This is a genomic window from Pseudogracilibacillus sp. SO30301A (assembly GCF_037072025.1).
Taxonomy (GTDB): domain Bacteria; phylum Bacillota; class Bacilli; order Bacillales; family Amphibacillaceae; genus Pseudogracilibacillus.
This window is the reverse complement of record NZ_JAXHDD010000011.1, coordinates 1-57671: the sequence shown is the minus strand read 5'-3', so window position 1 is coordinate 57671 and position 57671 is coordinate 1. Positions and strand designations below refer to the sequence as shown.

53 protein-coding genes and 1 pseudogene (1 of these 54 running past the window's edge) are annotated in these 57671 nt (G+C 35.6%); 39 read left to right on the top strand and 15 right to left on the bottom strand.

The genetic code is table 11. The annotated features are described in order from the left end of the window. The 13 genes from SPD89_RS07940 to SPD89_RS07885 form a co-directional block, all read left to right on the top strand. A protein-coding gene (locus tag SPD89_RS07940; protein ID WP_336261423.1) for an ABC transporter ATP-binding protein crosses the window boundary here: on the top strand, positions 1 to 69 show its 3' end. The gene continues 774 nt to the left of window position 1, outside the view; 69 of the gene's 843 nt are visible here — the last part of the coding sequence; its start codon lies beyond the left edge, outside the window; the stop codon is at positions 67 to 69. Continuing rightward, the gene (locus SPD89_RS07935) at positions 2 to 760 is read left to right on the top strand and encodes an ABC transporter permease (RefSeq protein ID WP_336261422.1); all 759 of its coding nucleotides are present in this window, start codon (positions 2 to 4) and stop codon (positions 758 to 760) included. The genes SPD89_RS07940 and SPD89_RS07935 overlap by 68 nt, the downstream gene beginning before the upstream one ends. A 23-nt stretch (positions 761 to 783) precedes the next feature. Next, positions 784 to 1764 (top strand): ABC transporter substrate-binding protein, encoded by a 981-nt coding sequence (locus SPD89_RS07930; protein WP_336261421.1) that lies wholly within the window; start codon positions 784 to 786, stop codon positions 1762 to 1764. A 236-nt stretch (positions 1765 to 2000) separates the two neighbouring features. Then, positions 2001 to 2105, top strand: coding sequence for a hypothetical protein (locus SPD89_RS22955; protein ID WP_442961084.1), 105 nt, complete (start codon positions 2001 to 2003; stop codon positions 2103 to 2105). A 568-nt stretch (positions 2106 to 2673) separates the two neighbouring features. Then, positions 2674 to 2976: a metal-sensing transcriptional repressor gene (locus tag SPD89_RS07925; protein WP_336261420.1), complete on the top strand. Its 303-nt coding sequence runs from the start codon at positions 2674 to 2676 to the stop codon at positions 2974 to 2976. A 13-nt stretch (positions 2977 to 2989) separates the two neighbouring features. Further along, positions 2990 to 5374: a heavy metal translocating P-type ATPase gene (locus SPD89_RS07920; RefSeq protein WP_336261419.1), complete on the top strand. Its 2385-nt coding sequence runs from the start codon at positions 2990 to 2992 to the stop codon at positions 5372 to 5374. 34 nt (positions 5375 to 5408) lie between these two features. Beyond that, positions 5409 to 5615 (top strand): copper chaperone CopZ, encoded by a 207-nt coding sequence (gene copZ, locus SPD89_RS07915; RefSeq protein ID WP_336261418.1) that lies wholly within the window; start codon positions 5409 to 5411, stop codon positions 5613 to 5615. A 1016-nt stretch (positions 5616 to 6631) separates the two neighbouring features. Beyond that, positions 6632 to 7030 carry a hypothetical protein gene (locus tag SPD89_RS07910; RefSeq protein WP_336261417.1) on the top strand — a complete coding sequence of 133 codons (399 nt, stop codon included), beginning with the start codon at positions 6632 to 6634 and terminating at the stop codon, positions 7028 to 7030. 323 nt (positions 7031 to 7353) lie between these two features. Further along, positions 7354 to 7668 carry a hypothetical protein gene (locus SPD89_RS07905; RefSeq protein WP_336261416.1) on the top strand — a complete coding sequence of 105 codons (315 nt, stop codon included), beginning with the start codon at positions 7354 to 7356 and terminating at the stop codon, positions 7666 to 7668. 657 nt (positions 7669 to 8325) lie between these two features. After that, the gene (locus SPD89_RS07900) at positions 8326 to 9600 is read left to right on the top strand and encodes a HipA domain-containing protein (RefSeq protein WP_336261415.1); all 1275 of its coding nucleotides are present in this window, start codon (positions 8326 to 8328) and stop codon (positions 9598 to 9600) included. Between the two features lie 25 nt (positions 9601 to 9625). Beyond that, positions 9626 to 9859, top strand: coding sequence for a hypothetical protein (locus SPD89_RS07895; protein ID WP_336261414.1), 234 nt, complete (start codon positions 9626 to 9628; stop codon positions 9857 to 9859). A gap of 25 nt (positions 9860 to 9884) precedes the next feature. Next, a complete protein-coding gene (locus tag SPD89_RS07890; protein ID WP_336261413.1) occupies positions 9885 to 10037 on the top strand; it encodes a hypothetical protein in 153 nt (50 codons plus the stop codon). A gap of 17 nt (positions 10038 to 10054) precedes the next feature. Further along, on the top strand, positions 10055 to 10804 hold the full coding sequence (locus tag SPD89_RS07885; RefSeq protein WP_336261412.1) for a Fic family protein: 750 nt from the start codon (positions 10055 to 10057) through the stop codon (positions 10802 to 10804). Positions 10805 to 11106: 302 nt separating this feature from the next. Here the strand turns inward: SPD89_RS07885 and SPD89_RS07880 are convergent, their stop codons facing one another. The 4 genes from SPD89_RS07880 to rpsD all read right to left on the bottom strand — a co-directional run bounded on the left by SPD89_RS07880 (position 11107) and on the right by rpsD (position 13582). Then, a complete protein-coding gene (locus SPD89_RS07880; RefSeq protein WP_336261411.1) occupies positions 11107 to 11265 on the bottom strand; it encodes a hypothetical protein in 159 nt (52 codons plus the stop codon). 448 nt (positions 11266 to 11713) lie between these two features. After that, the gene (locus SPD89_RS07875; protein ID WP_336261410.1) at positions 11714 to 12085 is read right to left on the bottom strand and encodes a DUF7695 domain-containing protein; all 372 of its coding nucleotides are present in this window, start codon (positions 12083 to 12085) and stop codon (positions 11714 to 11716) included. An 18-nt stretch (positions 12086 to 12103) separates the two neighbouring features. Then, positions 12104 to 12424, bottom strand: a complete 321-nt coding sequence (locus SPD89_RS07870) for a hypothetical protein (RefSeq protein WP_336261409.1) — start codon at positions 12422 to 12424, stop codon at positions 12104 to 12106. Positions 12425 to 12979: 555 nt separating this feature from the next. Next, a complete protein-coding gene (rpsD, locus tag SPD89_RS07865; protein WP_336261408.1) occupies positions 12980 to 13582 on the bottom strand; it encodes a 30S ribosomal protein S4 in 603 nt (200 codons plus the stop codon). Between the two features lie 974 nt (positions 13583 to 14556). Here rpsD and refZ point away from each other — a divergent pair. The 5 genes from refZ (at position 14557) to SPD89_RS07840 (ending at position 20499) form a co-directional block, all read left to right on the top strand. Next, positions 14557 to 15165, top strand: coding sequence for a forespore capture DNA-binding protein RefZ (refZ, locus tag SPD89_RS07860; RefSeq protein ID WP_336261407.1), 609 nt, complete (start codon positions 14557 to 14559; stop codon positions 15163 to 15165). 151 nt (positions 15166 to 15316) lie between these two features. Beyond that, positions 15317 to 17011: a septation ring formation regulator EzrA gene (gene ezrA / locus SPD89_RS07855; protein WP_336261406.1), complete on the top strand. Its 1695-nt coding sequence runs from the start codon at positions 15317 to 15319 to the stop codon at positions 17009 to 17011. Positions 17012 to 17831: 820 nt separating this feature from the next. Then, positions 17832 to 18971 (top strand): cysteine desulfurase family protein, encoded by a 1140-nt coding sequence (locus SPD89_RS07850; protein ID WP_336261405.1) that lies wholly within the window; start codon positions 17832 to 17834, stop codon positions 18969 to 18971. A gap of 6 nt (positions 18972 to 18977) precedes the next feature. After that, positions 18978 to 20180, top strand: coding sequence for a tRNA uracil 4-sulfurtransferase ThiI (thiI, locus tag SPD89_RS07845; protein WP_336261404.1), 1203 nt, complete (start codon positions 18978 to 18980; stop codon positions 20178 to 20180). A gap of 109 nt (positions 20181 to 20289) precedes the next feature. Beyond that, positions 20290 to 20499: an alpha/beta-type small acid-soluble spore protein gene (locus SPD89_RS07840; protein ID WP_336261403.1), complete on the top strand. Its 210-nt coding sequence runs from the start codon at positions 20290 to 20292 to the stop codon at positions 20497 to 20499. Positions 20500 to 20567: 68 nt separating this feature from the next. On the opposite strand, the gene SPD89_RS07835 is transcribed toward SPD89_RS07840, so the two are convergent. Then, the gene (locus SPD89_RS07835; protein ID WP_336261402.1) at positions 20568 to 22622 is read right to left on the bottom strand and encodes a catalase; all 2055 of its coding nucleotides are present in this window, start codon (positions 22620 to 22622) and stop codon (positions 20568 to 20570) included. Between the two features lie 160 nt (positions 22623 to 22782). Between SPD89_RS07835 and SPD89_RS07830 the strand changes: the two genes are divergently transcribed. The 5 genes from SPD89_RS07830 to SPD89_RS07810 all read left to right on the top strand — a co-directional run bounded on the left by SPD89_RS07830 (position 22783) and on the right by SPD89_RS07810 (position 27807). Then, complete coding sequence (locus SPD89_RS07830; RefSeq protein ID WP_336261401.1) at positions 22783 to 23376, top strand: biotin transporter BioY; 594 nt, start codon at positions 22783 to 22785, stop codon at positions 23374 to 23376. Positions 23377 to 23404: 28 nt separating this feature from the next. Further along, on the top strand, positions 23405 to 24421 hold the full coding sequence (gene bioB, locus SPD89_RS07825) for a biotin synthase BioB (protein ID WP_336261400.1): 1017 nt from the start codon (positions 23405 to 23407) through the stop codon (positions 24419 to 24421). 75 nt (positions 24422 to 24496) lie between these two features. After that, positions 24497 to 24997, top strand: coding sequence for a thiol peroxidase (tpx, locus tag SPD89_RS07820; RefSeq protein WP_336261399.1), 501 nt, complete (start codon positions 24497 to 24499; stop codon positions 24995 to 24997). Positions 24998 to 25252: 255 nt separating this feature from the next. After that, complete coding sequence (locus SPD89_RS07815) at positions 25253 to 26242, top strand: class I SAM-dependent methyltransferase (RefSeq protein ID WP_336261398.1); 990 nt, start codon at positions 25253 to 25255, stop codon at positions 26240 to 26242. A gap of 359 nt (positions 26243 to 26601) precedes the next feature. Then, complete coding sequence (locus SPD89_RS07810; protein ID WP_336261397.1) at positions 26602 to 27807, top strand: acetate kinase; 1206 nt, start codon at positions 26602 to 26604, stop codon at positions 27805 to 27807. 226 nt (positions 27808 to 28033) lie between these two features. Here the strand turns inward: SPD89_RS07810 and SPD89_RS07805 are convergent, their stop codons facing one another. Beyond that, positions 28034 to 28279, bottom strand: a complete 246-nt coding sequence (locus SPD89_RS07805; RefSeq protein ID WP_336261396.1) for a hypothetical protein — start codon at positions 28277 to 28279, stop codon at positions 28034 to 28036. A gap of 792 nt (positions 28280 to 29071) precedes the next feature. Between SPD89_RS07805 and SPD89_RS07800 the strand changes: the two genes are divergently transcribed. Beyond that, the gene (locus SPD89_RS07800) at positions 29072 to 29581 is read left to right on the top strand and encodes a MogA/MoaB family molybdenum cofactor biosynthesis protein (protein ID WP_442961082.1); all 510 of its coding nucleotides are present in this window, start codon (positions 29072 to 29074) and stop codon (positions 29579 to 29581) included. Between the two features lie 36 nt (positions 29582 to 29617). On the opposite strand, the gene SPD89_RS07795 is transcribed toward SPD89_RS07800, so the two are convergent. Next, positions 29618 to 30052: a universal stress protein gene (locus SPD89_RS07795; protein ID WP_336261395.1), complete on the bottom strand. Its 435-nt coding sequence runs from the start codon at positions 30050 to 30052 to the stop codon at positions 29618 to 29620. 390 nt (positions 30053 to 30442) lie between these two features. Between SPD89_RS07795 and SPD89_RS07790 the strand changes: the two genes are divergently transcribed. Further along, positions 30443 to 31141 (top strand): Crp/Fnr family transcriptional regulator, encoded by a 699-nt coding sequence (locus tag SPD89_RS07790; protein ID WP_336261394.1) that lies wholly within the window; start codon positions 30443 to 30445, stop codon positions 31139 to 31141. Between the two features lie 62 nt (positions 31142 to 31203). On the opposite strand, the gene tatA is transcribed toward SPD89_RS07790, so the two are convergent. The 6 genes from tatA to SPD89_RS07760 all read right to left on the bottom strand — a co-directional run bounded on the left by tatA (position 31204) and on the right by SPD89_RS07760 (position 38548). Beyond that, a complete protein-coding gene (gene tatA / locus SPD89_RS07785; RefSeq protein ID WP_336261393.1) occupies positions 31204 to 31389 on the bottom strand; it encodes a twin-arginine translocase TatA/TatE family subunit in 186 nt (61 codons plus the stop codon). Between the two features lie 30 nt (positions 31390 to 31419). After that, on the bottom strand, positions 31420 to 32007 hold the full coding sequence (locus SPD89_RS07780) for a molecular chaperone TorD family protein (RefSeq protein ID WP_336261392.1): 588 nt from the start codon (positions 32005 to 32007) through the stop codon (positions 31420 to 31422). A gap of 65 nt (positions 32008 to 32072) precedes the next feature. Next, entirely contained in the window at positions 32073 to 35177 is a 3105-nt protein-coding gene (locus SPD89_RS07775; RefSeq protein ID WP_336261391.1) for a molybdopterin-dependent oxidoreductase, read from the bottom strand. Between the two features lie 15 nt (positions 35178 to 35192). Further along, complete coding sequence (nrfD, locus tag SPD89_RS07770) at positions 35193 to 36458, bottom strand: NrfD/PsrC family molybdoenzyme membrane anchor subunit (RefSeq protein ID WP_336261390.1); 1266 nt, start codon at positions 36456 to 36458, stop codon at positions 35193 to 35195. 13 nt (positions 36459 to 36471) lie between these two features. Next, entirely contained in the window at positions 36472 to 37353 is an 882-nt protein-coding gene (gene dsrO, locus SPD89_RS07765; RefSeq protein WP_336261389.1) for a sulfate reduction electron transfer complex DsrMKJOP subunit DsrO, read from the bottom strand. Between the two features lie 907 nt (positions 37354 to 38260). Then, positions 38261 to 38548, bottom strand: coding sequence for a hypothetical protein (locus tag SPD89_RS07760; protein WP_336261388.1), 288 nt, complete (start codon positions 38546 to 38548; stop codon positions 38261 to 38263). 169 nt (positions 38549 to 38717) lie between these two features. On the opposite strand from SPD89_RS07760, the pseudogene SPD89_RS22950 reads away from it, so the two are divergent. The 7 genes and pseudogenes from SPD89_RS22950 to SPD89_RS07730 all read left to right on the top strand — a co-directional run. Then, positions 38718 to 39553: pseudogene (locus SPD89_RS22950) on the top strand (transposase); the annotation flags it as partial. Positions 39554 to 39722: 169 nt separating this feature from the next. Further along, complete coding sequence (locus SPD89_RS07755) at positions 39723 to 41021, top strand: ABC transporter substrate-binding protein (RefSeq protein WP_336261387.1); 1299 nt, start codon at positions 39723 to 39725, stop codon at positions 41019 to 41021. 24 nt (positions 41022 to 41045) lie between these two features. Continuing rightward, complete coding sequence (locus SPD89_RS07750; RefSeq protein WP_336261386.1) at positions 41046 to 41942, top strand: carbohydrate ABC transporter permease; 897 nt, start codon at positions 41046 to 41048, stop codon at positions 41940 to 41942. Next, positions 41932 to 42756 (top strand): carbohydrate ABC transporter permease, encoded by an 825-nt coding sequence (locus tag SPD89_RS07745; protein ID WP_336261385.1) that lies wholly within the window; start codon positions 41932 to 41934, stop codon positions 42754 to 42756. The genes SPD89_RS07750 and SPD89_RS07745 overlap by 11 nt, the downstream gene beginning before the upstream one ends. 12 nt (positions 42757 to 42768) lie before the next feature. Continuing rightward, entirely contained in the window at positions 42769 to 43896 is a 1128-nt protein-coding gene (locus SPD89_RS07740; protein WP_336261384.1) for an ABC transporter ATP-binding protein, read from the top strand. A 12-nt stretch (positions 43897 to 43908) separates the two neighbouring features. Next, a complete protein-coding gene (locus SPD89_RS07735) occupies positions 43909 to 44832 on the top strand; it encodes a metallophosphoesterase (RefSeq protein ID WP_336261383.1) in 924 nt (307 codons plus the stop codon). A gap of 1085 nt (positions 44833 to 45917) precedes the next feature. Then, positions 45918 to 46721, top strand: a complete 804-nt coding sequence (locus SPD89_RS07730) for a DUF817 domain-containing protein (protein WP_336261382.1) — start codon at positions 45918 to 45920, stop codon at positions 46719 to 46721. A gap of 85 nt (positions 46722 to 46806) precedes the next feature. Here the strand turns inward: SPD89_RS07730 and SPD89_RS07725 are convergent, their stop codons facing one another. Both SPD89_RS07725 and SPD89_RS07720 read right to left on the bottom strand, forming a co-directional pair. Next, positions 46807 to 47763 (bottom strand): acetamidase/formamidase family protein, encoded by a 957-nt coding sequence (locus SPD89_RS07725; RefSeq protein ID WP_336261381.1) that lies wholly within the window; start codon positions 47761 to 47763, stop codon positions 46807 to 46809. Positions 47764 to 47803: 40 nt separating this feature from the next. Further along, entirely contained in the window at positions 47804 to 49174 is a 1371-nt protein-coding gene (locus SPD89_RS07720) for an APC family permease (protein WP_336261380.1), read from the bottom strand. Positions 49175 to 49488: 314 nt separating this feature from the next. Between SPD89_RS07720 and SPD89_RS07715 the strand changes: the two genes are divergently transcribed. The 7 genes from SPD89_RS07715 to SPD89_RS07685 all read left to right on the top strand — a co-directional run bounded on the left by SPD89_RS07715 (position 49489) and on the right by SPD89_RS07685 (position 57381). Beyond that, the gene (locus SPD89_RS07715) at positions 49489 to 50673 is read left to right on the top strand and encodes a M20 metallopeptidase family protein (RefSeq protein ID WP_336261379.1); all 1185 of its coding nucleotides are present in this window, start codon (positions 49489 to 49491) and stop codon (positions 50671 to 50673) included. 16 nt (positions 50674 to 50689) lie between these two features. Beyond that, the gene (locus SPD89_RS07710; protein WP_336261378.1) at positions 50690 to 52255 is read left to right on the top strand and encodes an ABC transporter substrate-binding protein; all 1566 of its coding nucleotides are present in this window, start codon (positions 50690 to 50692) and stop codon (positions 52253 to 52255) included. Between the two features lie 44 nt (positions 52256 to 52299). Next, positions 52300 to 53217 (top strand): ABC transporter permease, encoded by a 918-nt coding sequence (locus SPD89_RS07705; protein ID WP_336261377.1) that lies wholly within the window; start codon positions 52300 to 52302, stop codon positions 53215 to 53217. A gap of 61 nt (positions 53218 to 53278) precedes the next feature. Next, positions 53279 to 54160, top strand: coding sequence for an ABC transporter permease (locus SPD89_RS07700; protein WP_336261456.1), 882 nt, complete (start codon positions 53279 to 53281; stop codon positions 54158 to 54160). Between the two features lie 65 nt (positions 54161 to 54225). Next, the gene (locus SPD89_RS07695; protein WP_336261376.1) at positions 54226 to 55227 is read left to right on the top strand and encodes an ABC transporter ATP-binding protein; all 1002 of its coding nucleotides are present in this window, start codon (positions 54226 to 54228) and stop codon (positions 55225 to 55227) included. After that, positions 55199 to 56188, top strand: coding sequence for an ABC transporter ATP-binding protein (locus SPD89_RS07690; protein WP_336261375.1), 990 nt, complete (start codon positions 55199 to 55201; stop codon positions 56186 to 56188). Before SPD89_RS07695 ends, SPD89_RS07690 begins: the two co-directional genes overlap by 29 nt. 53 nt (positions 56189 to 56241) lie before the next feature. Then, entirely contained in the window at positions 56242 to 57381 is a 1140-nt protein-coding gene (locus tag SPD89_RS07685) for a M20 family metallopeptidase (RefSeq protein WP_336261374.1), read from the top strand. Positions 57382 to 57671: the final 290 nt, after the last annotated feature.

Below are 57671 nucleotides of genomic sequence, written 5' to 3'. Positions count from 1 at the left end.
GATGACTACGACTTTAAGACGAATCACCTTCATCGTAATGATAGCGGTGATTTGGGAAGTTACATCTAGACTGTCCGGTTTACCAAGTTTTATGTTCCCGAGTTTAACCGAAGTTTTCACTACATTATTTAGCGGATTATTAAATGGACAAATAACTTCTGCAATTATAAAAAGTCTCAGTCGGATATTCATCGGTTTTTCCATTGCAATCACTCTTGGTGTAATTTTAGGATATTTGATTTGGCGTTATAAGCTCGTGGAAGATACGCTCGGTTTCGTTGTAACAGCACTTCAATCGATTCCAAGTATCGTTTGGTTTCCACTTGCAATCATTTGGTTTGGATTAAACGATTTTGCGATTTTATTTATCGTAACCATTGGGGCTACTTGGACAATGACAATTAGTGCAACGAGTGGATTTAAAAACGTACCAACATTATATCAAAGAGTGGCAAAAACGTTAGGATCTAGCGGATTTCACTTTATTAGAACAGTAATCGTACCAGCTTCTATCCCACAACTGCTCTCCGGATTACGTATTGCTTGGGCTTTTTCCTGGCGGGCATTGATGGCTGGAGAATTATTAGGTGCTGGCGGTGGATTAGGGCAATTACTTGAAAACGGTCGTTCACTCGGGCAGATGGATTTAGTTATTTCAGTGATGATTATCATTGCTGTCATTGGAACGATTATGGATCATGTTGTCTTTGTGCGTTTAGAACGATCGGTTCAAACTAAATGGGGAATGAATAAAGCTTAAAAATAAAAAAGGGAGGAATTTGGATGAGGAAAATTTTACAGTTATCTGTTTCAATTATATTATTAGTAGGAATTTTGGCAGGATGCTCAAACGACGGTGATAATACTGTTAAAATTGGTTATTTTCCAAACTTGACACATGTCGCAACGATTGTAGCACTAGAAAATAATTATTTTGAAGAAGAGTTTGGTCATGGAGTAACAATCGATACATTGCAATTTAATAATGGTGGGTTATTCATGGAAGCGATGCAAACAAAGGAAATTGATGTGGGAACAGTCGGACCTGGTCCGTTATTAAATATTTATGTAAAAAATCCAGAATTCCATATCATTTCTGGAGCAGTAAATGGTGGAGCAGTACTTGCGGTGACTAAAGATAGTGGGATAGATGATTTAGAAGATTTAGACGGAACAAGAGTAGCTATTCCAGTCATTGGAAGTACACAAGATGTGATGCTTAGAAAAGCTTTACAAGAAGTGGATTTAGATGCTACATCTAGTGGTGGTACGGTTGAATTATTCGCAGCGGCACCAGCAGAGACAGCAACATTATTTACACAAGGATCCGTTGAGGCTGCGGCAACACAAGAGCCGTGGGGATATACATTAGAAACTCAAGCAGACGGAAAATTGCTCTTAGGCTGGGATGAATTTGCTTGGGGAAAAGAGTCAACAAATACGGTCGTTGCAGCTACAAGTGATTTCACCGAAAATAAGGAACTAACAACAGCATATTTAACAGCGCATAAGAAAGCAGTCGAGTTCATAAAAGAAAATCCAGAAGAAGCACAAGATATAGTGATCAAGCATATTCAAGAATTAACGGGAAAAGAAATTGATAAAGAAGAAACGGAGGTCGCATTTAGTCGTTTGGAAGTGACGACAAATGTAAATGAACAAGTAATTCAAGAAATGGCGGATATTAGTAAAGAAGCAGGCTATGTTGACTCAAGCGATATAACTGGATTAATTGATTTATCTATTTTGGAGGAAATTGAGTAAATAGTATATTAAGTTGGTTGTGCCCTTTCTTATTATGATGTAGGAAAGGGCTTCTAGTATGGTGGTAGGAGATTCATCCCACGATTGAAATCACGGGTATTCTCGGGTAATTGATAAATTTTTCACTTGACAATACCTAACTACGGTATAGTAATATGGAAAAGAATTAAAAATTAGAGGTAATGAAAATGACTATTGAAACACTGAACGTATAAGGTATGTCTTGTGGACATTGTGTGAATTCTATTGAGGGAAGTGTTGGGGAACGGATCGGTGTGGAAACTGTAAAAGTTCATTTACAAGATGGAACAGACGATGTGACCTCCAAAAAGTCAACTTGAAAGATATTATAGAAGTGATTGAAGAACAAGGATAAGAGGGATGTTCGTGCTTCTGAAACACGATTTTTATTAAAAAATATACCCTTATATGGTGTGGGGAAATAACGATGGGAGCACAAAAAGAAGTAAATTTACAAATTCAAGGCATGACTTGTTCGGGTATGTGCCAATAAAATTGATTAAGTCTAAACAAGATAGACATTGTGGTAGATGCCAATGTCAATGTTGCGATAGAAAAAACAAAGGTTGTTTACGACCCTGAAAAAATAAATGTTCAGGATTTTGAAGACAAAATTGAGAAATTAAGTTATCACGTGGCATGATAAACAAACATTTGATATATCTGGGATGACCTGTACCGCATGTGCGAAAGGATAAGAACGTGAACGAAAGAATAGAGGAAACCTCATTTTATTGTCGAGGTTTGCTCTTAGTTTTTCTTAATGCAGGCGGGAAAGATTTTTACTTTCCTATCTGCCAAGATATTTTACAAAACATGAAGTTATTTCTTGACAAATATACTATATGGGGGTATGGTATAAATATGAAGGGAAAGGAAGTGATTTATTTGGAAAAATTCTTAAATGATCACCCAAGTAAACCAAGAACACAAGATGAAAAGCAAAAAGTCATTAATCGTTTAAAGCGTATAGAAGGACAAGTTCGTGGAATACAGAAAATGGTAGAAGAAGATCGTTATTGTGTAGACATTTTAGTACAAATTAGTGCAATTCAATCCGCATTAAAAAATGTTGGTTTTGCCGTCACGGAGCGGCATATCAATCATTGTGTCAGTGATGCGATTAAGCAAGGGGAAGGAAAAGAAACAATAGATGAATTAATGGGTGTATTAAAGCAGTTTTCTAAATAAGGAGGAGGTTATTATGAGCGAAACACATCACGCAACGCTTGGAATAACAGGAATGACCTGTGCCTCTTGCTCCACTCGTGTCGAAAAGGTATTAAATAAAATGGATGGGGTCGAAGCACAAGTCAATTTAACAACGGAAAAGGCAACCATAGACTATGATTCTGAAAAGACCTCCATAGAAGAGATTACAAAGAAAATTGAAAATGTCGGCTATGGTGTCTTAACAGAGAAAGTAGAGCTAGATGTATTTGGCATGACTTGTGCCGCTTGTTCAACCCGGATCGAAAAGGTATTGAATAAGCAAGACGGAGTAAAATCTGCGGCAGTAAATTTAACAACAGAAACGGCATCTATCGAATACAATCCAGGATTACTGGATTTAAAAGCACTAATTGACAAAATCAAAAACCTTGGTTACGACGCTAAACCTAAAGCTGAGGTCGTAGAAAAGCAAACTCACAAGGAAAAAGAAATTAAAAATATGAAAACGAAATTAATTATCTCATCCTTGTTAGCTGCACCGCTATTAGTAACCATGTTGGTTCATTTATTTAATATAACGATACCGGATTTGTTTATGAATCCGTGGTTTCAGTTTGCATTAGCAACACCCGTTCAATTTATTATCGGCTGGCAATTCTATGTTGGTGCATATAAGAACCTTCGTAACGGCGGAGCAAACATGGACGTGCTTGTTGCATTAGGTACAAGTGCTGCTTATTTTTATAGCTTATATGAAGCATTTAAGTCGATTGGGAATCCAGCATACGAGTCCCATCTATATTTTGAAACAAGTGCAGTATTAATTACGTTGATTCTATTTGGTAAGTATTTAGAAGCAAGGGCAAAAAGCCAGACAACGAACGCACTATCCTCATTACTCAGTTTACAGGCAAAGGAAGCCCGCATCATAAAAGACGGTGAAGAGGTTATGATCCCTGTTGAGGAAGTTGCTGTTGGTGATCGGTTAGTTGTAAAACCAGGTGAGAAAATACCAGTGGATGGTATTATATCAAAAGGTCGAACAGCTGTTGATGAATCGATGCTTACAGGAGAATCGATCCCAATCGAAAAAGAAATAGGCGCAACTGTCATTGGATCAACGATAAACAAAAATGGTTCGATTGAAATGGAAGCAACAAAAGTAGGGAAGGATACTGCTCTAGCATCCATTGTGAAAGTAGTGGAAGATGCGCAAGGATCAAAAGCACCAATTCAGCGATTAGCTGATGTTATTTCCGGCTATTTTGTTCCGATTGTTGTGGTAATTGCGATTCTGACATTTACCGTATGGATTACATTTGTCCAACCCGGTCACTTTGAATCAGCCTTAGTTGCAGCAATTGCAGTTCTAGTTATTGCATGTCCGTGTGCGCTTGGACTTGCAACACCAACATCAATTATGGTTGGAACAGGAAAGGCCGCAGAGAACGGAATTCTTTTTAAAGGTGGAGAGCATCTAGAAAGAACTCATGAGTTAGAGACAATTGTTCTTGATAAAACAGGAACCATCACAAAAGGAAAACCAGAAGTAACTGACTTTACTGGTGATAAAGAAACATTACAATTGTTAGCTAGTGCAGAAAAAGGCTCTGAACATCCACTTGCTGAAGCCATTGTTGCCCATGCAACAGAAAAAAATATCGATTTAGTCGAAGTAGATGACTTCACGGCAATACCTGGACACGGTATTGAAGCTACGATATCTAGTAATCACATTCTTGTAGGAAATCGAAAACTCATGCAAGATCACCAAATCGATGTAGGTAGTGCGGAACAAGAATTGATTGATTACGAAGTTGATGGAAAAACAGCGATGTTAATTGCTATAGATGGAAAATATCGCGGAATTATTGCCGTTGCAGATACAATTAAAGAAACAGCGCCACAAGCAATAAGCGAGTTAAAAGAAGAAGGTTTAGAAGTCATCATGTTAACAGGAGATAATGAGCGAACTGCACAAGCAATTGCAAAACAGGTCGGCATTGACCAAGTGATAGCCCAAGTATTACCTGAAGAAAAAGCGGATAAAATAAAAGAAATTCAATTACTAGGTAAAAAAGTTGCCATGGTTGGGGATGGGGTAAATGATGCTCCTGCATTAGCAATCGCCGATATTGGAATTGCCATTGGTACAGGCACGGAGGTGGCAATTGAAGCTGCCGATGTAACGATTCTTGGTGGTGAGTTATTACTTATTCCAAAAGCAATAAAAATCAGCCATGCTACGATTAAAAATATCCGTCAAAACCTCTTCTGGGCTTTTGGATACAATACAGCGGGAATCCCGATTGCAGCTATTGGGTTACTTGCACCATGGATTGCTGGTGCAGCCATGGCATTAAGTTCCGTTAGTGTTGTTTCTAACTCCTTACGTTTAAAGAAAGTAAAGATTTAATTTCTTCTTTCATAACTTGAAAGGAGGTGAAAACATGCAAACAAAAACCTTAGATGTTAAAGGGATGACATGTGGCCACTGCAAAATGTCAGTAGAAAGCGCACTTAAAGGATTAGATGGAGTGGCTACTGTAGAAGTAGATTTAAGCAATGGTAAAGTAGAAGTTACTTATAACGAAGCAAAAGTTTCGTTTGAAAATATGAAAGAAGTTGTTGAAGATCAAGGCTATGATGTAGTATAAAATGTTGGAACTGTACCCTATTTTATTACTAACATCGCTCATTTATCGGAATTACACAGCTTGTAAAGGCGTCTAAAAAGTGTTTGCAAAAGATGAAAAAAACACTGTAGCTACATTAAATGATGAACATTCACTAACTATTGTTGACATCGCTTCTGAATAACTAGAGAAGGGTAAAATTGGTAATGATCCTGTCCAAGCTTATATCTAATCTGATGAAAAATATACTAGGATTGCAAATCAAGGGACTTCTAAAAATCTATTAAAAAGTGTTTCAAAAGTGGATTAAGAAACAAAAGAAGTGGTTGCAACCATCGAAGTGGGTAATGGTGCTTATGGTATTATCACGAGCAAAGATAACAGAATTCGTATATGTAACAAATATATATGATAGTACCGTTAGTGTTATTAATATAGAAAAAATAAAGTGATAACAATACAATAAATATTGTTTATAGAAAAGTAAAAGCGTGGTCAAATGATCACGCTATTATTTTCACTTCATGTTCATTGTCATCTACTGTCTCGATGGCAACATCTGTACCAGCACCAATTACGCTTAAATCGGCCTTAGCGAAAAAAGAGAACTATTGATTCTATAAATCATATATGGTGGGTAGTAGGTTATTAGTCATTGCCATATTATCGGTATATATCTTTCAAATGAAAATGAAAAGTAGTAATCATTATATTTAATAATATACAAAGCGGCACTCTACGAAGAAATTCCCAGTGCTAAGTTTAAAAGGTAAAACGACAATTGCAATTCATCACAGCTTAACCAAACAGGGGCTAGGTGGTTCAAATGCTGAAAGTTACTCACGGTATCATGTCGACAGTTTAGGTTGGCCAAGCATCGGTTACAGCTATGTCATTGAATCTGACGGTACGATTAAGTTCTGTAACGATATTGAATTCGAACTTATCACGTAGGAAATCATAACAACTATGCGGTAGGCACTTGTTTAACAGGCGATTTTCGTACGGAGAAGCCTACGGAAGCACAAGAGGAAAGTTTGCTGATTTGGTTGCTGCACTACAAAAAAACTTACCCTCATTTAAAGTACATTAAGGGCCACAACGAGTTTAAGGATCGAATGGAAAGGCTTGCCTTTGTTTTGATTATAAGGGCCGTGTTGGCAAATAAATCGACATCGAAGCCTAATACTAATACAAACACTAGCAAGCCTAAATCCAAATCCATTGATCAACTAGCGGACGAAGTAAATGTGGGTAAACACAGTAGTGGGGCACAGCGCAAAAAAGCGTTAGGAAGTCAGTACGATGCCGTACAGAAGCGTGTCAACGAGAAGTTATTAGGCACCAAGCCAAAAGCAAAGCCTGCTGAAAAGTCTATTGATCAGCTCGTAAAAGAGATTCTGGCCGGCAAACATGGAAACGGAGAAGCAAGGTAGAAATCACTTGGCAAGAATTATAAAGCAGTACAAGATATCATCAACGGCAAAACATCGGCACCTAAAAAGGCTGTGAGCAAGCCTAAAGGCGACCAAAAGACAGGTAGCATTGTCGATTATCTAAAGTCGATCGGCGTTGACTCTTCCTTTGCCAAGCGTTAAAAATTGGCTACTAAGCACGGCATCAAGAATTACACCGGCACGGCTCGCAAAATACGCAGATTCTTAAAAGTTGCGGGATTAAGTGAAAAGGATAAGACTTTTATATTATTGACTTATAAAATCCAGTATTATATAGTGTTAAAAAAAGCTTGGGGGATTTTATGATTCAAAAAGATAAAGTGGATGAAGATAAAAAGTGGGATAAAACTTGGAATATCATATGGTGGTTTTTTGGATCGACAATTATCATTGGAGGATTTACTTTAGCATATTTTGGTGAGAGAGACCAATTAGGAATTATAATGGAAAATGTTTTGATTAAATCATTAATTATGACGTTTGGCGCAATAGGGGTGTTCTGCATAGTATACTCTGAAGTTCGAAAAAGAAGTGATGCTTCTACATTTAAAAAAGTCATGGGCACCTTCTTGGTGATAATTGTTGTTTTTACAATCTTTGCTATTACACGATTATAAAATGTGATTGCAAATTAAAAATTGCCCGCCGAAGCGAGCTTTATTTTTTTGCATAATCTTCCATTGTGGATCGTAAGTATAGTCGAGTTTTTCTAGCTTCTCCAAACTCTACAAATGGTGTAATTAATTATATGTCAACACTTTATATAGTTAAATTAATTGATCAAAATGCTATTGAGACTCCCACGTCTAAAGACGGGCTATGCCCTGCATGGGCTTTCTCGTTCGGAAAATCTGTAAAGTAAAGACGTACTTCAAAAACAGGAGTGAACTCTTTTTTATAAGAGTATTAACGCTCCTGTTTTTTATTTTTGTTTTAGGTATTACTAGTTTCGCTGTTTATTTTACAAATGATTTATAGAAAGGATTGGTATTTATCGAGTTCATTAGTAATAACTGCTAAATGGAATTGAAGTGCCTTATAAAATATATTTGCCTGATTCGGTATTCGAATCAGGGATCAGTAAAAAAGATATAGAAAATCATGCACGTGAATATTTGGAGAAATGCTATCCAGAGTGTGAATTTCTTGAAGTGGATGGAAGATTTGCAATTTGTATATTAAAGGCGAAAATATAATGTGAATCGACATAAAATAGGTTATACTGTTGTTAGTATTGATACGTTTATAATGTTTTTTCAGAGGGGATGTTATAAATGAATTATGTTTTGATGCATAAAAGAAAGCCTGTTGCTGAAATAAAACTAGATAAACAAACATCGTCTATTTCAAAGATTGGAGAAGTGTTTGCAAAAGAACATGTACCTTTAGGTATTGAAGTTAAAAAAGGGCAAATTAATCGTGGCGGTCTTAATGAATGGTGGAAATCAAGATCGATTCCTGCAACTCGAGTTGGGATTGAACAATTACTTGAAACATTAAATATTAGGTCGACAGAAAATCTTCTTGATAAATCATATGGGTTAAGTTTGTCTGATCAATATTGGATATGTCCTACTAACTCTAATTTAAAATGGGATGATATTAATTTTTTCCATCATACTTTTTCAGAAGATGTAGGAAATATTCTTTTTGATATGGAGTATAAAAAAGAAAACATAAATTTATTATCACCTGATAATACGTCTGATGGATGGTTAAAAAAGAAATGGAAGATTATTGATGGTAAGCGAGTTTTAATTAAAGGTGGTAGTGGGGCAACGCAACAAGAACCATATAACGAAGTGTTTGCAAGTAAAATATGTGAGCGTTTAGGTATTCCGCATATTCCTTATTCATTAATGATCCAGGAGAATTATCCGTATAGTATGTGTGAAAATTTTATCGACTCTGATACTGAATTAATTAGTGCATGGTATGTTATGCAAACAGAAAAGAAACAAAACCATGTTTCTGTTCATCAACATTATTTGAATTGTTGTGAGTGTTTGGAGATTCCCGATGTAGAAGAATTTATTGATAAAATGATTGTGTTAGATTATCTTATTGCAAATGAAGATAGACACCAATATAACTTTGGAGTAATTAGAAACGCTGAAACATTAGCGTTTATTGGTGCTAGTCCAATTTTTGATAGTGGGACATCTTTATGGCATGATAGACCTTTATCCTTAATTAATGCTAATCAAAAAAAAACTTGTAAACCTTTTAAAAATAATCATGAAGATCAATTGAAGTTGGTGCAATCATTTGATTGGTTTGAACCAGTTGCTTTATATGATATAGAAAGTGAATTTCACGATATTACAAAAGATTCGTTGTTTATTGATGATAAAAGAAAAGATCGCATTTCTTTTGCTTTTCGTGACCGAATGGATATGTTATTAGAGTATGTCAATGTTCATTCGAAAGAAAGGTATTTTTCAGGATTAGATGTTTCGAATGATGTGAAAAAAGATGTAAAATATACTGGTGAAGTTAAGCCTATCAAAAACAACAAAAAGAATAAGTTTAGAGACGTAGAACGTTGAAATAAAACAAAAAGTGGAGGTACGTGTGCTAGAAGCCGAAGAATATCCTGAAAGTGGTGAAATTATACCAGCAACTTTGCATTTTGAAGCCTATGATGGTTATGTGGTGGAACACTTACTGAAAGTCTTAGAAGTAGATCCTTGTTATAAAGAAAAACCTGGATGGGAGGAGCATTCACCAATAATGACTGCCACTTGGGGATTGAGTTATTCAATACTTTGGAGAATTAAGGAGACTACTAAAAAGCGCAATAACTAAGGATATTGATAATCGTGAAGTGTATATGAGGGGTATTCAAAGATCATACGAATATGAAGGTTATTATGTTGAAAAACAAGCAATTGAAGATTTCAATGATTTAGATGTAGAAGTTCAAGCAAATGTAAAATATAATAAGAAAAAGTCTATTAAAAAAGATAGAGATATGGAAAGATAAGGATAGGGTGTGAGGTGATGAAAATTAAAAGTAATTATTTGCTTGTTCTTGATAAAGAAAGAAAAGAAAAAATAAAGAATGGTTTGTATGAATACACTTTAATCAATATGTCTTATAACACAAACCGAATGGAAGGAAGCACATTGAGCCTGTCTGATACAAAGGATTTGTTCGAAAGAAATACTCTATATACAGGCGGTCATAATGTTGATGATATTATCGAAGGAAAAAATCATTTTGACTTATTTAATTTTATGTTAGATACGATCAAAGAACCATTAACTGAAAGGTTAATCCGAGAGTACCATCAACTTTTAAAAAGGAACACTTTAGATGTAGCAAATTACGGTGTCGAAAAGTATAAGGGAATACCTAATATTGTAGGGGATCAACCAACAGCAGAACCACATGAGGTTGAAGATTTGATGTACCGTTTAGTTAATGAACATCCAATTAATGATTTAATGGATATACTCTCGTTTCATCATCAATTCGAATTAATTCATCCGTTTCAAGATGGAAATGGACGAGTGGGTAGAATTATTATGTTTAGGCAATGTTTGGAGCGTGATGTAACACCATTTATTATTCCGTCAGATAAAAGAGAAGAATATATAAATGGATTGAAGTTATTTAATGAAGATCCTATTGTCTTGAAAAATGAAATAGAAAACTTTCAAGAAAATTATAAAAAAATCGCAAAGCCATTTTTGAAAGTTAATTCGAGAAATAGAAGAAATGAAAATGAAAGTGAATTAATTGATTAGAGAAAAGACCTAGGAAAAAGTGCCTAAAAGTAAGAGTTAAAATCTAACTTTTGGATGAGATATTCGTAATCAATGTGTAGGATACAATCGTATTTCTTATATAAAGCTATTAAATCTTTTTCATCCGTCTGTTTATCTGCCAACACTTTCGTTCCATTAATAAAAAGTGAAGTGAAGAGTAATAAAACTATAGAAATAGTTGAAGTAATTATTGTTTTCTTTTTCATATTTTATAAACCAAAAAAAGCGACCCTTTATTCGTGAAGAGTCGCTTTTTATTAAGGTTTTTAAACCTCCCTTACCTATTCAGTTTTTTCATACTCAATTCCATGTTTATCCAATGACTTCAATAAATCTGAAACACTTTCCTCTACATCGGATTCAGTTAATTGTCCGTTCTCTAAATATACTTCATCAAAAGGCGAAATCAAAACTAGGGAGAAAACACCCACTTTCCACATACACCAAACCATCACCTTCCGTATCCCAAGACGGTTCACCTGAAATTTCCTTGTATAAGTATAAAGGGTGAAAATAATTATTGTTCAAATCATTGATTTTTTCATCACCCTCACCTTTCAAATTCACAAAGAATGCAGGAATATCATAGTATTTTAACGTTTTATCGTAGTACTTACTCTAGGTACTTTGATTCCTCCAACTCTATTGTCAACAAGAAGAACGATTCACCATTATCTATTTTTTTCATTAAATCCTTGTAACTAATCTGGTTAACTCCTACCTTTGCCTTTCCACCACTTGCCCCACTACCACAAGCTGTTAAAAAATAGTTAAAATTAGGATTAACCCCACAACGACTTTCTTATTCTTCAATTTACACTCTCCCTCGTTTATTTTTATATCATCCGAAATCTTAGTACCTTGTTTCCTGTCAAAATAGTATGAATGCTAAGTACCTTTTTTGTATCGTACTGCAAGTTCTTCATGAGTTATTTTTCCATCGAGCAAGTCTTTAATACCTTTAACTCGATCGTATGTTGGTTGGATTCCCTCTATTTTCAAGGACTCCACAGCACGTTTTACATTTTCATATTGCGCTTTATCTGTAAATTCAACACCACAAATTTGCAGGATCTCCTCATAGACGGAATAACTGAAATCAATTAGTTCTATATTTCCACCGTAACGCTGATAATCCGTTCCGCCATCAATGTAAATTGATTTACATTTACAATATTGGAGATCGTGCGTGTGTTTCGATTCGATGATGTCGTTACACTTTTTGCATTGAACACTATTAACTAAAACTTTTACACTCATAATGATCACAATCCTACTCTATTTTTTATTACAATTTTCCAACTCGTTATAATTTTTGATGAAAAAATCATCATAGTATGGTGTTTCCTTTGTTCTGAACGCATCGAATGCTTTTACTGGGTCTTCTCCATCTAAGATTGGTCGATATTTGAAATCCCTCAAAATTTCAAAAAGACAAAGTTCACAAACGTTAAATTCTAGCAAATCACCATCGAATGGACTGCTATACCCAAACACTGTTTGTAATCTGTGAAATAAATTTCCTGTAAAATCACCGAAATCATCAGGGTCATGCTTATGGGAGCGACCACATCGATTACATTGAAATATTTTTGTCATTTTAGCACCTCATATTCTATCCAGTGAGTTAGAATCGATAAAAATACTCCTCATTTTGAACTCATATGGACTTACTTTTTTATAATGTTCTTGTATTTTTGTATTCCTTTAATAATAAGAGTCATCAAGTTTATACTCGTCATTATGTACCCAATCAGGAATTGGATCTTTCAGCCAGTTCAGTTGTTAAAACCTCATTATTCACTTCGAAAGCTTCAATTAATTCTTTCCGAATCAAAACCGATCACCTCAACACTAATATACCCACAATTCACGCTTCATACAACATATATAACATTCTCCAACTCTTTAATAATTACAATGTTTATTGATCTAACTCTAACTCAATTACGTTATTTTTTCAACACACCATTCCCTTGCATACGCCTTTGATATTGCCCCGAATTTTCCTTCAAAACTTCCCACAATCTTCCCACAAATACATGCTTTTTCAAACATTAACTTGCATTGTTAAGAAAAAACAAAAAAGCCTTAAAACATTGATGTGACAACGTTTGTAAGGCTTTAAATGTAACTTGTTGCAAAGTATAAAAATTAACGTGAGTAGAACTCAACAATTAGCGCTTCGTTAATTTCAGCAGGTAATTCAGAACGTTCTGGTAGACGAGTATATACGCCTTCCATTTTATCTTGATCAAAAGTTAAGTAATCTGGAATAAAGTTGTTCACTTCGATTGCTTCTTTGATGATATCAAGATTACGTGCTTTTTCCCGAACGCCAATTACTTGGTTAGGCTTTACACGGTATGACGGAATATCAACACGACGACCGTCAACAGTGATATGACCGTGGTTCACAAGCTGGCGTGCTTGGCGACGTGTACGTGCTAAACCAAGACGGAAAACAAGATTATCTAAACGAGATTCAAGAAGAACCATGAAGTTTTCCCCGTGGATCCCTTTCATCTTACCAGCTTCATCAAAAAGCGTACGGAATTGACGCTCATTTAAACCGTACATGAAGCGTAGTTTTTGTTTTTCTTGTTGCTGTAAACCATACTCCGAAATTTTACGGCGTTGGTTTGCACCGTGTTGACCAGGTGCGTAAGGGCGTTTTGCAAGCTCCTTACCAGTTCCTGTTAACGAAATGCCATAACGACGTGACTTTTTCCAAATTGAACCAGTATATCGTGACATAGACATTTCCTCCTTTATATTATACTTGCATAAAATAAACGACGTGGTACCCAATGTTGTCCATTTTGTTTTCATGTACCATCGCTCCAGCAGCAGAGAGTTACGCGATACACCTCATTTAAGAGGAACAAAATGGGGTCAACCATTAGTCCACAAAAGCTACCTTATTATTTTACACAAAGAACAGTATATAGTTTTACAAGGTAAAAGTCAATGAAAGAACTGTGATAGTTTAACGATTAGATTAGGAAATTGAAGAAATAATAGCAGAGTTAAAGAGCAAACCATTAGAAGAGTTTACCGAGGAAGAGATAAAGGGACTGATAGAAGGACTTTCAGATGAAGAACTGCAAAAGCTTTCAGACGAATTTCAGGTAAATGAAGAAGAGTCAGTCATTGATCCAAATTTCCAACCGTTTTTAAAGTCTGCACGAAGTTTTAATATAATGGTCAATCATTCGAATTGGCATGCACCGGGATCCGTCAACTTAAATGGGAAAGCTGCTACACCGACAGGTAACCATGGGGAATGGAAAATTGAACAACCATAAACTGCGACATAAGAGTCTATATGTTATTTATGTATCAACTCCATGTCTGGGGCAATTCATATATTGCAAATCGACTCGACATCTTGGAAAATGATTCGACATGTTGGAGAATGACTCGACATCTTGGAGAGCGAGTATTTCTTTTATAGTTATGTTACAGTTTCCTTCAACTCCGTATTTTGTGATCAAACCGAAAAGTATTTTCTTATCTTATTATACGATAATCGTTCGTCTTTAGAATTATTCGTTTTTTTGTTATCTCTTCTGCTCCCTACTAAACAAGAAAAATCAATAAAAAGGCTGATTACTGTAGGTTGAGAACCTTTTTCAACGAATTTCTTATATTTTGGCCATTAAACGTACATGAAATTAAAGGATTTTTACTTTATTTGTCGTAATAAATAAAGGAGAGGGTGTATATAGATGAAAATTAATCCAACAAAACAAAAAGTTGTGGATGCAGCTTCTTTCCTATTTTTTCAAAAAGGATTTCATGGAACTTCTGTACGAGATATTGCAGGAAAAGCTTCTGTTAATGTTTCTCTAATCAGTTATTATTTTAATGGTAAGCAAGGTTTACTGGAATATGCTGTAACGAATTATTTTGAGAACTATTTAACCTTGTTAGAAGAGGAAATAAAATCTAATGAATCCTTGGAAAATGTGGAAAAGCTCAAAAAAGTCATTAACGCTATTATTCATTATAAAACAGAGCATTTTCAATTAACATCATTTATTCACCGCGAATTATCATTGGACTCGACATTCGTTAGAGAGATGACAGTCACTTATTTGGCAAAGGAAAATTATATATTAAAGACATTATTTTATTCTATTTTGGGAGAACGCTATAAAAGGCGGAGAAATTTTTTATATATGCAATTAAAAGGGATGCTTGCTTCTCCGTATATATTAAAACATGAATGGAACACTCAAATGCTTGATGAACATGCATTTAAAAGTTTTGTTCGTAATTACACAGAATCAATTAACCAATGGATTCAATTTGTTTGTGAAACTTCTAGAATGTAATAACTAAATCAAGCAAAAATCGACAATCGTGTAGAAAAAGTATATTTTTTTGTTTTTTTTAGCAAAAACAGTCGTAATCGTGGTATTATTAAAAGAAGAATGTACGTTATCTTATATATATCCTTCTATAAAAACGATTAGGAGGTAAAAGATGGAATATGTAATTGGGATTATATTAGCAATCATTGTAATTATTATTGTAGGGCTCCTATTAAGAAAACGACTGTATGATTCTGTCGACTATTACGAAAGCTGGATACTGGATATTATGAATCGTAATGTCGCCCAGGAATTATCTAAAGTAAAAGAGTTAAACTTAGAAGGAGATACGAAAGAAAATTTTGAAGAGTGGAAAGAACAGTGGGACTATATTTTAACGGTTGATTTAGCAAAAGTGGAAGAATTACTTTATGATACAGAACATGCTGCAGATCGTTATAATTTTCCTGTTGCAAAAAAATATATGAAACAAATTGAAGAAACTTTAGTCACTGTTGAAAAGAAAATTGAAACAATCTTAATTGAATTAAATGAATTGCTTGCAACAGAACAAGAAAATCGCAAAGAAATTGAAGAACTTGAGCCTTTATACAGTGAATTACGGAAAGAATTGACGCATAATCGCTTCAAGTTTGCCCAAGCTGAAGTACGCTTTGAAGTGGAACTTGATGAAATTAATAAGCAATTAAAAAATTACGAATCGCAAATTGAAGAAGGAAATTATATTCAGGCAAAAGAGATTGTATCAACGATCAAAAAACGATTAGTTGAATTACAACTAGAAATGGAAGAATTCCCTGACCTTTATAAAACATGTAAACAAGAATTACCTTCACAATTAGATGAACTATCTAAAGGGTTAAGGGAGATGAAGGATGAAGGTTACTATATTGACCATTTGGACTTAACTAGAGAAATTAATGTTTATCAATCAAGGTTGCTTGATACAGTTTCTGCTTTGGAAAAAGAAGGGATAGGTACAGCAAAATCTATTATTGAAGAAGTAGGAGAACGAATTACTGAAATGTATGAGCTTTTGGAAAAAGAAGCACTTGCCAAAAATTATGTCGATTCAAAAATGCCAAGTTATGAAAAAGCTTTAGACAGTTTTGAAACTCATTTTTTGGAAACAAAATTAGAGGTAGAACAATTAAAAGAAGCATATTATTTTGAGGATACTGATCTAGAAAAATATATGGCTCTTGAAAAAATGATGACCCAGCTAAAAAACAAGTTAATGGAATTTGCCCAAAAAATTGAAAAGAATAATCATGCTCATTCAAAACTTCGTGCTGAATTAGATGAAGGTTTTCAACAATTGGATAAAATAGAAGAAGAGCATGAGCAATTCAAGAAACGGATTCAAAATTTACGTAAAGATGAGTTTGATGCGCGCGAACAATTAAAAGCTATGATGGATGAGATTTATCAGACGACACGTAAATTACGAAAAAGTAATTTACCTGGTGTACCAAGTTTTGTATGGTCAATGATAGAAGAAGCGGGTCTGAAAAATGAGCGAGTCCTTCAAGCGTTAGATAACCAACCACTTGATATTATTCAAGTTCAGCAATCACTAAGCGAAGCAAAAGTTGCTGTTGAAAATGCAATAGAACAAACAAATGCAATGTTGGAACAGGCTGCATTAACTGAGCAAGTTATTCAGTATGCAAACAGGTACAGAAGTACAGATCCTGTGCTCGCAGCAAAGCTTTCAGAGGCAGAGACCTTATTCCGAAAAGCTGAATATGAGCTTTCATTGGAACAAGCGGCAAGTGCGATTGAAGATGTAGAACCAGGAGCTTTGAAAAAAATAGAAAAATTTCAAGAAATGATTGTATCATAATAAATAAAGACTGTCTCACAGGGAATAATCTCTTGTAGCCAGTCTTATTTACTGTAATTTGTATTTAAAGATATTTATTAGGCAAAATCCATAAACTGCGACGTAAGGCTCTGCTTATTAATAAATTGATACGGATCGACTCGACATGTTGGAAAAAGACTCGCCGTTTTCCATGACTCTTACCCAAAACGGGCACGATTAAGAGCGAAACATGCCCGTTTTTTATGACTCTTACTCAAAACGGGCACGATTAAGAGCGAAACATGCCCGTTTTCCATGACTCTTATCCAAAACGGGCACGATTAAGAGCGAAACATGCCCGTTTTCCATGACTCTTATCCAAAACGGTCACGATTAATACCGAAACATGCCCGTTTTTAATGACTCTTACCCAAAACGGTCATGATTAATACCGAAACATGCCCGTTTTTAATGACTCTTACTCAAAACGGGCACGATTAAGAGCGAAACATGCCCGTTTTTAATGACTCTTACCCAAAACGGTCATGATTAATACCGAAACATGCCCGTTTTACACGACTCTTACCCAAAACGGTCACGATTACTATCGAAACTACCCATCTTGCAGATGGACTCGACATGTTGGAAAAAGATTCGACGTCATGCGGAACGACTCGACATCTTAGATCTGGACTCTGCATGTTGTTAATCGACTCACATTCCAGAGCGGAGGTAGAGTCACTTTTCCCCAACGGTGATAAATTGTTACGTCACAGTTTTCTTCTACTACGAAGATGAAATTAGCATAGATTTATGAAGTAACGTTATCGCATATTTGAAAATAGGAAGGAATTTCACAATGATTTACTTAGATAATAGTGCAACAACTAAGCCGGATCCTACTGTTGTAGCGAGTTTTAAACAGGTATCTGAAAGGTTTTTTGGTAACCCATCCTCGATCCATGAATTTGGTGGAGAAGCAGAGCAATTACAAAACAGAGCAAGAGAACAAGCGGCTAACATATTACACGTTAAGCCAAGTGAAATAGTTTTTACTTCTGGAGGTACAGAAGGAAATAATTTAGCAATAAAAGGAATAGCGTTAAAACATCAAAAGCGTGGGAAACATATAATTACAAGTGCAGTAGAACATGCTTCTGTTTATGAAACGTGTAAAAGCTTGGAGGATTTAGGGTTTTCAATTACGTATTTACCAGTAGATTCAAATGGAGTAATCGATATAGAACAAATTGAAAAAGCAATAACAGATGAAACAATCCTCATCTCGATTATGTACGTTAATAACGAGATAGGTTCCATACAACCAATTTACGATATAAGTAAGCGACTTGAAAAATATCCGAAAAGCTATTTCCACGTTGATGCTGTCCAAGCTTTCGGAAAAGTACCATTATATTTAAATAATAAAGGAATTGATTTATGTACATTATCTGGTCATAAAATAAATGGTCTAAAAGGCACAGGTCTACTTTATGTGAAAGAAGGAACTTCATTGTATCCATTATTCCATGGAGGCAATCAAGAGTTTGGATTTCGTTCTGGCACTGAAAATGTGGCTGGAAATGTGTCGTTTGTTCGGGCACTTCGTTTGATGAAAGAAAAAGAGCAAATTCAATTGAAACAGTTAAAAGCTCTATATGAAAAATTATATCAAGGTTTAGAAAAACTTGATAATGTGAAGATAAATTCTTCTATAGAGGGTGCACCGCATATTTTAAATGTATCCGTTCCGGGCTTAAAGCCTGAAGTCGTTATTCACGCACTATATGAAAAAGGTATTATTATTTCGACACAATCAGCCTGTTCTTCAAAACAATTTGATAAAAGTAGAGTTTTAAGCGCTTGTAGAGTTTCAGATGAACTGGCAAGTTCAGGGCTAAGAATAAGTTTATCATATGAAACGACAAAAAATGATATTGATACATTTGTTGACGTTTTTAATGAAGCAATTACACATTTAAAAGATATATTGGAGTAGATAAGTATGCAATACGATCATATATTAATCCGTTATGGTGAACTCGGATTAAAGGGAAAAAATATTAAACAGTTTATTGTACAATTACAAAAAAATATTCAAGAAGCATTAAAAGAATTTCCGTCTACTCGGGTGACAAGGTCTCAAGGCAGAATGTTTGTCGTCCTTAACGGTCAAGATCCTGAACCAATCATAGAAAAGTGTAAAACAATATTTGGAATTTATAGTTTAAGTTTAGCTATTAAAGTTAATAACGAGATAGAAACGATTAAGGCTGGGGCACTTGCTGCCCTCAAACAAAGTGAATATGCACATACATTTAAAGTGTCAGTCAGACGTGCCAATAAAGCTTTTCCAATAGGATCACAAGAAATGAACCGAGTTTTAGGTGCTCATTTACTTAAAAAAACATCGGATTTTACAGTAAATGTTCATGAACCTGATGTGGAAATTAAAGTAGAAATAAGAGAAAAAGCGACGTATATTACTTCCACAGTAATTCGTGCAGCTGGAGGCTTACCTGTAGGAACCGGAGGGAAAACGCTTCTTCTTCTTTCAGGTGGGATAGATAGTCCGGTTGCTGGTTATTTAATTATGAAACGTGGAGTTGAATTGGAAATGATCCACTTTCATTCCCCACCATTTACTAGCGAACGTGCGAAACAAAAGGTATTAGATTTGACAAAGGTATTAACAGAGTACGGTGGATCAATAAAAATTCATCTTGTTCCATTTACTAAATTACAACAGGAGATATTTAAATCTATTCCGGAACGCTATGCTATGACAGTGATGCGCCGTGTTATGCTACAAGTTAGCGAAAAAGTATGTCAGAAAAATAATATATTAGCGATCGCTACAGGAGAAAGCTTAGGTCAAGTAGCAAGTCAAACTTTGGCAAGTATGAACGTAATAAATGAAGTAACAAATTTACCAGTTATTCGGCCATTAGTCGGTTTAGATAAGGAAGAAATTATTTCCTATTCAAAAGAGATTGGAACGTACGATATATCAGTTAAACCTTATGAGGATTGTTGTACTATTTTTGTACCTAAATCTCCGGTAACTAACCCCACTAGGGAAAAAGTAAACTATTTAGAATCAAATACGGACTTCTCTACTTTCATCGACGAAGCAGTAGAAAATATAGAAGAGATTACTATTCGTAATTCTACAATTTTGGAAGAATCTTTTGATGATCTACTTTAAAAATTGTAATTTCAAAAAAATCCTTAAATTAACAACAACTACCAAATGAATTAATGTATGATAGACCTCTTTGGTGTGCATTATAAATGGTACCAAGGAGGTGAAGATCATGCCAAATAGCAGCAGAAATAACTCAAACCAATTGCTAGTTCCAGGTGCAGAACAAGCGTTAAACCAAATGAAAACTGAGATTGCACAGGAATTTGGCGTACAACTTGGTGCAGATACTACTTCTCGAGCTAACGGTTCCGTTGGAGGAGAAATTACAAAGCGTCTAGTTCACATGGCGCAACAACAAATGGGTGGAACGCAACAATAACTAGTATAAACACTTAAAATCTAGAAAGTCATTCCTAAATAATATTAGGAATGACTTTTTTACTAATACTAAACTTCACGATCCCAGAAACGTTGATGTGCGATAGCTGTAACAAATTTTTTAGGAAAGTCTGGTTGATCACCATATACGATCCCAGGGACTGCATTTCCATCGAAATAACATTCACCAGTCGTGGCAATTCCAATTGGTTTATAGTGTTTAAATTGTTCCATTATAAAACTCATAATATTTTGATCAAAATCTGCCTGATTATCCGCTTTTCCACCAACAACATAAATGGAATCATAAAGTACAGGATACTTCGTTTTAAATGTTTCATTTACGTTGATTTTTGCTCCACTATCTCCTGTTACATGACCGAGCTTTTCACTAATAACATCTATAAAGACACCGTACTCCTGTAATGTGTCTAGAGTACTTAGAACTTCCTGCGAGCGAAATCCATCGCCAATTAACACGCCAACCTTTTGTGTATATGCATAATGAGGTGTATTTAGCTGGCTTATAGCTGGAGAACTTTCTGTTACAGGTACATTAGTGTTGGTCGGGCGCTCGACACCAATATTGTCAGCGAAAATACATGCCATCTCATGATCAACGTTCGCCCAAAATTCGACGTTCTTTTGTCTTACTGACTTACTCTTTACATATTGCAGGTGATAGATAAATGTACTTACTAAGTCATCTTTTTCTGGTTTAGATATACTATTCCAAAATAGTCTTGCTTGTGAAAAATAATCATAGAACGATTCACTAGGTCGTTCTCTTGTAATGTGTCCTTCGACTTCACCTGGATAATGTGTATATCCACCTTCTTTAGGAGAGGCCTCTGCAGGTGTATCTCCAGCTAACGTATTGCTATGATAATTTACTGAGTCAACATCTATGCGGTATTTTGAAAAACTGTCTCGGTGGTTCGTATTTACTTCTGAGATCGGTTTGTTAACTGGAATTTCATTAATATTTCCAGTTCCTAGCCGGTGGTAATCCGTATCTCTATAAGCAAAAGCTCTTCCTTGTAAAACTGGATCATTCGTAAAGTCAATGCCTGGAATAAGCGAAGCAGGGTCAAATGATGATTGTTCTTCTTCTGCAAAGAAGTTATCAACCTCTCGATTCAATGTCAATTTACCGATAACTTCGACAGGAACCTCTTCTTCAGGCCAAAGTTTTGTATCATCTAAAATATCAAAATCAAACTTATGTTCATCTTCTCGCTCAATTAATTGCACACCAAGTTCGTATTCAGGGTATGCTCCACATCTGACGGCTTCGATAATATCTCGGCGATGAAAATCTGGATCTACACCACCGATAACATTTGCTTCATCAAGTAATAGTGAGTGTACACCAAGTTTCGCTATCCATTTAAATCGAACCAAAGTTCCTTTACCTTGTTCGTTTATAAACCAAAATGTATTGATTGGCCAACCGTCCATCATGCGCCAGCTTCTCGGACGTCCCCTCATTGACATCAACCACATCACCATATGTGCTGATTCCGGGTTAGCGATGACATAGTCCCAAAAGCTATCATGTGCAACGGTCGCTTGCGGAACGTCCGTAATCGGATTTGGTTTAACCGCATGCGTCACATCCATAAACTTCATTGCATCAGCTAAGATGAAGACCGGAAATTGAAGTGACAACATATCGTAATTTCCTTCTTCTGTATAAAATTTGACTGCAAAGCCTCGTATGTCTACAGCTGTATCCTTCGATCCCTTACTGCCAATAAAATTTGAAAAACGACAAAAGACAGGTGTAGTTGAACCAGGTTTTTGCAGAAACTTAGCAACCGTGTATTTTTTCATTGATTTATATAATTCAAAATCACCGTAAAGTCCAAATCCTCTTGCATGAACTACTTTTTCTGGAATTCTTTCTCGGTTAAAACGGGATTGCTTTCGATAAAAATGAAAGTCTTGAAGTAGTGTTGGACCACGTTTACCCGCTCTTAAACTCCATCGGTCATTGGATACTTTAAATCCAGAATCGCTATTCATTATCTTTCCAGAACCAGTATTTTTCTTTTTAAATTTTGCTAATTGTTCTTGCTTTTTATCTACGTTACGATTTCGACCATCTCTTGACTTAGTCATGTATTCCCTCTCCTTACTAAAAATATTCATCACTTTATACATATGCCAATATAAAATATGGGTTCGTGTCTCGAAAAAAATTGACTGGGGAAAAATATGTGGTAATCTAAATGTATGTAAACCTAAAATAAAATAGGTAAACATTGAAAGGGGTGAAAAAATGAGAAAACAAAGCAAAGTATTCAAGCTAACTTTTGGTGCAATGTTTGTCGCACTTACTAGTATTGGCGCTAACATGACTTCGATTGCTCCTTTTCTTGTTGTTGGAGGGGTGCCAATCACATTGCAAACTTTTTTTGCTGTATTGGCTGGATTAGTTTTAGGTAGCAGATTAGGTGCCTTTTCAATGTTTGTTTATATGATGTTGGGTCTAGTAGGTGCTCCCGTTTTTGCTCAATTTAAAGGTGGAATTGGAATGATACTTTCACCAACATTTGGTTTCATATTATCATTTATCCTTGTTGCCTACGTAGCCGGTAAAATAAGAGAAATGAATTCTAGTTTACCTTCTTATATTGTAGCTGCATTAGTTGCAATGGCAATCAACTATATTTTCGGGACAAATTGGATGTACGCTGCCTACCAATTATGGTTCGAGGCTCCAGCAGAATTTTCTTATAAAGTAGCTTGGTTATGGATGATCGTACCATTACCAAAAGATATTTTATTGAGTATTTTAGCAGGTGTTTTTGCATATCGGCTAGAAAAACATGGTATCATCATTCGAAATATTGTAATAGAACAACGTACATAAAGTAAACAATTAACAAGGAGAGAGAACTATGGATTATTGGAACGAATTAGCGGATTCTGTATTAAGTGGTTATAATATTACAAGAGAAGAGGCTTTCGCTATCTTGCAGTCATCTGATGATGAAATTTTACGTTTAATGGATGCAGCGTTTAAAATTAGGAAACACTATTTTGGCAAGAAAGTTAAATTGAATATGATCATAAGTACGAAAACAGGTTATTGTCCTGAAAATTGTGGTTATTGTTCACAGTCAATAGATTCGACGGCCCCGATAGAAAAATACACCATGATGACGAGGGAACAAATCATTGCTGGAGCTAAACGTGCACATGATTTGAAATCAGGAACTTTTTGCATAGTTGCAAGTGGGAGAGGCCCTACTAATCGTGAGCTAGATGTTGTAACAGCAGCAGTAAAAGAAATAAAAGAAGAGTATTCGGATATGCGTGTATGTGCCTGTTTAGGGATTTTAAGAGATGGGCAAGCAGAAAAATTAAAGGCTGCAGGGGTAGATCGTTATAATCATAACTTAAACACTTCAAAAGAACATCATTCGAATATTACGACAAGCCATACATATGACGACAGGGTAAATACAGTTGGTAAAGTAAAAAACGTAGGTATTTCGCCTTGTTCTGGCGTTATTGTTGGAATGAAAGAATCGTTAGAAGACGTCTATCAAATGGGAAGAGCGCTAAAAGAACTAGATGCTGATTCTATTCCTGTAAACTTTCTCCATGCAATTGATGGAACGGCACTTGAAGGGACGGATGAACTTACCCCTTTATATTGCTTAAAAGTACTTGCTCTATTTCGCTTTATGAACCCTACTAAAGAAATCCGTATTTCTGGGGGAAGAGAAGTGAATCTACGTTCATTACAGCCACTTGGGTTATTTGCTGCAAACTCCATCTTTATTGGGGATTATTTAACGACAGACGGACAAGAGAGAAACAGTGACTATCAAATGTTAAAAGATCTAGGGTTTGAAATTGACTACGATAATGCGGAAGATAGAGAAGAAGTATTGAATGAATATAAATAATGCCACAAAATAATGGACATTTCTCTACTGCTTATTCATAATGATAGTAAATAATAACGGAAAGGTTGATCTATAATGGTAGAAGTTACATTTCAAGATAGTCCCGTAACATTATTAGGAACAGAAATTCAAGTGGGGAATGATGCTCCAAACTTTACCGTATTGTCGAATAGTTTAGAGAATAAGACTCTAGATGACTATAAGGGGAAGGTGAAACTAATTAGTGTTGTTCCTTCACTTGATACAGGAGTTTGTGCAGAACAAACAAAACGATTTAATCAAGAGGCAGACAAATTAGATAATGTACAATTGCTTACAATTAGTATGGATCTGCCTTTTGCACAAACACGTTGGTGCAGTGCAGAGGGAGTTAATAACATTGAAATTTTATCAGATCATCGTGATGCTGATTTTGGTAAAAAATATGGCGTATTAATAAAGGAATTACGTCTTCTTTCAAGATCAATCTTTGTCGTAGATAGTCATGATAAAGTTACGTATGTAGAGTATGTTCCAGAAGTTACGAATCATCCCGACTATGAAAAGGCATTAGAAGCTGCTAGAAAAGCAGAGTGATTTTATTCGGACACAGTTAACTATGTGTCCGTTTTCATTTTTTAGTAACAGTATAAGAAAAACGAATACTTTACTATCAAGAAAAATTGTATTGAAGTACGGTAAAACAAGCAAAATATACAGATAAAGCATAAAAATAAACAACTTAAACTTTCGTACGTTATTTCATTTCATTTTTTATGAAATTTGATACAATAATAAGTAATTTATTGAATAGAAATAATGCCAAACTCAAAGGTTAGAGGAGGCTGAACAATGAATGATTCAAAAGTAGTAGAACTATATGATTGGATAGAAGAAACAACTTTAATGATACAAAATTATGCGGATGAACCTTTTTTGGATAGTTTGGCAATAACTATGGAAGCGCTGTTTTACGGAGATGTCCATGAGGAAAACTTAGAAGGGTTAAATGAAAAAATCCAAGAAGCACTTTTGCGAATAAACCTTACTGAATATTCAATTGAAAATATAAGAAATGCAATTCAGTTAGCTGTTTTAAAGGGGATGAAAAATACGACACAACACTATCATACAATGACTCCCGAAGCAATTGCATTATTTATTGGTTATTTATCTGAAAAATTAACTAAGAATTTTAGTGAGGTACGTCTATTTGATCCGGCAAGTGGAACAGCAAATTTACTTTTAATAGTAATGAGTCATTTAACACAACCTGTAAAAGCTTACGCAAGTGAGATTGATCCTACATTATTAAAAATTTCCCTACTTAATGCTAATTTGCAGAAAAAAAGAGTTGAGTATTTTCATCAAGATAGTTTACGACCATTATTATTAGATCCGGTTGATCTAGTTGTTGCAGATTTACCAGTAGGTTATTATCCAGATGATCTTCAAGCAAGTAATTTTGAATTAAAAGCTGAAGAAGGACATTCTTATTCACATCATTTATTTATCGAACAGAGTTTAACATATACAAAAGAAGGCGGCTTTTTGATCTTTATTATCCCAGAATTTTTATTCGAGAGTGATCAAGCGGTACAATTACATGCATACTTACAAAAACATGCACATATTGTTGGACTTTTGTCCTTACCAGAAACAGCATTTGCATCAAAAGAGAATAAAAAGAGTATATTTATTCTCCAGAAGAAAGGACAGTCGACTAAAGACATTAAACAACCACTTTTGGCAATGCTTCCATCATTCAAAGATACAAAGGCAATGGAAGATATGTTAGTGAAAATTAATAGTTGGTTTAAAAATTCGGAATTGAATAACTAAATGTAAACGATTGGACAATTGAAAACATTGGTTTTTTGTCAGAGAGGAAAGTATTATACTTTCCTTCTGCATAGAACAATTTTAGTTCTCGTCAGAAGGCTTGGTAAATAAGTGAAAGTATCGCCTCATGAGACGCTAACGCTTGCTACTCAGCATGTTTTCTGCGATAGCTAAACGTCCTAAACTCTAGAGAGAAAACGAGACAAAAAACCATTTATATAGATCGGAAAAGGAAATCAGATTTTAAGGTTATATGAATTCAGACTATTTAAAATATAAGTATAGATTATTGGATAAGATTTAATAAACTTATCTTTATTTGCCAAATTTTTAGGGTTTATGACAGGGAGGAAATTGAAATGAGTAAAATATTAGCGATTAATGCTGGAAGTTCATCTTTAAAATTCCAATTATTTAAAATGCCAGAAGAAGAAGTCCTAGCCAAAGGATTAATTGATAGAATTGGAGATAACGGCTCTACATTCAATTTAGAAACAGGTGAAAAAACAAATACCATTACGAAAGATATGGAAGATCATGAAGCAGCTGTTAAGTTACTACTCAACCAACTGATTGAGCTAAAGGTTATTGAATCTTACGATGAGATCGATGCTGTTGGCCATCGAGTTGTGCATGGTGGCGAATATTTTAGTGAATCAGTGTTAATTGATGATGATGTGATCTCGAAAATTGAAGAAGTATCAGAATTAGCACCTTTGCATAATCCACCTAATTTAACAGGAATTCGTGCTTTTAAAGAATTTTTACCAAAAGTTCCTATGGTAGCGGTTTTTGATACAGCGTTCCATCAAACAATGCCGGAAAAATCATACTTATATAGTTTGCCTTATGAATATTACGAGAAATATGGTGTTAGAAAATATGGTTTTCATGGTACATCACATAAATATGTTTCAGAAAAAGCGGCAGAAATCTTAGAACGTCCATATGAACAACTTAGAGTAATTACATGTCATTTAGGAAATGGAGCAAGTATTACTGCTGTTGAAAATGGTAAATCGATTGATACGTCCATGGGATTCACTCCACTTGCCGGGGTGACAATGGGAACAAGATCTGGTGATATTGATCCAGCCATAATCCCATATTTAATTGAAAAAACTGGATTGAATGCTGCCGAAGTTGTTGATGTGTTAAATAAAAAGAGTGGTTTACTAGCTCTATCTGGTATTTCAAATGATTTGCGAGACATTCAAGAGGCGGCAGCTACCAATAAACGTGCAGAATTAGCACTAGAAATTTTTGCTGCTCGCATCCACCAGTATATTGGATCATATGCTGCAAGAATGGCAGGAGTAGATGCAATCGTTTTTACAGCTGGTGTTGGGGAAAATAGTAAATTAATTCGAAGCAAAATCTTAACTGGATTAGAATTTATGGGAGTTTATTGGGATCCTGCATTAAATGACGAATACGGTAGAAGAGGTGTAATTAACTATCCACATTCACCAGTAAAAGTATTAGTCATTCCGACAAATGAAGAAGTAATGATCGCTAGAGATACAGTTAAATATGCGGAGGAGAAAATAAAGGTAACCGTTTGAAAAGATCAAAAAAGAGTGAAAAATTGGGAATACTAAAAATAGCAACGGAATCTACGTTGCTATTTTTTATTCATTATTAAAGATTTTTTCGCATACAGGTAAAAAATATTCAGAGACTGCACATTCACATATGATGCCGGCGTCATTTTGACTTAACTTGTTTCAACTAATAAATTTGCAACATTATTTGTTTCATCATAAAATCGGGGGATTTAAGGTTTTCTACTCATTCATTATCTTGAATTCTGTCCTCTAACTCGTCAAAGATTTCGTCAGAAGTTTTCACTAAATCCTGTTGCATTTGTCTAAAAACAGCATCTTCTTGATCGTTCTGTGCTAAATTTTGATAGGCAATTTCTTGCTGATTTAGACGTGGATCTTGTCGCTGCACAAAACTATTTTCATTTTCACCACGGTTGTAATGATGTTTTACTCCTCGATCATGGTGAGATTTATTATCTTTTTTTGCCAATATACTCGCTCCTTTATAACCGATATTTAAGTTTTAGCATTACCCGTTTATTTATTGCTATTCTTCCACAATAAAATATTGAGCTTGAAAACATCCCTTATTTCACAATAGGCTTAAGTGACCGTGGGAGTTTCAAACAAAACAACAGTTTATTGGAAATTGAAGGATATATTTATGGTGAAATTGAAAAAAGTAGGTTTAGGGAAGGATGTAGTAGTTGATGAAAATCCTTTTTCAAGGTGGTTATTTACTAAAACTTCTTCTGTTTGGATTTGTTGATTTAGTTATTTTGGGTACTCCTGGTTAATGGCAGGTTTAACAAAGTTACTTCAGACGCTTTGGACAGGATCCAACGCTGGTATGGCTATTAAAGTTTTCTTGTAAGGTGCGCTTGGCAGAGTCGAAGTTGGAGATGTCGCTGGATGGTATGCTTGGTTTCTAGAAAATGTCGTTATTCCAAATGTAGTACCGTTCTCCTATATGTTCGCTTGGGGAGAAGTATTAGCAGGTCTTGGTTTAATCGTGGGAATTTTAATAGGGATTTCTGCTTTTTTTGGTGGAATATGTCATTTCTTCTTGCTGGAATAGTAAGTACGAATCCCGTCATGTTTATGATTGTGATGTTACTTATCATGGCCTGGAAGGTAGCTGGTTGGTACGGACTTGATCGTTAGGTATTGCCTTGGTTAGGCACTCCATGGTCGCTTAAAGATAAAGTCTAGAATAAATGATTATATTTCTCCATTTGCTTATTGTTATTAAATTGGCTATCGTATAGATAAGGGAAATGGAGTGATAGATGTGCATCATGTTAAGGAGCGGTCTGTTCATTGTCTAATTGGGACAGTGAGTGATACGAGAACGGTTGATACGGATAAAAGTGGCAAGTTAATAAGAGAGCTACTTGAAAAAACGAACCATGAATGTGTAAATCATGTAATTGTTCCTGATGAAGTGGATGAGATTGAACGATTAATTCAGCAAGGGATAAAGAATGAACAGGTAGAAGCGATACTCCTAACAGGGGGAACCGGTATTTCAGTGCGTGATGTTACCATTGAGGTTGTAGAAAAAAATATTGAAAAAGAGATCCCTGGATTTGGAGAAATATTTAGGATGCTAAGCTATACAGAGGATATTGGTTCTGCAGCAATAATGTCTCGTGCTATTGCAGGAGTAAAGAATCGAAAGGTTGTTTTTGCAATGCCCGGATCTTCAGGGGCAGTTAAACTTGCAATGAATAAGTTAATACTACCTGAAATTTCACATATTATTCATGAATTACATAAAGATATAGAATAGATTAAAATACCGCCCAGTTTCGGGCGGTATAATTTTTTACCTAACAATAAGTACATCACATTTCGCATATCTAGCAACACTTTCTGAAACGCTACCAATTAGGAAACGCTCTACAGCATTTAACCCAGTTGCACCAACAATGATGAGGTCAGCGTCTTTTTCAGGTGCAATTTCTTTAGCAATCGCTACTTTCGGAGAGCCATATTTGATAACCAGTTCTACATCCTCTACTCCTGCTTCTTTTGCATTTTCAACGTATTCGTTCATTAAATCTCTTGCATATTTCTCAGCTCGTTCTGATAATGATTTATCATACGCTTCGGCAGTAGCAAAAGTACGTGTGTCTACAATGTGAGCAAGGATTAAAGTTGCATTATCTGCTTTTGCAATTTCAACAGATTTCTTAAATGCTTTTTCAGAAGCTTTTGATCCATCTACAGCGATAACAATTTTTTCATAGTTATTACTCATTTTATTGTCCTCCTCGATATCAATATGTACTACACTTTAATTATAACTCATATAATAGCAAATTGGAAAAAATAACGAATATACTTCAATAAAATTCAAACAATTGTTTATTTTTTAACAAACAAATGACACAACTTTACACAAAAACGATGATTGATGAACATCGGATAATACAGATTACTTTTGCACTTTTTAAGTATACAATGAAATTCTTTCTTTATTGGGTAACGTAAGTGAAGAGGAAGCTGTACATTGCGGCAATCCAAAAGAATAAGAATGAGTGATCTCATGTAGAATATAGTACAGCGAAATAATTAAAGTTGTCATTATCATTTTGTATGGTACTATATGGTTAAACCGTACCATTATTTTAAGGTTGGTGGGGATATTATGCGTGCACCTAAAGAAAATTCACAAGCTATTAAATCATTCCTTCTCGATGTTAGTGATTACCATAAAACGTTAGACAAGAATGATTCTCTTTTTGAACCAGGAGACAATATTCAATATTTATATATGGTAACATCAGGGAAAATAGTATTGAGTAAGCCTCTTACTGATGGACGAGAATTTGCTCTTCGCATTTGTAAAAAAGGAGATCTCATTGGGGAATCTACTTTATTTTCGAACCATGGAACGAAACATATTCTTCATGCAACGGCACATCGAAAAAGTAGCGTTGCGGGGATTCATAAAGAACATATCACTAATTTACTACAAAATAATGATAAGCTAGCGCTCTATTTGATCAATGAAATTTCCCAAAACGCATTACGTGACCAAACAAAATTAATCGATTTAGTGATGCACGGTAAAAAAGGTGCCTTATATTCCACGCTTATTCGATTAGCTAATAGTTATGGGCAACAACAAAATGGTAATATTTTCATAAAAATTAAACTTACGAATCAAGAATTAGCCAATTTTTGTGGTACGTCTAGGGAAAATATTAATCGATCATTGAGTGAGCTTAGAAAAGATCGAATTATTTCGATTGAAAATAAACATATTATGATTCATGATATTGATTTTCTCAAAGAAGAATTAAATTGTGAGGGTTGTCCAATTACTTTGTGTAGTATCCATTAATTTGTTTATTTCCACTCATAATAACAGGGTGTTCCAATGTTCTTGGAACACCCTGTAGTAGATTACTCTTCTTTTTTCTCCTTTTGATCGGCTTCATTTTCACCCATTAAATCATTCGTTGCTTTTTTAAATTCATGTAACGTGCTTCCAGCAGCTTTTCCTAATTCAGGCAGTTTGGACGGACCAAAGATGATTAATGCAATAATGAGAATTAAAATTAAACTTGGAATCCCAATATTTGCTAACATGGAATCACTCCTTATTAATAGTTTCTATAATTATTTAATAATTTCTTTTATACTCTCCATATAGTATGGAAGAAATTTTTTGAAAAACGGATCTTCTACCTTTTTTAGATGAAACGTTGAAATATGCTCTAAACATCCTTGGAAATAGTTTTCATACACTTCTTTTTTAACACTTTTTAAGCTTTTCACAAGCTTTTCATCGGAATTTTCATACGCATTTATTTCTTCTAGCAGTAATGCGGCGATAAATGCAGTGATACTCCCGATGTGATCTGGAAACTCTTCTTGTTCTAATGGGTAATAGAATCCTACTTTATCAAATGCGCCGATTAGACAGAGTAAGTCTTTTTTGGCCTGATGCTGGTCTTCCTTTGTTTTACTGCGATAGCTAGAGACATAGGGAGGAATAAAATAATCTCCTGGTACTAAAAAGTAATTATCGTACCAAAACGATGTTTGCTTTCGTTCATAAAATGGATGAAAAGGTAGACCTCTAGCTAGTTCTTCTGGTATCTGATTAATCATATCTTCATAACGATCCCAATCACCATACCAAACATGTGTAAATATTTGTGTTAACAAATGTTTTCCATACGTTTCCGCCTGTATAACTACCATCTCCATACCTCCTCGTCTTTTTATTGGATTCCTTTATGACGCATACTTGCTAAAGGTTTATGTTTTTAGAGAACTTTCTTAATATCGACATACATATCTAATTGCCCAGGTGAACCACCTATTTCATCAAATAAGACCCCATAGTTAAACTGTTTATCCACTTCTGTTAATTTATTGACGGCAAATCCATCTTCCCGTCTGCCAGCAAAACCGGATTCTTCTTTCATCGGCGTGTTAAATGTAAATGGTGTATGATTATAGGTCGGTAATTTCTTCTGTTTTTTATTATCGATCTTATTTCTCGTTACTCCATATCCACTTTGTCCCATATTGTATGCTGAACCAATGACTCCTGGTGCGATACCATCTGTTACGTAAATCACTCCCTCTAATTTAATATAATCATTTTGAATGATCACTTTGTCTCCTGTTTTCACATTGCGCTTTTTAGCATCGACAGGATTCACCCATATATAATTTTCGGATCGTACTTCACGTAACCAGGCGCTACTAACATTTCGATACGTTCCTAGATTCCTTGCTTTCCAATTAATAAAATGTAATGGTTGCTTTTGAACGACATTTTTTTGGTTAAATGTCTGAATTTCTTTATACATCGGCATTCCTTCGAAAAATTCTCCGTTATATGAATTTTGCCCTGCTGCAACCTCTTCATCATAAAAATCTGCTTGTCCATTGTAACTGTATTTTACATGGTTCCCATTATACTCAAAACCGGCTTCTTCAAATCGTCCTCCACGATTTAAGACATAGACGACTTTAGGCCATTCTTCCGTTTTTACTGCTTGCTGCCATTTTTTGAGGTCGAAAAACTTTCCTAGAGCATTTTTCCGTGCTTTTTCAAATACTTCTAGTTCTCTTGCTGAAGCATCTGGAACTGGTTTTTCATCAAACGCGATATTGACTACTCGCTTTAGATAAAAATCTTCTTCGCTGTTTAAGGAAGATCCATCCGGAAATGCATTTTCACCATATCCAGGTAAATTCATTTTTTTCGCAATTTCAATGACACTGTTTTCAAAAGAACGTACATCTGAAAACACACGTGTTACAGGTTGATAAACTGAAGCGAGTTTTGTCGTTAAATTTGGATAAATTGATTCTCTCCCCCAACGTTCTAAATAAACTGTATCAGGTAAAATAAAGTCTGCATATTTTGATGTGTCACCAATTTGTACATCGGATGCTACGAATAAAGGTAATACGTCGGGATCTTCTAACGCTTTTTCTTGTATTTGCCCATTCGGTGCGGATAAAACAGGCGACATCCGATGGGTAATTAACGCTTTTAATCCATATGGATATTTGTCCAATGCACTTGGTAGTACATCACCTACTGTTTGTGGGCTAAATGGAAACCACGGCCGTTTTGCAGGATAGCCGTCTTTTTCAAATAACGTAGAATCCTCATACTTATATTGATTTCTTCCGATGGTGATTCCCCATGGTTCTCGACCGTTTGGAACGTTGAGTAAGTCATACCTACCTTCAAATTCTTGATAAAAGGCTCCTGTCGTAATATTGCCACCTTTCCAATCATAGCTCCCAATTAAATGGTTGAGAATGGAAATTAATCGCTGGTTGTAATACCCATTTTCATGCATCGCCGGCCCTCGATATGCCATAATTGCAGCTCGTTTTCCGTACGAAGTAAATGATTTTGCAAGTTTGATGATTTGGTCTTTTGGAATCGTCGTTATTTTTGCATATTCATCGAGTGTTTTTTCCATCGTTCGTTCTTTGTAAAGTTGGAACGTTGATTTTACGTTGATTCCGTTTAGTTTCGTATCCACTTCTAATTTTCCAACATTTGCTTGATCATGGGCAACGGGTTTTCCATTTTCGATGACGACAAACTGTTCTTCTGTGCCAATGCCTAAATCACTTGCACGGAGTTTTGGACACTTTGGATCGGATAGATTTACTAGGTGGGTAGCATCACTCCACGTTGGTTCATTGTCTAGTTCTGCTGCTTCTTTATGTGGATTCGTTAAATACGTATGATCGTATAATTTTTGTTCAATGATCGTTCGTCCAATTGCTAATGCTAGCGCCCCATCTGTTCCAGGTTTAATCGGTAGCCACATATGCGCTTTTTCTGCTGTCTTGCTAAATCGTGGATCAATTACTGCCATTTGCATTCCATTTTCAATTGCATTTGTTATTTTAGGTGCTAACCACGTAGGTCCTTTATTCGCTACCATTGGATTTGTTCCCCATACTAATAAGAACAAGGTGTGATCAACATCTGCATACTGCCGCTGCTTCTTTTTCTCAACGCCTGAATAGGATCTCATAGTTCCGACAACGGAACTTATCCCGCATATTCCTCCATGATGATAGTAATTGTTACTGCCAAGACTTTGAAGAATAAATCGTTCCATAAAATCACGTCGATCGCCAACCATAAAGGCAATTTGATTTACTTTCGGACCAAAATCTGGATGATTTGTGTCGATGAGAACGTCGTTGTACTTTTGATCAAATGCGTCAAACGTCATTTCGTTCTTTTCGACTTTTTCCCAATCTTCCATAACCTCATCTTCAGATACATATACAGCTAATTCCTTTAAGCCTGGTGTATCTAATTCTTTACTTCCATGAACAATTTCATCATATGCCTCTTCCCATGAAATAGTTTTCCATTTTCCACTTCCTCGAGGACCTACGCGTCGTAATGGTTGTTTGACACGGTAAGGGTCATAAGCAGTTTGAATGCCAGCTTGACCTTTTAAACAAATTCTGCCGCCGCGTGCACCACGTCCACCACGTTTTACATCTCTAGTACCTTTTACCGCTTCATCTATCGCTGTTTCATATGCAATCGCTCCAAAGGGAACCATGTTTAACGGGCTATACTGATTTCCGGCTATTTTACGAATAATCGATGAATAGGCTCCTGCTTTATTTCCGTTTGTGATATATGTTTTTATCGTACAAAATGTATTACATTGTTCACATGTCGTAAAAATGACATTTTCTGCACCGTAGTCTTGATAATTTGTTCCTACTCCATGTCCCTCATCTGTCCAGACACCATTGATAATCTGTTTTACAGGACCGATAAATGAAGGACCAATAATAGCAACTGCTCCAAAAGCTCCTAATGCTTTAAGAAAACTTCTGCGATCCATATTTTTATTTTCCATCATCATTCCTCCATTTTAGTTTTGTTTTTCATGTCCAAGTGGAAGGAGTTGATCCCCTAATGTGAAAATGAGTAATCCCATGGAGACGATACCGATACTTACCATCCACTCTTTAAACGTTGGATAATAGTCGCCGGTTGGCATTCCTTCCATTATTGGAACAATTTGTGATGGAACAACGATATTAAACCGTACCCCAACGATTCCTATTACAACAAAGATAGCTGCAAATAATAGAGCGGTGATATTTTTAGATGTCTTTTTATAGAAAACGAGAAAGATTGGAACGATAGAACCAAGGAATATTTGAATGCCCCAAAACGACCAACTGTATGAACTGCGCATCATCGTTTGTAACGATGACAAATGGGAGTCTGCTAAACTGTACAATCCGACTAAGTAATCATAAAATTGTAGAAGTAAATCAATGAAGAGGAAGGCAATCATCATTTTTGCTAAACCAACAACCATTTCTTGATCAATTGGTTTTCTCATTACTTTATTTCGAATGATATAGATAGCGAGTAATAATCCCGTTCCAGATACCATGGCAGATACGACAAAGATAATTGGGAAAATACCGCTATTCCAGGCTGGGCGTGCACTAACGACTGCAAATATTGCACCGGTTCCACCATGAACTCCTAATATTGCTAACGGTATACCGATTATTCCTAAAATTTTCATCCAACGCTCATCACGTTTTTTTGTATACTCATTAATTGTACTGTATTTAAATGTTAAGAGACGGGCAATTTTTCCTTTTATGCTATTTACCATGGTGAGTCGTACTAAATCTTCCCGCATCGCAATATATAATTCTACAACGAGTAAAGTAATGTAAATGACATAAAATCGCATTTCCCAAGCGAGAATACTCGTTACATTCCAATGAATTAAGGCACTAAAGGCACGTTCAGGTCTTCCTAAATCCATTAACACAAATGTAAGAGCAATAATCATACATACAATCGCTGTAAATAGTGCCATTTTTCCTACTTTATCGTATCGTTTCATACCAAAAACAAATATCATCGTTGAAAGTAAGAATGATCCAGCACTGAGTCCGACAAAGAAGATATAAAAAGCAATCCATGCACCCCATGGGGTAATGGACGATAAATTCGTCGTTGTCAAGCCGACAATAAGACGTTCTAAGATAAAATATCCACCTATTAAAAACAACACTATTAAACTACTCATCCACCATTTGAAAAATTTCGACTGTTCTTCTTTTGGTTGTCCATTCGGTCGCTTTCTATCTGTTACAATCGTCGACATAATGAATCTCCTTTCATTTTAAATAAATGACGTTTGGTCCTGCTCCAAGTTCACTTTTTAAACGAAATGCCCTTGGGCTATTGGCTAACTTTGAAACGGTACTATTCGGGTCATTTAAGTTACCAAAAAATCTTGCATCACCGATACAAGTTTCGACACAAGCAGGTTCTTCTCCTCGTTCGAGGCGATGCAGGCAAAAATTACATTTACGAACGGTTCCAATCGGTGTTTTTTTCGGTTTTCTTTCCCCACGTTCAATCCCATATTCAGGACTTGTTACATCATTAAATCCTAACATTTCCTCTTCATAACTTTCACCAAAATCATAAGAACGTGCACCATATGGGCAGGCAACAATACAATAGCGGCATCCAATACAACGATCGTTATCGATGGTTACGATCCCATTATCAAGTTTAAAAGTAGCTCTGACGGGACAAACTTGCACACATGGAGGATTATCACAATGCATACACGGCATCGGTAGGTTTACCTTTGCAAGATGTGGGAATTCGCCGATTTCTTTTTCCAACACAACATTATAAGAAATGCCGGGAGGAGTTCTGTTTTCCGCTTTACAGGCTACTGTACACGAATCACATCCTATGCATTTTCTAAGGTCAATGACCATTCCCCATTTAACACCCGATTTTTTCTTGTCATTATATTCTTCTTGTGTGATATGTTGTCCAAATTCTGCAACTAAAGAAGCATGATACTTGTTGTGAAAATCTTTAATGTCTAATGTTCCATTGACTACTTTTCTTGCATCATCTGCCATGTTTACTCCAAGTTTGGTATTGTACGGAGAGTTGTTAAGCTCTTGTTGTGGATCTGTCAAACGTTCATCCACTATTTTATTAAAATCTTTTTCTAGCATGTCTTTCAACAACATATGATCACCTCTTTCCATTACTTACTTTTAGTATAGGTGATCACATAAATGAATAAGTGTAACAATTATCACACTATTTTTTCTTGTAATAATTTTGTCACTTATCTATCATACATTGTTCATTTTTGGGTTAATCGAATGAAAAAGGGGGAGGAGGGAATGGAAGATGTAAAGTTGCTTAAGATTTTAAAAAATAAGGATGTCCTATCCTTTGCTCTTGTGCGATGATTGAGTGATGGATGGGTGGTGACAGCTGACTATGGATCACAGAAGCAGAGTCTTTAGGGGCTATTCTTGCCTTTATTATTGGTGGAACATTAGTCATTTTAATAGGTCTGACCTATGCAGAACTTGCTTCATCTATGCCGCTTGCCGGTGGTGAACTCATCTATTTTCCTATTTTTAAAGAAGTGTCACGAATGATAAAATATGAATGAGAATTGACCTATATTGTTTTTTGTGCGTTTTTATTGTAATCGCCGAAATATTCAAAATACGCTGAATTATTTTGATATTCGCTGGATAAATCTCAAAATCGCTGAATTCGGTTGGAGATCGCTGAATAAAAAATAAAATCGCCAAATCCACCAGAGCAAAACTACCGAATCCACGCTTCACATCATTGCCGGAAAAACCTAAACTACAAAATGCTATCCGTATTAACTTGCTGAAAATTACATTCTGATCAATAAAAACACCTATAGTCAGGGACTTTTCATGCGTATTTGCGTCCTAACTATAAGTGTTTATGTAGCAGTTTTTATAAAGCTATTGTTACCTGTTTATCTTTTCTGCCTTAGAACTACTGAATAATTACTATGATGATTCGATATAATATATTGTTTCTTCCATAATTCGAACCATTACATACATTTCTAGATAATCTTTTAATTCATCTACATATTTATCATTGTTTATCTCTCATTTTAATTAGGTACTTGGCAAAGCTTCTTACCGCTTGGTCAGTTATGTTAATATCTACATTTTGCAAACTAATGCTTATAGCTGGTATATACTCTTTATCATCGTAATCTATAATTAAACCTTCTTCTGTTTCGTATGTTATTTTTTCTATCACAAGATCACCGACTTCTTCAGATAGAATATTATTATCATCAATTCTATACACAACAGTTTCCTTCAAGTTATCAATTTCTCCGTCTTTAAATTTATAAATCACTTTTATTTTTTCCATTATATCTCCCCCAATTAGAAAATAATTAAACCTTGAGTTTAGCACCTTGATCAATCAATAAAAAATGGAGTATTAAAAGGGCTTAAAATCATTAAAAAACCCGCATAATCACTGACTTTTTGTTATGAATAAGTTCCCTTACCAAATCTAAACAAAAGGACGTGTTATTATGCTGAAAAAAACCAAAGAGATTGAAAAGGTGTTCCAAACTCATGGGTTTTCAATTAATTCTATTATAAGGGATATAATGAGAACCTTCAATTTCCTTCACTATGTCACAAGGCTGGATTTTCTAAACAACAGGGCTATTCCGTAACGGATATCATTACGCTGATGTTGATGTTACTACTAATGTTGCTAGATAGTTTTTTTTATAAAAGCAAATTTAAAAATGTGATGAGCAGGCAAAAGATGCGATTTATCGATTGAAAAATAATGAGAAATGCTTTGGCGAAACTTGCTCGACCATGTTTCAAAACAATTCCAAAAACTAGTCAATCCGAATAAAGAAGTGGCAGATCATTCGGCTTTCATTTCGGACGATACCATAGACAGTCGAGTTGGTCGAAAAATCGAAAACATATCCTATGTTAATGACCATGTTGCGGGAAGAAAAAAGAAAACGACTTAGGGATTTAAGAATCATATGCTAGGATTTTTTGATGAAAAGAGTTTTAGTCCGCTAGATTTTAGTTTTCACTCCGAAAAGCCACTAAAGAAGAAGTACCGGAAAAAGCAATATAAAAAAGAAAGGAATACACAGTCAAATGGGAAAAACTGCCAAGGAGCGTAAAGTAGACAAAATGACTAGTGGCATTCGTATGCTCAAAAGAGCTGTCAAACATGGCTTTAAGACCAACTGTGTTCTAGTAGATAGTTGGTTTTCGAGTAAAGACTTTATTCGACCGTCAGGAACATAAACCAAGGCATGATGCATGTTAGTTTGTGCTGTCCTCAAGATTTTTCAGAAAGTATACCCATAATAATGGGGAGAAGCTGAACGCTTAAACAGTCACTTCGAAATAGCGTATCTTCCGTTGCGAGAGCGTTTTTTTTTGCCGTCCAATAATAAATTTACCTTTAATTAATATCGTTTTTACTAAAATTACATAATGACTGTGTATGATGAAAGTATAAAGAAATTACTATTTTAATAGAAAAAGGGGAAATGAAAGTGAAAAGAACATTGAAATTGGGTTTATTTTTAATGCTAGCACTAGCTCTTTTTGCATGTAGTAAAGGAGAAGCAAATGAAGGAAATAATGACGGGCAGGGGGATAAGGTTACAATCGAATATTGGCATGTCAATGCAGAAACCCAAGGTGGAAAAGCAGTGAATGAACTTGTGGATGAATTTAATGCCCAGCAAGATGAAATCGTTGTTGTTCCAAAATATAACCCCGATATGTATAAAGGGTTAATGCAAAACTTGCAAGCAGAAGCAGCTGCTGGAAAAGCGCCAGCAGTTGTTCAAGTTGGTTGGTCCTTTTTAGAGTATTTTTCGAATAATTTTGAATATAGCTCTCCAGAAGAGGTAATAGAAGAATATTTTCCGGAAGATGATACGTATTTAACCGATCATTTTTTAGAGAATGTGTTATCTTTAGCTAAAAATGAGGAAGGGACACAGGTTGGTATTCCATATTCGTTGAGCACACCTGTTCTGTATATTAATAAAGATCTTTTAAAAGAAGCGGGTCTCGATGAATCAGGACCAGAAACATGGGAAGAAGTGAAGGAATTTTCTAAACAAATCCTTGATGAAACAGGGAAATATGGATTTTATTTTCAAGAACCAGATGATAATTGGGCCACACAAGCACTTCTTGAAAGTAATGGGGCAAGCATGATTACAGATGGAAAAGCCAGTTTTGCTTCCAAAGAAGGTATTGAGGCGTATGAATTATGGGCAGATATGGTGACAAAAGATAAAAGTGCGGTTCATGTATCATGGGATGAAGGGGTACAAAGTTTTATAGATGGAAATGTTGCCATGCTTTATACGACAATTGCACGTCGCTCACAAATTCAAGATAACGTAAACTTTGATGCAGCTTCGATTAAATCTCCTGTTTGGGAAGGAAAAGATGTTCGTTTACCTGCTGGTGGTTCGATGTTAGCTATTACGGCAAAGGATGAAGAAACACAAAAAGCAGCTTGGGAATTTATGAAATTTCTATACAGCGTGGAATCGATGGCTACTTGGACGATCGATACAGGATATGTACCACCTAGAAAAGATGTAGCGACTTCAGAAGATGGATTAAAATCATTCTTGGAAGAAAATGAAATGATGAATGCAGCTATTGAACAAATGGAAGGTGTTGTTCCATGGGCATCTTTTCCAGGAGATGCTGGGTTAGAAGCGGAGCAGAAATTACTTGACATTCGGGATCAAATCCTTGGTGGTGATGTTGGAGTGAAAGAAGGATTAGAGCAAACAGAAGAGGAAATTAATCAAATTCTTAACTAAGATGGATGGAGAGTAGGAAGTACGATGAAAGTGAAATCCTTCGTTCGAGAAGTGAACTGGAAAGCTTATATATTATTAATTCCCACGATTATCATTTTTATTTTGTTCATGTTTTGGCCGTTTGCTTATACGATATTTTTAAGTTTTTACGATTGGAATATGGTCAGTCCGACGAAAGAATTCGTTGGAATTGATAATTACATTGCCGTTTTAAGCGATCCAATAACATTTAAAGTGTTTAAAAATACAGGAGTATATATTCTTATTTTGTTGGTTATTAATTTGTGCATTCCTTACGTGTTTGCATATGTCATTGATATTGTTCTAAAACGGTGGAAAAGCTTTTATAAAGCAACTCTGTTTTTACCTTCCGTTATTTCGTTAGTTGTCAGCTCGATTCTCTTTACATGGATGCTTAATCCGGTTTCCGGACCTTTGGCGTTAATTTTACAACAATTTAACATTCCGATGCCAAATTGGAGTAAGCTCGATGGCTGGGCGATTGCAATTTTAAGTATGATCACTTCATGGAAAGTGTTCGGATATAATTTTATTCTTTTATATGCTTCGATTAATGGAGTTTCACGGGAAATAATCGAAGCTGCAAGACTAGATGGAATGCCATTATGGAGAATATTTTTCTCGATCGTTATTCCAATGAGTAGTGCAACGGGGATCTATATTTTCATTATAACAATTGTCTTTGGACTTCAATATGTGTTTACTCCAATTAAGGTGATTACTCAAGGAGAGCCGAATTATGGGAGTTCAAATATTATGTACCATATTTATCATGAAGCTTTTGTTTTATATCGAACGGGACATTCAGCTGCATTGGCAACGGTAATGATGTGTTTCTTTATATTGCTCTTAATTTTCGAGTTTCGTTTTGTGGAAAGAAGTGTGTACTATGAAAACTAAAAAAGGAATGCCTGTCTTTTGGCATGTCATTATAATAAGTACCATTATTATATTATTATTCCCGATCCTATTTGCTTTAGGTATGTCATTTAAGCCATTAAAAGAGGCGTATAATGATACCCTTAATTTTTTGCCAATTCCTTTTACTTTAGAAAATTATCATGCCTTATTTGAAAGTGTCGATGTAGTGAAGATTACATGGAATACATTTGTTATTGCGACAATTATTACTTTTTTTAAAGTAGTGACAGCATTTTTAGCTGCGTATGCGTTTGTTTTTTTAGAGTTTAAAGGAAAAAAGATTCTCTACTTTTTACTCATTGGTACGATGTTTATTCCTTTTGCAGCAACGATGATTCCTAACTATTTATTTATTTCTAAGATTGGTTTAGGGGATAATATTTTTGGGGTTATTTTTCCGCAACTTTCTGATGCTGTAGGGATTTTTCTTATTCGACAATCGATGCGATCGATTCCAATTTCATTGATTGAAGCAGCTCGATTAGATCAGATCAAGCAAAGACATATTATGCGCGATATTGTTTTACCATTAACGCGTCCAGCGATCACGTCAACAGGCATTTGGTTTTTCATATTAGCTTGGAATGAATATGTATGGCCAGTTCTTATTTTGAAAAGTGTTGAAAATTATACCTTACCTTTAGCATTACAAATGTTTATTAGTTCAGAAGGCGGAACTAATTTTACGGTCGCTATGGCTGTTTCAGTTATTACGCTAATTATTCCACTTTCGTTATATTTAATTTTTCAACGATATATTATTGGAACATTTGCTTCATCTGGAATTAAGTAAAGGAGGATATGTATGCATGCGATACAATTAAAAAATATTCAAAAGTCTTATGGTAATCATGAAGTGGTGAAGTCATTAAGTTTTGATGTAAGAAATGGAGAAAGACTAGTTATCTTAGGTCCTTCTGGTTGCGGGAAATCTACGACGTTGCGGATGATCGCAGGACTTGAAAACATTACAGACGGTCAATTAATCATGGGTGAAACAGTCATGAATGATGTGGATTGTGGGAAGCGTAATGTCGCCATGGTTTTTCAAAATTATTCTCTTTATCCACATATGTCGGTTAAAAAGAATATTACGTATGGATTAGCTGTAAAAAGAGTGCCTAAAAAAGAAATTAATAAACGTCTTTCCGAAGTGTTAACGATGCTTGAATTAAATGGCTTGGAAAATCGCTTGCCACGCGATTTATCTGGCGGTCAAAGGCAAAGAGTTGCGTTAGCTAGAGCGATAGTGAAGCAAAGTGAATATTTTTTACTTGATGAACCGTTATCGAACTTAGATGCTCAATTAAGAGTGTCTGCTAGGAAAGAGTTGGTGAAGATTCATGATACCTTTCAACAAACGATGGTTTATGTTACGCATGATCAAGTGGAAGCAATGGCTATTGGTCACCGAATAGCGATTTTAAATCAAGGGGAGTTACAAATGATTGATACACCTGAAAATGTGTATCATCGTCCGAAAAATACATTTACTGCTAAATTTATCGGGTCTCCTTCTATGAATCTAACGGAATGTGATTATCACGATGGTTGTTTACATTTTCAACAACAGCAGCTTAAGCTGGACAATAACTGGGTGAACTTTTTAAACGAGAAAAGACGAGGAAGATTAATATTTGGTTTTCGTCCAGAACATTTTACGCTCTCTTATCGAAAAGAAAATAATGCGCTTCAAGCTATGGTTCAGTACGTTGAGAATTATGGTGAAAATTATGGGGTTCATCTTGAATTTGAATCGAAAGAGTTTGTCATTTTAAGTAACTTAAAACATTGGATAAAAGGAGACACTGTTTATATGGTTCCGAATTTTGAACGAATCCATTTGTTTAATAAATTAGATGGAATTAATCTTGATTATCCAAATGCATTAAAGGAAAATGATCTGCCTTTACAATTAAACGAAGCAAAATAGGAGGAGTAGCAGATGCACCATTTTTTGATTATACCTGATACACAATATATGGCGAAAAATCATCCTGATATATTTTTGAACATGACAAAAACAATTATTCAATACTGTAAAGATCATCCGATTGATGCAGTTATTCAGCTTGGAGATATTGTTGACGGTGGTGGTCAAGCAAACAATGAATTTGATACGGCAAAGGAATGTTTCCAGCTCCTAGATAATGCAGGAATTCCACTTATTTTTGCTGCGGGAAATCATGATTATGATCAGGTAATCGGGATAGGGCTTACTCATCCTAATCCAGAAGTAGATGGGAGAAATCTTTCCGTCTATAATCACTATTTCGGATATGACAGACTTAAGGAGAAAGATTGGTATATTAGCAGTTATGAAAAAAATCAAGTGGAAAATAGTTACTACAAAATCGGGGAAATGATTATTCTTGTTTTAGAGTTTGGTCCACGAGACAGTGTTTTAGATTGGGCGCATCAAGTGTTAACAAATTACCCGAATAAGAAATGCATCCTAATCACACATAGTTATATGTATTACGATGGAAAGAGAACTTCCAGCCATAGTGAACATAACCCGATTCATTCCCCAGAAACGAAAGATGGCAATGATGGGGAAATGATATGGCAGAAATTTATATCGAAACAATCGAATATTGTTGCTGTTTTTTCAGGTCACCATGTACCTAAAAATATAAGTTATCGAGTGGATAAAACGGACAAGGGGAATGTTGTTTTGCAATCTTTTCAAAACTGGCAGGAAGAAAAATACGGTGGAGCAGGTCGAATGAGACTAGTTCAGTATGATAGCAAGTCAAACAGCCTTATCTTAAGTGTTTTTAATCCATTAACGAAGGAGTTTGAACATGGGAAGGATTATGATTTAAACATAAAGTTAGGAGGAGGAGAACAGGTTTTGATTGACTAAAGTAAAAGAGAAGGTGAAACATATTTAGGATCTCTTTTAGGAATAGACAGAACAAGGGGACGTTTCATAAACGTTGGGGCGTATTTTCATTTAAAGCTTTTGCATAAATTGTCCCCTTGCTCCCGTTTTATGACATTAGATATTCTTCAATAAACTGTATTTCATTCGCATGACAATTATTTTCGTTCGCTACTTCCTATATTTAAGCTGGAAAATATCTAAATATTATTTCCCGAAAAGCAATATTAGAAGGAACAGTTCGCACATTTGATGAACAGATCCGTAAAGAAATAATGAATGGATTCAACAGATAACTGAACATACATGTAAAGCATTTGGAGCTGGATGTCATATTGATTATCATTTTGGATATCCAGCAACGAAGAACGATCCAGATATGAATGAGTATTAATAAATGCTGCCAAAGACGTTATTCCTGAGGAGCATATAGAAGAAATAGAACCAAATATGGGAGCAGAAGATTTTTCGTATTTCCTTCAACAAGTACCTTAGGCTTATTTTTTCATTGGCTCGGCAAACGAGGAGAAGGGATTGATCTACCCATATCATCATCCTAAGTTTGATATTGATAAAAAGGCGATATTTTATGGTGCCAAAGTAATTTTTGCTACGATCATAGACTGTTTTAAAAAGTATAATGACGAGTAAGTAAATAAATCCGGAAATGGTAATGAGATCATTTCCGGATTTTATTGATATTCATACTTTGGTAGAGAAAAAACAACATTTGGTGCAAGTTATTCTTTTCCTGACAATACTTTCGCTCAAATTAGATGACACAAAGCTCGCAAAACTGTGACGGTAAGTATGTGTAAAATTTCATAAATGTACAATCATAAGTCGGGCGCTGCACCTTCCCTCAGACAATTTTTTGGAATAAAAGCGTAAGAATTTGTTTGCTGCACCTTCCCTCGGACAAAATTTGGAACAAAAGCGCAACAATTTGTCCGCAGCGTTTTCCTACGACAGAGAAAAACTTGATACATACGACGTATAAATATATATTTTCCTTTTCCTCTTTACATGATATAGTTATAAAATAATAGCGAGACGAAGGGGATAGGATGAAACAATTATTTTATTTCGGTGTAGAGCAGGCAAAAGCTTGTCTTTTTCCTGTGATCATTTTTATGACATTAGCAATTACAAAAATGATTGAGGTCCCATTTATTAATAGATATGATTTAATTTTGTTCATATGTTTAGTGACGCAAGTTTTAATGGTTATTTTTAAACTGGAAACTTGGGACGAGGTGAAAGTAATCTGTGTGTTTCACCTGATTGGGCTATCCTTAGAAATATATAAAGTACATATGGGTTCATGGAGTTACCCGGAAGAGGCATATTCAAAGGTATTTGGTGTCCCTCTCTATAGTGGGTTTATGTATGCCAGTGTTGCTAGCTATATGTGCCAAGCGTGGAGAAGGTTAGATTTAAAACTTGAGCATTTTCCGTCGAGTTGGCTCGTTTTGGTCCTTAGTGCCGGGATATATTTTAATTTCTATACACATCATTTTATATACGATTTTCGCTGGATATTGAAAATAGCGACCTTGCTTATTTTTATACGTACGTTTGTCTATTTTTCTGTTAAAGATAATACATACAAGATGCCACTGTCTTTATCATTTTTGTTAATAGGCTTTTTTATCTGGGTAGCAGAAAATATCGCTACGTTTTTTGGTGCATGGAGTTATCCAAATCAAGAGGGGCATTGGGAGATTGTTCATATAGGAAAAATTAGTTCTTGGTTTATGCTTGTTATTGTTAGTTTTTTGATTGTTGCATTATTAAAACATGTAAAAGAAAATCGCAAAAAATATGTTGGGGAGAAATCGTTATATTCAAAAAGATGGGCTGAAAAATAAATCAGTGAACTAGTTTATGTTGCCCTCTTTATGTAGATTTGCTAAAGAGGGCAATTTAATTAATTTGCGTTACCATTTACCATATTTAATAAAAGATCGCATTTGGTAGAAAAGCAGATACGAGTACATGGGGCATGTTGACGATTTCGCTTATACGTAAATCTACCGCCACACTACAAAGCATATATGCTTCTTCATCTGTCATACGATAAGTGTCTACTAAATGTTCAATCATATAGCTTATAGCTTTTTTGGAGGCTTCAACCAAGTCGGTGCCCTGACCAGTTGTGACAAAATAGCCTTTACTATCTGCATCAGGCGTTGGAATACCCGGGATCTCATAACGAGGTTCAGAAATCTGCTTGCCTTTGTGTAATATTAAACGGACAGTTGTCTCCATCGAAGCTTCGATGGCCGTACCACATACTTCGCCATCCCCTTGAGCTGCATGTGTGTCCCCAATCGAAAAGAGAGCGCCTTCTACCCAGACAGGTAAATATAGTTTAGCTCCGCGTGTTAAATGTCGGACGTCCATATTTCCGCCGTTTTTGCGGGGTGGTACAACGTTGAAATGTCCCTTTTCAGGTAAAGCGACACCAACTGTTCCCGGAAATGGATTCACAAATAAATCAATTCCCGGCAAAAATTCCGTTTTGTGTCCTTTTGTTAGATCATAAATTTTTAATGCTGATTCCGAAAAATGATCAGCTAACAGACCAAAACCTGGAATAATCGCCGTCCATCCCCAATCTAATTGTTGGAAATGAATCATTTCAACTTCCAGAGTATCTCCAGGTTCTGCTCCCTTCACATAGATGGGACCGGCAACAGGATTGACCTTGTCAAAATCAATTTTTTTAACGTTTTCAATTGTTGAATTTTTTGTAAATTGCCCACCTGAAGCTTCGGTTATTTGATACGTAATCGTTTGCCCTGAATCCACTTCGGCAATCGGTTGGAATGAATGATCCCAGCCGTAATGTTTATGCGTGTCAAAATCATGAATCGTTATATGTGTATGTTGATGACGATGAATAGTCATGTGTATACCTCCCTCATTTTAATAAAATTTCCTACCTTGATTAAATCGATACGTCTTTCTTCTTCATTGCAAAATAGATGGCAACCGCAATTCCGACTAACATCCAGCTTATTCCTAATACTTTTGCTTGTGTAGCTAAGTTTATCCATACATAAGCGATAATGATAAAACCTATTGCTGGTAAAATGATATGACTCCAAACGTTACCACTTTTCTTCCTCAAGAAATAATGGACAAATACACTGACATGTAAGAATAGAAAAGCCGTTAGCGCTCCAAAGTTAATAAATGACGTTAAAATACCGATAGATCCCATAAAAATTAACCCGACAATAAAAGAAATTACTGCAATGACTAAAATACTAGCATAAGGTGTTTTATATTTTGGATGAACTTTTGCTAGAAAATGTGGAAGTTTCCTATCACGCCCCATACTAAATAACACACGAGAAATTGCTACTTGAGCAACTAAGGCATCAGCAATTCCCCAAGCTAGTGCCGTAGCTACCGCAGTTAGAATACCAAGCCATTCACCACCAGCAATTGTAGCCGTTTCATAAAATGCAGTTCCTACATCTTTAAAAGCATGATAGTCTGGAAAAATAAGTGCGGCAACCCATGTTTGAACCATAAAGAGAACCCCTACGATAAGAAGAGAGAAGATCGTTGCTTTTCCAATCGCTTTTGGCCCACCCGCGGATTCTTCTGATAAGGTGGAAATCGCATCAAAACCTAAAAAGCTTAAAACTGCAATAGAGACTGCCCCCATAACAACGCTCATACTAAAGGTGTCAGGGTTGTACAACGGATCAAATGAAAATTCTGCACCATTTACTCCTTTTACAATTGCTGTAATTCCAACAACGAGAAAGATAACAAGTACAAGCAATTCGAAGATGAGAAAAATTTTATTTGTTCGTGCAGTAAATTCTATTCCGAAATAATTAATGACTGTATTAATCACGATGAAAACGATGAGCCAAATCCACCCCGGAATCGTAGGCCACATTCCGGTTAACGCTGTTGCACTGACGACATAAAGAAGAGCAGGTACAAGAATATAGTCTAATAGAATTGCCCATCCAGCGATAAAACCTACATACTGATTAATTCCCCGTCCAGCATAAGAATAAACCGATCCAGCCATGGGGAAAGCTTCTGACATTCGTGCGTAACTAAGCGCTGTAAAGATCATTCCTATCATTCCGATTAAATAGGCAAGAGCGACCATTCCGTGAGCTTCGATGATAACTTCCCCATAAATTCCGAATGGAGCAATTGGAACCATGAAAATGAGACCATAAATTACTAAATCCCCAAAAGATAAAGAACGCTTTAATTCCTGTTTATAGCCAAATTTTTCAAGTAGCTTCGTCGTCACCTTAACCACCTTTCCTTTCAAAATAATCATTGTGTTAGTAAAGGCTTATTCTCCCATTACTTGATTTATTCATATGTAGTTCAAATTTTTTTAACTAGAGATGAATATTAAATGCATGTGAAAATATGAGCAGGGAAAAATGAGCTAAACAGAAAGAAAGGAATCGAATGATGGCAGGAAATCTTGTGAATGAAACACTTATGTTAATAATAGGAGAATATTTTTAATCGTAGAATCATATTTTGAAACAGAATCTTGTAATGTTCAATAAATGTACTGATGGCACAAAGATCAAACAACATATGTAATAAAAAGATCATATTATTGAATCGAGGTGAAAAAGAATGACAAATAAACTGGAATTTTTAAAGGAAGCTCTAAAACTAAAACAGACGTTAATTGATTGGCGTCGTCATTTACATGAACATCCAGAGTTATCGTTTCAAGAATATGAGACTTCTAAATTTATCATTAATAAGTTAGTTCACTTAGACTTTGAGTTGCAACATCCAATTTCAAAAACTGGGATTGTAGCAATACTACACGGTGAAGAACCAGGTCCTACAGTTGCGCTTCGAGCGGATATGGATGCGCTACCAATACAAGATGGAAAAGAGAAACGATATGCATCAAAAAGAGAAGGGATCGCTCATTTATGTGGACATGATGCTCATACAGCAATGCTTATTGGTGCGGCTTATCTTTTACATAGCCAAAGACCTAAAAAGGGAAACATTAAGTTTATTTTCCAACCTGCAGAAGAAGGTTTCGCTGGAGCAAGTGAAATGGTGAAGGAAGGTGTATTAGATACCCCTAAAGTGGACGTGATAGCTGGGTTACATGTTCATCCGACAGCTAAAACGGGAGAGATTGCAGTGGCAAAAGGAAATGCAACAGCTTTTGCAGACTCTTTTGACATTGAAATAATTGGCGAAGGTGGTCATGCGGCACATCCTCATCTATCTGTAGATTCTATCCCTATTGCTGCTGAGATTGTATCTTCTTTACAGCAAATTGTAAGTCGGACAACGGATCCGCTCACGCCTACCGTTTTAACAATCGGGAAAATAAGTGGCGGATATAAAAGAAATGTCATTGCGCCTTCGGTCAAGCTTGAAGGAACGGTTAGATTACTAGATAGAGATCAGCGGAAAGACATGATGAAAAAAATGGAACAGTATATTCAAGGAATATGTGGAGGGATGGGTGCAACTTATACATTTCGCTACGTTTCAGGTTATCCAGCAGTTAAAAATGAAGAGAAGCTAATTCCGATTTTACACAAGGCTTCCGAAAAAATTCTTGGTTCGAACAAGCTAACTATCGTTCAGCCAAGTATGGGAGGGGAGGACTTTTCATATTATACAGAAAAAGTACCTGGCATTTTCTTTCGATTAGGAATTTTTAATGATGAAAAAGAATGTATATACCCGAATCATCATCCACTGTTTGATGTTGATGAAGATGCGTTACCGTTTGGTTCTGCGTTGTTAGCGCAATTTGCAATGGAGTATTTAAATAACGAATGAAATGAGGGGGAAAGAGATGGAAAAGAAAAGGGTCTTCATAATTGGTTTAATTCTACTTATAAGTTTGCTAGTTGCTTGTTCAAACGGAGCTAAGAAGAGCGGTTCGGATGGTGGTGGTACAAGTTCAACTAATAAAGAGGACAGAACGTTAGAGATTGCTCTTGGTACTGATATGGTGACATTTGATGTGCACGACCATGTCAACACATCGACAGAATCGATTCATGTGAATATGTTTAATTATTTATTTAAACGAGATAATGACACAGGAGAAATCGAACCAGAATTGGTTGATACGTATGAACTAATTGATGATACTACGTGGGAAATGACATTAAAAGATGGGGTTACCTTTCATAATGGGGATGAACTTACTTCAGAGGATGTGAAGTTCTCGCTTGAGCGTGTAGCACACGATTCTAACTTGCTTGACCATATCAACTATAACCAAATTAAAGAAGTGGAAATTATTGATGATTTATCATTTCGGATTATTACTCATAATCCTGAACCAGCATTATTAAATAGAATTTCCCGAATTGGTTCAGCTATTTTGCCAGCGAGATATATTGAAGAAAATGGAATGGAACATTTTTTAAAAGAGCCCATCGGCACTGGTCCATTTAAGTTTGTGAACTGGATTCGAGATGACAGAATAGAATTTGAAGTCTATGAAGACTATTTTAAAGGGAAAAATGAAGAATGGGATAAAGTAGTTTTTCGAATTATTCCTGAAAATTCTACAAGAGTATCTGAATTATTAACAGGAGGAGTAGATCTTGCTGTAAATATGCCGCCAAGTGATTGGGATAGAATTAATTCCACAGAGGGAGTATCTTTAGCTCAAGAAACTTCTAATCGGACATTAATGATATTTCTACGGTCAACGGAAGGTTACCCTACCGCTGATAAAAAGGTACGTCAGGCTATTGATTATGCAATAGATAATCAAGCAATTATCGATAATATTTTGCACGGATCAGGAGTGCCGACGATTACACGTGTCGCTCCAGGAAACTTTGGTTTTCATGAAGACTTATATGATACGTATAACTATGACCCAGAAAAATCGAAAGAACTATTGAAAGAAGCGGGATACCCAGATGGATTTGAAATGACATTTCATTCTCCTCGAGGACGTTATTTACAAGATGCTGAAATTGCTGAAATGGTAACAGGGATGTTAAGCGAGGTAGGAATTAAAGTAAATTTAGAGTTTTTAGAATGGAGTAATTTTGTGGAAATGAGAAATGCTGGAGAAAATGAAGATGCCTTCTTACTTGGACTTGGGAACTCAATGTTCGATGCTGCTAATGCTTTAGACTGGTATAACTATGAACGATTTGAAGGTCAGATTGATTATTTGAATGAAGAGGTAGAAGAGCTTCTAGAGGCAGCTGAACAAAATATGAATGTAGAAGAACGAGAAGAACAATACAAAGAAGCACAGGAGCTTTTGGCAGACGATACGGCACATATTGTTTTACATCAAGAATCTATTAATATTGGTGTAAGTGACCGAATACAATACGAACCGACAATGGATGAAATGATTTATGTTGAAACGATTACAAGAAAATAAAAAAGAGTGGTTCATCCACTCTTTTTTAAAAGGAGTGACATTCATTGTTTAATTATCTGTTAAAAATAATTGCTCAAATAATTCCTGTGTTAATTATTATTTCCTTCATTGTATTTGCACTTGTTTTTATTGCGGGAGATCCTGTTGCTTTAATGTTACCAGAGGATGCATCTACAGAAGACATCGCATTGTTAAGGGAGTCGTTAGGTCTTGATCAGCCGTTTATTGTCCAATATGGGAATTATTTGCTGCAACTTGTACAAGGAGATTTTGGGGAGTCCTTTCGTTATGGGGAAGATGCTTTTAAATTAGTAATGGAACGCTTACCTGCTTCATTAGAATTAGGAATTGCTGCTATTATTGTAGCAATTATCATATCGGTACCTTTAGGAATTTGGTCTGCTACGAAAAGAAATACGAGTATCGATTTACTTGCAACAGGTGGAGCAGTCATCGGAAAAGCAATGCCGAATTTTTGGTTAGGGATTATGTTGATTTTAATCTTTTCTGTACATTTAGGTTTATTTCCCGTGACGGGGAGAGGAACGATTGCTCATCTCATCCTTCCAGCCGTAACACTTGGAACAGGTATAGCTGCTGAAATGACAAGACTTATTCGGTCAAATATGATAGAAGTTCTTAGTCAAGATTATATTAAAACAGCAAGGAGTAAAGGGTTGCATTCTTTTAAAGTAGTTTACAAACATGCATTTCGTAATTCACTAATTCCCGTCATAACGATAACAGCGTTACAAACATCAACATTAATTGGTGGCACATTAATAACAGAAACGGTCTTTTCATGGCCAGGGTTGGGACAGTTACTCATTCAGGCAGTTCATACGAGAGATATGGCAATTGTACAAGCTGCTGTCATTACCATTGCCGTTATCGTTATATTGATGAATCTTATAGCTGATATTTTGTATCGGATTTTAGATCCTCGTATTAAATATAACTAGGGGAGGAGTGAAGGTATTGAACGAAGAACAAATGAAAAATAGCGCGGTGATAGAGGAGTCAATGAACAAAACGGTTGGAAGAAAAGTGTCAAAAGTAAAAAGATGGTTCAATTTATTGCTTCAGAGTAAGACAGGAACGGTTGGTCTTGTTATTGTTATTTTCATTGTTTTCGTTGCGATATTTGCTCCAATTTTAGCACCATATGATCCGAACGTAGTGAACCCGACGGAAGTTCATAAACCACCAGCATGGATGGAGGGAGGAAGTAATAAACATATCCTAGGAACGGATAATGTCGGCAGGGATATTTTAAGTCGAGTTATTTATGGTTCACAGATTTCATTATTAGTAGGAATTACATCTGTTATTTTAGCAGGAATAATTGGTATCGTTATCGGCTTACTTGCTGGTTTTTATGGAGGGATTTTTGATCATCTACTTATGCGCTTAGTCGATTCATTTTTAGCGGTGCCTAATATCTTATTTGCGTTAGTTATTATAAGTGTATTTGGATCAGGAGTTACAACTTTAATCGTCGTTTTAGGAATTACGAATTGGGTCGTTTATGCCCGTATGGTTCGTGGCGAATCCCTTTCGCTGAAAGAAAGAGACTTTGTCCGTGCTGCGAAATCAATGGGGGTAAAAAATAGGAATATTATTATAAGACATCTTTTCCCGAATGTTATTTCTTCTTTTATCGTTATTTCGACCTTAAGCGTAGCAACGACTATTATTTTAGAAGCTTCTTTAAGCTTTTTAGGGTTAGGAATTCAACCTCCTCAAGTTTCATGGGGAACGATTCTAAGTGATGGTCGGGACTATATTGCAACAAGTTGGTGGTTGGCTACCTTTCCTGGGATTGCGATTACGATTACGGTTTTAGGAATTATCTTTTTGGGGGATTGGCTTCGAGATATTTTGGATCCTAGGTTAAATAAGTAAATGGTATTTTTACGGGATAGTGTTGTGATGGATGGCTGGAAATCAGTTCGGAAAGGGGTTTTTAGATGAAGTACCTCATGGAAATAAATTATTTAAAAACATATTTCTTTACTGAAAGTGGAGTTGTTCCTGCAGTAGATAAGGTCTCTTTTTTTATTAAAGAAGGGGAAACAGTTGCACTAGTAGGCGAGTCAGGTTCAGGTAAAAGCGTTACATCTTTATCGATTATGGGATTAATCGACTCACCAGGAAAAATAGTTGAAGGAGAAATTTTGTTTGATGGAAAAGATCTAACTTTGTTATCAGAAAAGGAGTTACGGAAGATTCGTGGAAATGATGTAGCGATGATTTTTCAAGAGCCATTAACTTCATTAAACCCGGTTTTAAAAATTGGCGATCAACTTTCGGAATCTATCATTCTACATCAAAAGATGGATAAAAGGAAAGCAAGAGAAATAAGTATTCATCTTTTGCGACAAGTTGGAATCCCTAGAGCAGAACAAATAATGGAATCTTATCCACATTTATTAAGTGGTGGAATGAGGCAACGGGTTATGATTGCAATGGCACTATCATGTGGTCCCCGCCTGCTTATTGCTGATGAACCTACTACTGCTCTAGATGCAACGATTCAGGCTCAAATTCTCCAGTTACTAAAGAAACTTATCGAGGAAACAAACACTTCCATTCTATTAATTACCCATGATTTAGGAGTAGTTGCGGAAATGGCTGATCGCGTCGTTGTCATGTATGCTGGTCAAATCGTAGAACATACAGATGTGTTTACATTATTCCGTGATCCAAAGCATCCATATACGAAAGGTCTCATAGAAAGTACTCCGAAAATACATGAAGAAAAGGATGAGCTTACATCGATTGCTGGTACGGTTGCAAATCCATTAAATTATCCTACTGGATGTCGGTTTGTTGACCGCTGTCCATTTGCGTTAAAAGAATGTAGTACAAATCCTCCACATATGTTAGAGGTAAACAAGGATCACTATGTACGTTGCTGGTTACATGAGGAGAAGGAGGACGATGTACGTGAAACAACCAAAACTACTTGAAGTAAAGGGATTAAAAAAACATTTTAATGTTTCAGAAGGCTTTTTTAAACGAGAAAAAAAGTATTTATATGCGGTAGACGGGATTGATTTTTTTGTAAAAGAAGGAGAAACACTAGGTATTGTTGGAGAATCGGGCTCTGGTAAATCAACTACTGGGAATTTGATTGTCCAATTAATAGATCCGACAGAAGGGCAGATCATTTTTGATGGTGTGGATTTAACAACTTTATCAAAGAAAGAATTACGAAGAAAAAGGGCGGATTTACAATTGATTTTTCAAGACCCTTATTCTTCGCTTAATCCCCGAATGAAAGTGTTTGATCTTATTGCTGAACCATTAAGAACGCATCAAAAGTTGTCGTCGGAACAGCTACATAATCAGATAGTAGAATTGATGGAACTTGTAGGACTTAATCCGATCTATATGAATCGTTATCCTCATCAGTTTAGTGGTGGACAGAGACAGCGGATCGGCATCGCTCGTGCTATCGCCTTACATCCAAAACTTATTGTCTGTGATGAGCCTGTATCAGCATTAGATGTCTCCATTCAATCACAAATATTAAATCTCTTAGTTAAGCTACAAAAAGAATTAAATTTAACCTATATTTTTATAGCGCATGGATTACCTGTCGTGAAGCATATTAGTGATCGAATTGCTGTTATGTATCTTGGTAAAATTGTTGAATTAGCTACAAAAGAACAGCTTTTCAAAAATCCGAAACACCCGTATACAGAGGGATTAATGGCAGCTATTCCAATCCCAGACCCAATGCTTAGAGATAGCAAGAATGAACAATTAATTGAAGGAGATATCCCCAATCCAGTGAATCCTCCTAGAGGTTGTCCGTTTCATACTAGATGTAAGTATGCTGTTGACATTTGTAAAGATGAATTGCCGGTATTTCAAGAAAAGGAGAAAGAACATTTTGTTGCTTGTCATCTAGTTAATAAGCAGTAACTTGGTGTAATGAAACGATACAATAACTATAAATAAGGAATGTGAATTATAAGATGGATTTTGTAAAAGAAAGCGAGAAGTCAATGATTGAGTTGATTGAAAAGTTAGTAAATATTGATAGTGGTTCAAACAATAAAGAGGGAATTGATCGAATCGGCAAGATATTAATAAAGAAATACTTAAAGATGGGTTTTGACTATCAAAGAATTATTAATGACACATTAGGAGATCATTTAGTTATTCAACATAAAGATGCTGCGGAAACAGATATACTCCTACTCGCACATATGGATACTGTATTTCCAGATGGAACAACAACAGCTCGTCCATTTAAAATAATAGATAATCGTGCCTATGGACCAGGTGTGATTGATATGAAATCGAGTTTAGTAACGTTACTTTATTCGGTTAAGCGACTTTTTCACATTGGAGATGAATCGTATAAAAACATTAGTATTCTATTAACTAGTGATGAAGAAATTGGCTCTCCTACTTCTAAACAGTTGATTAGAAAAATTTCAGAAACAAAAAAGTATGCGTTAGTGATGGAACCTGCACGTGAAGATGGATCTATCGTATCGTCAAGAAGGGGCGGAGGGTGCTATCAATTAACTGTAAAAGGAAGAGCTGCTCATGCTGGAGTATCCCCAGAAGAAGGGGTCAGTGCTATTGAGGAATTAGCTTATAAAATTGTCGAACTTGAAGAATTAAATAGCTTGGACGAAGGAATTTCGATTAGTGTAGGAATAGTTGAAGGAGGTGAAGCTGTAAATGTCATACCCGATAAAGCGGAAGCATCTATTGATATTCGAATATCTAGTATAGAACAAGGGAAAAGGCTTGCTAAAAAAATCGAAGAAATATGTTCACAACCAAATGTAGAAGGAGCTGAAATAATTTTAGAAGGAGGTCTTGGTCGACAACCTATGGAGCTAACTCAAAAGAATTTAGAACTAGTTGAAGTTGTAAAAGAGGTAGGTCGTTCCATCGGCCTTGAACTTAAAGATACTCATACTGGCGGTGGATCAGATGCTTCATTTCCTTCCGAAGTTGGAGTTGCTACTATTGATGGTTTAGGTCCTATAGGGGGAGAACTTCATAGTGAAGATGAATATTTAGAGGTAAGCTCTTTAACAGAAAGGTGTTACTTATTATCTAAGCTAATAACTCGATTAACTAAGGGGAATTATTAGACTGAGAAGATATGTTGTTGATGATTTGGATTGGATTAGGAAGATGTCGAGTGGCCGCTTTATCAGTGGAGTGGATCGGAAAGATGTTGAGTCGCTGCCTCATCACGTGGAGTGGAATTACAACATGCCGAGACTACTTTTCTTGCATCATCTGCCATATTTAATCCAAGTCAGGTACTGTACGGAGAGTAGTTGAGCTCTTGTTGTGGATCTGTCAAACGTCCTCGACTATTTTATTAAAATCTTTTTCTAGTATGTCTTTCAATAACATATAAACCTCCATCTCGACT

What these genes read in the sequence shown, in the direction of transcription:
- SPD89_RS07935 (WP_336261422.1), top strand. Translation starts at nt 2, where the DNA reads ATGACTACGACTTTAAGACGAATCACCTTCATCGTAATGATAGCGGTG.
- SPD89_RS07930 (WP_336261421.1), top strand. Translation starts at nt 784, where the DNA reads ATGAGGAAAATTTTACAGTTATCTGTTTCAATTATATTATTAGTAGGA.
- SPD89_RS07920 (WP_336261419.1), top strand. Translation starts at nt 2,990, where the DNA reads ATGAGCGAAACACATCACGCAACGCTTGGAATAACAGGAATGACCTGT.
- copZ (WP_336261418.1), top strand. Translation starts at nt 5,409, where the DNA reads ATGCAAACAAAAACCTTAGATGTTAAAGGGATGACATGTGGCCACTGC.
- SPD89_RS07905 (WP_336261416.1), top strand. Translation starts at nt 7,354, where the DNA reads ATGATTCAAAAAGATAAAGTGGATGAAGATAAAAAGTGGGATAAAACT.
- SPD89_RS07900 (WP_336261415.1), top strand. Translation starts at nt 8,326, where the DNA reads ATGAATTATGTTTTGATGCATAAAAGAAAGCCTGTTGCTGAAATAAAA.
- SPD89_RS07890 (WP_336261413.1), top strand. Translation starts at nt 9,885, where the DNA reads ATGAGGGGTATTCAAAGATCATACGAATATGAAGGTTATTATGTTGAA.
- SPD89_RS07885 (WP_336261412.1), top strand. Translation starts at nt 10,055, where the DNA reads ATGAAAATTAAAAGTAATTATTTGCTTGTTCTTGATAAAGAAAGAAAA.
- SPD89_RS07880 (WP_336261411.1), bottom strand. Translation starts at nt 11,265, where the DNA reads ATGTGGAAAGTGGGTGTTTTCTCCCTAGTTTTGATTTCGCCTTTTGAT.
- SPD89_RS07875 (WP_336261410.1), bottom strand. Translation starts at nt 12,085, where the DNA reads ATGAGTGTAAAAGTTTTAGTTAATAGTGTTCAATGCAAAAAGTGTAAC.
- SPD89_RS07870 (WP_336261409.1), bottom strand. Translation starts at nt 12,424, where the DNA reads ATGACAAAAATATTTCAATGTAATCGATGTGGTCGCTCCCATAAGCAT.
- rpsD (WP_336261408.1), bottom strand. Translation starts at nt 13,582, where the DNA reads ATGTCACGATATACTGGTTCAATTTGGAAAAAGTCACGTCGTTATGGC.
- refZ (WP_336261407.1), top strand. Translation starts at nt 14,557, where the DNA reads ATGAAAATTAATCCAACAAAACAAAAAGTTGTGGATGCAGCTTCTTTC.
- ezrA (WP_336261406.1), top strand. Translation starts at nt 15,317, where the DNA reads ATGGAATATGTAATTGGGATTATATTAGCAATCATTGTAATTATTATT.
- SPD89_RS07850 (WP_336261405.1), top strand. Translation starts at nt 17,832, where the DNA reads ATGATTTACTTAGATAATAGTGCAACAACTAAGCCGGATCCTACTGTT.
- thiI (WP_336261404.1), top strand. Translation starts at nt 18,978, where the DNA reads ATGCAATACGATCATATATTAATCCGTTATGGTGAACTCGGATTAAAG.
- SPD89_RS07840 (WP_336261403.1), top strand. Translation starts at nt 20,290, where the DNA reads ATGCCAAATAGCAGCAGAAATAACTCAAACCAATTGCTAGTTCCAGGT.
- SPD89_RS07835 (WP_336261402.1), bottom strand. Translation starts at nt 22,622, where the DNA reads ATGACTAAGTCAAGAGATGGTCGAAATCGTAACGTAGATAAAAAGCAA.
- SPD89_RS07830 (WP_336261401.1), top strand. Translation starts at nt 22,783, where the DNA reads ATGAGAAAACAAAGCAAAGTATTCAAGCTAACTTTTGGTGCAATGTTT.
- bioB (WP_336261400.1), top strand. Translation starts at nt 23,405, where the DNA reads ATGGATTATTGGAACGAATTAGCGGATTCTGTATTAAGTGGTTATAAT.
- tpx (WP_336261399.1), top strand. Translation starts at nt 24,497, where the DNA reads ATGGTAGAAGTTACATTTCAAGATAGTCCCGTAACATTATTAGGAACA.
- SPD89_RS07815 (WP_336261398.1), top strand. Translation starts at nt 25,253, where the DNA reads ATGAATGATTCAAAAGTAGTAGAACTATATGATTGGATAGAAGAAACA.
- SPD89_RS07810 (WP_336261397.1), top strand. Translation starts at nt 26,602, where the DNA reads ATGAGTAAAATATTAGCGATTAATGCTGGAAGTTCATCTTTAAAATTC.
- SPD89_RS07795 (WP_336261395.1), bottom strand. Translation starts at nt 30,052, where the DNA reads ATGAGTAATAACTATGAAAAAATTGTTATCGCTGTAGATGGATCAAAA.
- SPD89_RS07790 (WP_336261394.1), top strand. Translation starts at nt 30,443, where the DNA reads ATGCGTGCACCTAAAGAAAATTCACAAGCTATTAAATCATTCCTTCTC.
- tatA (WP_336261393.1), bottom strand. Translation starts at nt 31,389, where the DNA reads ATGTTAGCAAATATTGGGATTCCAAGTTTAATTTTAATTCTCATTATT.
- SPD89_RS07780 (WP_336261392.1), bottom strand. Translation starts at nt 32,007, where the DNA reads ATGGTAGTTATACAGGCGGAAACGTATGGAAAACATTTGTTAACACAA.
- SPD89_RS07775 (WP_336261391.1), bottom strand. Translation starts at nt 35,177, where the DNA reads ATGGAAAATAAAAATATGGATCGCAGAAGTTTTCTTAAAGCATTAGGA.
- nrfD (WP_336261390.1), bottom strand. Translation starts at nt 36,458, where the DNA reads ATGTCGACGATTGTAACAGATAGAAAGCGACCGAATGGACAACCAAAA.
- dsrO (WP_336261389.1), bottom strand. Translation starts at nt 37,353, where the DNA reads ATGTTGTTGAAAGACATGCTAGAAAAAGATTTTAATAAAATAGTGGAT.
- SPD89_RS07760 (WP_336261388.1), bottom strand. Translation starts at nt 38,548, where the DNA reads ATGGAAAAAATAAAAGTGATTTATAAATTTAAAGACGGAGAAATTGAT.
- SPD89_RS07750 (WP_336261386.1), top strand. Translation starts at nt 41,046, where the DNA reads ATGAAAGTGAAATCCTTCGTTCGAGAAGTGAACTGGAAAGCTTATATA.
- SPD89_RS07745 (WP_336261385.1), top strand. Translation starts at nt 41,932, where the DNA reads ATGAAAACTAAAAAAGGAATGCCTGTCTTTTGGCATGTCATTATAATA.
- SPD89_RS07740 (WP_336261384.1), top strand. Translation starts at nt 42,769, where the DNA reads ATGCATGCGATACAATTAAAAAATATTCAAAAGTCTTATGGTAATCAT.
- SPD89_RS07735 (WP_336261383.1), top strand. Translation starts at nt 43,909, where the DNA reads ATGCACCATTTTTTGATTATACCTGATACACAATATATGGCGAAAAAT.
- SPD89_RS07730 (WP_336261382.1), top strand. Translation starts at nt 45,918, where the DNA reads ATGAAACAATTATTTTATTTCGGTGTAGAGCAGGCAAAAGCTTGTCTT.
- SPD89_RS07725 (WP_336261381.1), bottom strand. Translation starts at nt 47,763, where the DNA reads ATGACTATTCATCGTCATCAACATACACATATAACGATTCATGATTTT.
- SPD89_RS07720 (WP_336261380.1), bottom strand. Translation starts at nt 49,174, where the DNA reads ATGATTATTTTGAAAGGAAAGGTGGTTAAGGTGACGACGAAGCTACTT.
- SPD89_RS07715 (WP_336261379.1), top strand. Translation starts at nt 49,489, where the DNA reads ATGACAAATAAACTGGAATTTTTAAAGGAAGCTCTAAAACTAAAACAG.
- SPD89_RS07710 (WP_336261378.1), top strand. Translation starts at nt 50,690, where the DNA reads ATGGAAAAGAAAAGGGTCTTCATAATTGGTTTAATTCTACTTATAAGT.
- SPD89_RS07700 (WP_336261456.1), top strand. Translation starts at nt 53,279, where the DNA reads ATGAACAAAACGGTTGGAAGAAAAGTGTCAAAAGTAAAAAGATGGTTC.
- SPD89_RS07695 (WP_336261376.1), top strand. Translation starts at nt 54,226, where the DNA reads ATGAAGTACCTCATGGAAATAAATTATTTAAAAACATATTTCTTTACT.
- SPD89_RS07690 (WP_336261375.1), top strand. Translation starts at nt 55,199, where the DNA reads ATGTACGTGAAACAACCAAAACTACTTGAAGTAAAGGGATTAAAAAAA.
- SPD89_RS07685 (WP_336261374.1), top strand. Translation starts at nt 56,242, where the DNA reads ATGGATTTTGTAAAAGAAAGCGAGAAGTCAATGATTGAGTTGATTGAA.